The sequence below is a fragment of the bacterium Unc6 genome (assembly GCA_013626165.1).
GTDB classification, from domain to species: Bacteria; Omnitrophota; Gorgyraeia; order Velesiimonadales; family Velesiimonadaceae; genus Velesiimonas; species Velesiimonas alkalicola.
Window position 1 is genome coordinate 1 of sequence record NDHX01000007.1, and the last position, 57671, is coordinate 57671.

Genomic DNA, 57671 nt, shown 5'->3' on the forward strand with positions numbered 1-57671 from the left:
CATTCTTATGTAACTTTATTTCCATACATTAAGTATACAACTTAATGTATCGTTAGTCAACATCTCCGTTATTACCGCAGCATAATGAAGTTATGGCACTTTCTCCAGGACAAATCGGTTTGGATATTCTGTTGTGCAGCCGGAGAGCGCGATTAATCAGGTGACCTTCTTTTACAAACGGGCTGTAATCTGTTATTGGCATCGGCACTTTTTCCGGCCACTTCCGGTTCTTTAATTCCTTTTTTAAATCCGTTGTTAACGGTTTGTTCTTGGATAATAGTCTCATTATTTTATCCCCACTGTTTGATATCTTTCCAGGAAAAGACTTTTTTATTCAGAGAACTTTTGTTGGGATGATAGATGTAGATGGCCGTTGGTGCATTGCCGGCTTCTGCAAAATAAAGGTTGCCGTAAAAATCCTGCGTGGCGCTGGCCATTGCATGTGGTTGATGGTCGCCAAACTTCAGGGCACAGACCTTTTCTCTTTTTAAACTTTCCGGGTCAAAACGCAGAAGCCAGGTCTCCTGGGGTGATTCCCAACCCAGGCGCATAGTGAAGTAAAGTTTTCCGTCCCTGCCAAAGACCATGGCTCTTACTTGCCACTCCTCCATACTGATGGTTTTGAGGTCAGCCGGCCCAAAAGCCCGGCCAAAACTTTCCATCGTTCCTTCTTTTCCCTGGTAGGGATTGAATCGCCAGAGGTACGATTCGTAACCCCAGTCGGTACCGTAAAAACAGGACCAGTCCGGTGCGGGTACAACATCGTAGGGTACATTATGCCAGCCCTGCCGGTAATTTTCATGGGGACACTTAACCGTCAATTTTTGAATCTGGTTAGTATCCGCATCAACCCGGAGGATATATCCGTAGTCGTCGGTGGTATAAGCATTCCCGTTGCGGTCAAGGAAGATTGCCTGCGGGTTTATATCACCAAACCGGCCCAAATCTTCATACCTGCGGCTATCCAAGTAATAGACATAGAGGTGATTACGCGGCCAGGTTATCCCGTATAATTTATGCCTTTTTTCATCCAGAGCTAAGGTGCGGCTTCCTTCTTTTACCGGTCCGATTCCCAAATCACTAATCTGATTGGTTTTTGGATTGTAGGTGAAAATGTGGGAACCAGGAAAGAACCGTTTGGTATCGTCCCAGCAGTTCCAGGGACTCCAAATCGGGTCTCCCCAGGGTGGACCAGAAGCATGGGTGGCGCAGTATAAAAGGCCATCACTACCCGGTAAAAGGCAATAATGAATCTTGGACTGTGTGGCGTGACCGTTGTCAGGTGGTTCGCCGAGCTCAGGTCCGACTTCAATAAGATATTCTAATTCTTTTATCTCCGGCCGGTACCGGAGAATAAAGACGCTTAAGCCCCCGGTTGCCTCTCCGCAGGCTCCAATATAAATATTACCATCGGCGCCGGTACAAAGACCCCAGGTGGAGTCGTGAAAAGGCAATTCCTTAAAGGGCAAGTATTCTACCGTCCCTTCTAGTGCAGTCTTATGCGTTAACCCCTTACTATACATTTTGATCTTTCTTTTCATCTGTCTAAAACATACCACATTCTCATCTGTGCTATTTCGCTTTTCAAAAACCATTCTGATAAGAAATCAGGGGAATCTGCCGGCGATAATAACGGAAGGTGGCGCAAGAACAGGTTAGGCGCAAAAATCCGGACAGATGCACCGCCGTCAGCGCCAACCATATGAAAACCACTTTTCCATTTTGTCATAACCGAACTTCTCTGCCGGAAGAGGCAGAACGGTAAATACCCTCAATGATTTTGCTCACCGCCAAAATTTCTGCCGGAGTAGTAATCGGCGCACGCCCTTCCCGGATACAGGAGACAAAATCTTTTATCTCGGCGTCACAGAGGTTGACCGAAGGTAGATCAGGAACCGTATCTGTAAGCACCCCGAAATCTTCGCCAAATATTTTCAAACCAGAATCATCTTCTCTGGCACCGGCTTTTGTGCCAAAAAGGTCATATGTAAGGCCTGTTTGGGAATTCCCGGCCCAGGAAGCCTCCAGGACCAAAGTGGCGCCATTTGCAAAACGAATAAAGGCTCCCGCAAGGTCCTCAACATCAAAGGGGCCGGTGAACTTATCGCCGACCCGGCTGTCGGGTGGCGGCCAACCGCCATCCGTAGCAATTTTTTTGAACTTCTGGTAAGTAACGCCAATAACCGAAACCGGTTTGGGTGCATCCATTAACCAGTAAGTCTTATCCAAAACATGGACACCCACATCAATCAACGGTCCTCCTCCGGAAAGTTTCTTATTAGTGAACCACCCGCCCAATCCGGGTATTCCTCTTCGCCTCAGACAACCTGCCCTGGCATAATAAATATCTCCGAATTCACCCCGGTTAATTATTTTCCTAAGGAAAACGGAAGCAGAGGAAAAGCGATGCAAAAATGCCACCATAAATTTCCGGCCAGTTTTTTTAACCTTTATCAGAATTTCTTCTGTTTCCTTGCTGTTCATTGCCACCGGTTTTTCGCAGAGAACGTCCTTCCCAGCAGATAATGCCAGAATCGCCTGTTCTTTGTGAAGATAGTTGGGCGAACAGATACTGATGATGTCAATCTCTTTTTTCCCGATTAATTCCCGGTAATCAGCAAAGGTTTCGGGTATCTGAAACCTTTTCGCCACCATTTCTAGTTTTTCTTTATTCGGATCAGCAAGTGCCACAACCTCCACTTCAGCTAACTTCTGAAAACTTGGGATATGTCCGAACTGGGCGATGCCACCGGCCCCAACAATTCCCACCTTCAACTTTTTTGCCATACTTCCTCCTTTTCTAGTCCCTCTTCTCTTCTCCATTTCTTTCAAAGAGGTAAATTATTACGCTTTAAAAATACTTTTATTATCCCATCATAAAATGCTTCTTTTACAATTTCAAGAGTGCCTTCGAAACATTTTATCACTTTATTCTGGCGTGAAACAAATTGGTTGTCATTTATGTAAAATCGTAGTGGTTCATTTTTTGCTTTTGAAATACCAATTCTAGAAGTGACCACAATATTGGAATAATCGCAGTTATCATGAATAAGTAGCTCCCCTTGTGTAAGGTCGAAGCCATTTTGCTCTACTGTAATACCCAATGCCTGTGTTAGTTTGCCAGGCCCATTTGTAAGAGATAATAAGCCCTCTATACCTCGGTTTTCTTGCATCACCGATATACCTCTTGTCGGTTCCAAAGCTCTTACTAAAACACAGCCTGCAATATTTGGTTCTTCTGTTATTGCATTAAGACAATAGTATATTCCATAATTTATAACAATATATGCAATACCTGGGTTTCCCCAAAAAATTTTCGTGCGTTGAGTTTTACCAAAAAAGGCATGGCAGGCTGGATCTATTTCTCCAAGATATGCTTCTGTCTCAACAATTTTTCCTGCAATAATTCCTTTTGGTGTATTATGAAAAAGAATCTTGCCAAGTAAATCTAAAGATACCAAGATAGTGGGACGGGCATAAAACGCTCGAGGTAATACTTTAATATTATTATTTCCATTTATATTTTTCATATTCTACCAAACAAAATGTCGCCTAACAGGGCAAGCGGCAAGGCAGAAGTGCCCTATCCCAACTTGTTCTATACAGTTTCGTTTAGAATTTCTAATACCTTATCGGAAAGCAATGTATAACAATCCTTCCTGCCTGCTGACAGGCTCGTGAGCACAAATTACCACACTATCTTCTCATTCTCTCTATGATTGCGTCTGCCATTTCTGATGTGCCCACAGCTGATGCAATATCTGTTTTGCCTTTTAAGTCATATGTAACATATCTTCCCTCTTTTATAACATCGGCAACTGCGTTGTAAAGTCTTTCAGCTGCTTTTTTTTCCTGTATATGCTGTAACATTAAAACTGATGAAAGAAGCATTGCAGTGGGATTTACCTTGTTCATTCCTTTGTATCTTGGGGCACTTCCGTGAACTGCTTCAAAAACAACAATGTTATCTCCAAAGTTTGCACCCGGCGCCATCCCCAGTCCCCCTATAAGCCCTGCACAAAGGTCAGATATTATATCGCCATAAAGGTTGGGAAGAACAAGAACATCATAAAGTTCTGGTTTCTGAACTAATTGCATACACATATTGTCAACTATTCTATCTTCAAACTCTACTTTCTCTTGGTACTGTTGTGCAACCTCTCTTGCAACCCATAAAAATAAGCCGTCTGTTGCTTTCATTATATTCGCCTTGTGAACAACGGTGACCTTTTTTCTATTATTCTTTACTGCATACTCAAATGCAAACCTTACAATTCTTCTTGTAGCCAGTTCAGATATAGGTTTTATACTTATTGCGGAATTGCTTATATTCTTTTTTATGCCCAATGAACTTATAAGTTCTGCGATTTTCAGTGCCTCACCTGTCCCATAATTAAACTCTATGCCTGCATACAAATCTTCCGTATTTTCCCTTACGACAACAATATCTATATCCTTATATCTTGACCTTGCACCTTCAAGGAGTTTGCATGGTCTTATACAGGCATATAAATCAAGCTCCATACGAAGTGCAACATTAACGCTTCTTATCCCGCTTCCCACAGGGGTGGTTAGCGGCCCTTTCAAGGCAACCCTGTTTTTTTTTATAGAGTAAACAACACACTGGGGAAGAAGGTCATTGGTTTTTTTAAAAACATCAAGCCCCGCATTCTGTATATCCCATTGTATGTCTACCCCTGTTGCTTCTATACATTGGACAGCAGCAGAGGTGATCTCAGGACCTATTCCATCGCCTGGTATTAGTGTTATGTTATGTTTTTTCATCCAGGTTTAACCTTCCATATTTTTTCAAATACTCTATTATGCCACCTGCTTCAAGTATGCCTGCTATAAAATCAGGAATGGGTTCTGCTTTTTTTTCTATTCCGGATGTAATATCTTTTATATCGCCGCTTTTTAAATTAACCTCTAAATAGTCAAGGTCTTTTATACCTGTTGTTTCGCACTGAAGAAGAGGAAGCCCTACATTAAACGCATTTCTATAGAATATTCTTGCAAATGATTGTGCAATAATAAGTGAAATACCTGCTGATTTTAAGGCAAGCGGTGCCTGTTCTCTTGAAGAACCCATACCAAAGTTTTTACCTGCAACAATTATATCTCCTTCTTTTACTTTAGAGGCAAACTGAGGGTCTATATCCTCAAATATATGATTGCCAAGTTCCCCTGGATCCTGTATCCGGAATTTATACCTTCCGGATATAATATAGTCTGTGTTTATATTGTCATCTATTTTAAGTCGTAGCGCTCTTCCCTTTATTAACATCCGAGCCTCCTTTTATTTTAACCTTCCCTTTTTCTTTCTTTATTTTTAGACCGTTGACGCTTCGCTAAAAGTCATCAACGGTCTTGATTACACAGATTTTTGAAAGAGGACACAGATTTTGTCGTCGAAGTTTAATCTGTGTAATCTGTTTCAATCTGCGTAATCAGAGATTGTTGGGGTTTTTCAACAATCTCATTTTTACAAAAAATCTTTTCCCAACCTGCAGCACATCTCCGTCTTTTAATAAAACTTCAATTTTTGGATCTGATATTTTATTATTATTCAGTCTTACACCACCGCCTGTTATGATTCTTCTTGCCTGGCTTAAAGATTTTGCTCCTCCACAGCCTGTAATAAGACGGACAAGCCATACCCTGTCATTTTTTATAAAATATTCATTTATCTGTTCCGGCGGCTGCCTCTGTGAAAACACCCTTTGAAATCTTTCTTTAGCCTTTTCTGCCTCATCCTTGCCTTTATACATAGATGTAAGACTATATGCAAGACTTATTTTTATCTGCATCGGATGAGTATTTTTATCAAAGTCTTTTTCTAAAAGCAGTTCATAATACTTCCGCATCAATGTATCCGGAATAGACATTATCTTGCCAAACATATCATCTGAAGCATCATTTATACCTATATGATTGCCAAGGCTTTTTGACATTTTCTGAACCCCGTCCGTTCCTTCAAGAAGAGGCATTGTTATAACCACCTGCGGCTTCTGAAGATATTCCACCTGCAACTGACGACCTAAAAGAAGATTAAATGTCTGGTCTGTTCCTCCTATTTCAACATCTGAATTTAAGACAACAGAATCATATGCTTGAAAAAGAGGATAAAGAAACTCATGAAGTGATATTGGGGAACCGCTTGTATATCTGTTTTTAAAATCCTCTCTCTCAAGAAGTCTTGCAACGGTGGTCTTTGCACACAAATGAACAATGTCTGATGAAGAAATTTTTTCAAGCCAGGAACTGTTGAAAACAACCTCTGTCTTTTCTCTATCTAATACCTTAAACACCTGTTCCTTATAGGTCTTTGCATTTTTAAGAACCTGTTCTTTTGTAGGTGGCTTTCTTGTCTGGCTTTTTCCAGAGGGGTCTCCTATCATACCTGTCCAATCACCAATAAGAAATATAACCCTGTGTCCCAATTCTTGAAATACTTTTAACTTACCAAGTGCAACAGTATGCCCCAAATGAATATCGGGAGCAGATGGGTCCGCACCAAATTTTACCCTGAGAGGGGTGCTTGTCTTTATTGAATGTTCAATCCTCTCTTTTAATTCATCTTCACATATAATCTGAGAAACGCCTTTTTTTATTCTGTTTATTTGAAAATCTACATCATTCATTTTTTCTTACTCCCCAGTAAAGTTTTTCTTTTAACATCTGGAAATATGTTCTTTTTTCCGACATAACAAGGTTTATCTTTATATTTGAGTATTTTATGTTCATTCTGTCACTGGATTTCATAGCAAATCCTTCCTGCCCGTCAATCATCAGTGCAACATTTTTTGCCTCTGAGTTCTCATCTATTTTTACAGAAATGGCTTTCTCTTCTGGTAAAACAATTGACCTGTTACTTAATATATGCGGACAGATAGGTGTGATAACAAAACCTCTTACACCGGGATGGATAATAGGACCGTTTGCTGAAAGAGAATGTGCTGTTGAACCGGTAGGGGTTGAAACAATAAGACCGTCACAGATGTACGAAACAACCTCCTCACACCTGGTAAAAACAGTTAATGAAAGTATTCTTGATGTTGCTCCTCTCTGGATAACTGCATCATTTATGAAATAGGACTTAAAAATTTCCTTATTTTCCCTATGGAGCGTAGATATAAAAATTTTTCTTACAGAAAATTTTGCCTTATCGGATTTAAGATTTTTTAAGGTTTCAAATATTTCATTCTGTTTTATCTCTGTAAGAAAACCTAAGCCCCCTATGTTTATACCCAGAACAGATGTTCCTGTTTTTCTTATCTGTCTTGCAATATTAATAAGTGTGCCATCGCCGCCGATTGCAATAATTGTATCTGCCCACTGTGCAATATCCGATCTTATAAAATCCAGATCTGTTCTTACAGAAAGGCTATTTTTATTACACCAGTTTATAACCGATTTATATATTTTTTTTGCGGATTTTTTATTTTGATTTACAACAATTCCTACTTTTTTCATAACATTTTTATAGCCTCACTAACTATTCCTTCAACACTTATGCCTATTTTTTTAAGAATATCTTCCCTTTTCCCGTGCTGTATATGCCCCGGAACACCGATAATCTTAACATCAGCACCTGTATCAGATATTGCCTCAAGGATAGAACTTCCAGCCCCACCTTTTATAATACCATCTTCAACAATCAAGATTTTTTTCAATTTTCTTGCAATATCTCTTAAAGCCTCCTTATCAAGGGGGCAGATAAATCTTAAGTTCAAAACAAGTGAAGATATATTCTTTTGTTCCAATATACTGTGTGCCTCTGTGCACATCTGTGTGGTAGGGCCAACACCGATAAGAGCAATATCTTTCCCGTCGGATATAAATTCAAGTCTACCTTTTTCTATCTTTAGACAGTCCCCATGGATTGAGGTTGGTGCTTTGGGAAACCTTATCGCAACAGGCTCGCCTAACGATAATGCAAAACAAAACATATTAACCAACTCAGGACCATCCTTGGGAGCAAGAAGGTTAAGGTGTGGAATATTTCTTAAATATGCAATATCAAAAATGCCCTGATGTGTCGGACCATCATCTGAGACAATACCGGCTCTATCAATGATAAATATTACAGGAAGTCTTTGAATTGATATATCATGTATTATCTGGTCGTAGGCTCTTTGAAGAAATGTTGAATATATTGCAATAACCGGCTTAAAACCATTCTTTGCAAGACCTGCGGCAAACCCAACAGCATGTCCTTCTGCTATACCAACATCAAAAAATCTTTCAGGATAAAGAAGAGAAAATTGTTTTGTTCCTGTGCCTTCTGGCATAGCAGCAGATATTGCAACAATTTTTTTATCCTTTTCTGCCTCTCGGACAAGTGCGCCTGAAAATACATCTGTAAACTGTATATTTTTAAGGTGGGTTGGCTCTCCTGTCTGAACTGAAAAAGCAGGTGCACTGTGAAACTTTTCCGGATTATCTTCGGCAAATTTATAACCTTTCCCCTTTTTTGTAAGACAGTGGATAAATACAGGGCCTTTTATGATCTTTACTCTTTCAAAGGTAGTTTTTAGCAATTCGATATTATGTCCGTCAACAGGACCTATGTACCTGAAACCCAACTCTTCAAAAATAAGACCCGGAACAAGAAGTGAATAAAGGTTTTTTTCAAGTTTTAAAGCAGCCCTGTATGCCCTGAAACCCCATCTTGGAATACGCTTTAAAAGATTTTGTATATCTAACCTTGTCTTATTAAGTGTGGGGTTTGTTACAATATTTACAAGATATTTGCTTAATGCCCCTACACTTGCCGAGATAGACCTTTCATTATCATTTAAGACCACAATTATATCTTTCCCTGCCTGACCTGCATAGTTTAACGCCTCAAATGCCATACCACAGGCAAGAGAAGCATCTCCAATCACACACATAATCTTGTTATCTTCTTTTTTTAGGTCCCTTGCAAATGCAAGACCAAGTGCCCAGGATATAGATGTAGCACTATGCCCTGTTATAAATAAATCATATGCGCTTTCATCAGAAGAAGGAAAACCGCTTATTCCGCCTTCTTTTCTTAATGTATGAAAATTATTGCACCTGCCTGTAAGTATCTTATGTGTATATACCTGATGTCCTACATCCCATATGATCATATCCCTTGGAGCATCAAAAACACTATGCAGTGCAACTGTAAGTTCCACCACTCCTAAATTTGGGGCAAGATGTCCGCCATTTTTTGAAACAACATCAATGATACACTCTCTTATCTCTAAACAAACATTGTTTAATTCTTTTATAGAAAGTCCTTTTAGGTCTGATGGGGATTTGATACGGGGAAGAATTTTCATTGTTTAAGACCGTCAGTAAGCCATTGAATAAATTCTAAAAGAATATCTTCTTTTAATCCTTTATTTTTTATTGACTTTGTAGCACACTCACTTTCTTTTTCTACTTTCTTATATGCATTACTTAAACCGACAACCTGCACATATCCCTGTTTATCAATAATATCATCAACTATCTGGAACATATAACCTAAATGTATCCCAAAATTTCTAAGACAATTTGTTTTTTTATTCCCCGCCCCTGACACAATTGCCCCGCACATAGCAGAGGCTGTAATAAGAGCACCTGTTTTTAAGGTGTTTATATATTCAAGCGTAGGAATATCTAAAGAAAGCATACCTTTCTGTACTTGCATATCAACTGTCTGTCCTTCAACCATACCCTGATGTCCACAAAATCTCGAAATCTCCCTAACAAGTTCTGTCCCATATTTTTTATTCATCGCAACACACTTAAACCCAAGAGTAAGAAGAGCATCTCCTGCAAGGATTGCAACATCTTCCCCAAATTTTGCAAAACAGGAAAGCCTTCCTCTTCTAAATTTGGAATTATCCATCGCAGGAAGGTCATCATGAACCAGTGAATAACAATGTATAATCTCAATACCTGCTGCAACTGAAATAGCACTATGAATATTCCCGCCGCAGGATTCTGATGCAGCAATAGTTAACAGGGGCCTAAACCTTTTTCCACCAGGAAATACAGAATAATACATAGCCTTATGCAATACAGAAGACCTGCCTTTTGGGTTTGGCAAAACACCTTTAAGAAAGGTATCAATATCCTGTTTTCTATTATTTAGATAATTTTTAAACTGTTTTTCCAATGTTTTTTGTTTTTCTCGGCAGATCCGTTTCAAGCGGCTTTAATATTAAATTCCCTTGCTCATCTTTTATCAGTTCTTCTACCTTTTTTTCAGCAGTTTGAAGTTTAGATGCAAGATACCGCGTAAGGGCTATACCTTCTTCATAACATTTCAACGCCTCATCCAAAGGAATATTTCCCTGTTCAAGCACACCTACAATTTTTTCAAGCCTTTGCAAGGCATCCTCAAACTTTAACTGTAAAATCTGTTCTTTTTTATCCATCTAAACCCTCTCTACAATAGATAAGGCTTACTGAAAGCCTTGATTACACAGATTTTTGAAAGATTACACCGATTTTGTCGTCGGGTTTTAATCTGTGTAATCTGCTTTTTAATCTGTGGAATCAGGGTCTGATGAGTTTTTCAGCAGACCCTAGATAGGAATTCTCCTTTTAATATCTTTGTTTTAATAACCTGTCCTTTTTTAACATCTTTGGTATCCCTTATTATGTTATCACTTTTTTCATCAAATGTAATACTGTACCCCCTTTCTAAAACCGAAAGAGGACTAAGGGCATTAAGTCTTCCAGCAAACTTTGCCAGTTCAGAATTGTATATCTGCAAGATATGTTTAAAAGAAAGATTAAGCCTGTTTAAAAACTCATCTATCCTCTGTTTCTGTTCATCAAATATAAACTTAGGCTCTCTGATACACCTTTTTTGAGAAAGATTTTTTAGTTTTTCTTTTAAGGAAGAAATAAAACCAAGAACAGTTAATTGAAGTCTTTTTCTTAAATGGAAGATATTGTTTTCAAGGTCATCCTTGTTTGGCATAACAAGTTCTGCGGCAGCCGAAGGAGTAGGGGCTCTTAGATCTGCAACAAAGTCTGATATTGTCCAGTCCACCTCATGGCCGACCGCACTGATAACAGGTATCTTTGAATGATATACCGCCCTTGCTACACACTCTTCATTAAATGCCCAGAGGTCTTCCAGGCTTCCTCCTCCTCTTCCTACAATTATACAATCAACACATTTAAAACTATTGAAATCTTCTATCCCGCTTACAACTTCTTGCGCGGCACCTTCACCCTGAACCTTAACGGAACGCAGTATAATCTCAACCCCTGTCCATCTTCTTTTCATAATATTTATTATATCATGAAATGCCGCACCGTCTTTTGAGGTCACCACACCTACACGACGGGGAAAAAATGGGATCTGTCTTTTTCTTGATTGTTCAAACAGTCCTTCTTTCCTTAATTTTTCTTTTAACTTTTCAAATGCAATCTGAAGAGCACCAATCCCCTTTGGCTCAAGATGCTGGGCATATATCTGATACTGTCCTGATTTTTCATACACACTGATTCTTCCGCACACTATAACTCTTAGACCATTTTCAATCTCAAATTTTAAATTATTTTTTTCGGTCTTAAATATAACAACTTTCACTTGTGCATTTTCATCCTTTAATGTAAAATATATATGTCCGAGTGATGAGCAGATTAAATTTGACACCTCGCCATCAACCCAGATAAGAGGATATGCTGTCTGGAGAAGGTCTTTTATTTCTCTGGTAAGCTCACCTACGGTATAAATACGGGCTCGCCCAACGACGGAGTTTTCAAAAGGAACATTACCGAATAAATCATTCATATATTGGCACCTTACACATTGATACCTCTATGACTTAAATAATACGCACCGCTACACCTTTTTCCCTAACGAGTTTTTGAAAATATCTTTTTAAGTACTGCAAATAATTGGAAGGTATTTTTACCCTTGTATCCATATCCAACTTAATTTTTATACCGGGCTTTCCGATATCTACCTGCCTTACATCTTTAATAAATATCCTCTGTGTATTAACAACAGGAGGCGGCCTTCTTGACACTATAACTTTTAATGTCCGCCGTAACTTTTCCTGGTCAAGCCTTAAAAACAAAGAGTCATACGCATGTAATATCTTATCAATTGCAGAATCTATATTCCACCTTTGTTTTGCAGATATAAACAAAACAGGAATGAAATCTATAAAGGGTGCCTTTTTGCGGATACTATTTTCATATTCAGACTTTTTTATATCTTTTATAATATCCCATTTATTTACACATATGACAAGGGGCTTATACTGTTCACAGACAAGATTTATTATATGCAGTTCTTCTGATGCAAGTCCTCTTAATGCATCAAGTATTAAGATAACTGCACCTGCTTTTTTTATATTATCCTTTGTTCTGATTATACTGAAAAGGTCGGCAGATTCTTTTAACTTTGATATTTTTCTTATACCAGCGGTATCAACCAGTACTATCTGTTTGTTCTTATACTCAAAACTTATATCAACACTGTCGCGGGTAGTACCCGGTGTGTGATGAACAAGAACCCTTTCTTCATTAAGAAGCGCGTTTACAAAAGATGACTTTCCCACATTAGGTGTACCTACTATTGCAATGTGAATTATATTTCTTTGTTCTTTTGATTTTATATATCTGTTAAAACTTACTATCTTATCAAGAAGTTCTCCTGTTCCCAGCCCATGTGTTGCAGAAACAGGAAATACATCAATACCGAACTTATAAAAATCAGAAAGTAGTGTTTCTTTTTCCAGTGTATCAATTTTATTGACAACAAGGAGTATTTTCTTACCTGTTTTTCTTAAATTATCCAAAATCTTTTCATCTACTACCGTGAACCCCTGCTGACCGTCACACAGAAACACAATCAAGTTTGCTTCTTTTATTGCAAAGTCTGTTTGTTTTTCAACCGCTTTATAAATCTGGTCAGTAGTGGTTTCAGTCCCTATGCCACCCGTATCAACAACACGAAACCAACACCCACTCCACTGAATATCTGCATAAAGTCTATCTCTGGTAACACCCGGGAGGGAATGAACTATGGCTTTTCTTCTGCCAATTATTCTATTAAAAAGGGTTGACTTTCCTACATTTTGTTTTCCTATAATTGCAACCACTGGAATATTTTTTTCACCTGCCATATTTACCAGATTTTCTTGTTAAAAAATAAAATCCTCTTATTAAATAATCAAATCCCGATATGATTGTCCATATTGTCGCTACCTTCCATCCTAAAGGAGAAAGGCCTGATCCAAGAAGCACAAGCCCGACCGACAACACTTGCAAAAATGTACAAATCTTTCCTATAACAGTCGGTTTTATTTCAAATCTATGTTTCAACTTGATAAAGATAAAAATACCCGTTATAAGAATAATATCCCTGCTTACAACTACCGCAGGCACATAAAGGGGAAAACTAAATGGAGAGATTTTTGTAAAAGAATTTGGAATGGAAAGACTTATAAATGCTGCATTAAGTAAAATTTTATCTGCAAGAGGGTCCAGGATTGCTCCAAGGGGTGTTTTCTGTCTGAAAAGTAAGGCAATTGCTCCATCTAATACATCAGTAAAAGAGGCAACACAGAATATCAAAAACGGTGTTGCCTCCCAGATTTTATCGTAATAGACAAGAGAAAGCACAAACAATGGAACACAAAAAATACGAAATACAGTTAATACATTTGACACACCCATCTTTTACCGTATTCTACATTTTTGTCTGGATTTACACAGATATTCTTTTAGTTTTTTAATATTGGGGTTCTCAATTGGCTTATATTTTTATCCCGTTAAAAATCTATTTCTTAAACGGGATCTACTTCCTTAATTTCAGTTCTGTTCCATCTGATGGGCAAAACCTTGTGCGTAACGGATACTGTGCTCCACAAACATGACAAAACATTGGGGTATCCTGCTGTGGTGATAGCTGTGCGGGTTGTTGCTGCACTGTTTCACCCTTCCATTTTAAGGGTGTTCCATCTATAGGGCACACATTTACACCTGCGGTATAGCCTTTCCCACAGGTTGGGCAGAATTTTCTCTCCATCTGCTCACCAATCAATGCTCCTGCTAATCCACCAACACCTGCCCCTATAAGAGCACCTTCTTTAGCCCTGTCCCTCTGATGCCCTATTATTGCTCCAGCACCTGCTCCAAGAGCACCACCTCCAATGGCACCTTTCTGTGTTGTCGTGCAACCTGAAATAAACATAACCCCTGCACTAATACAACATATACCTATTACCAATTTTTTATTCATAACTACCTCCTGTTTGCCAGTGCACCAGTGCACCAGACTATAATTTATTATAATATTAAACCTGGAAAATTCAATTGAAAAAAAAAACAGATATGATAGAGTATTTACATGGTTGATATAATTAAGTTAAGATTAAGAAATATAGATAGAAAAATATGCTGTCTTACAAACGGACTACAGGACTTAAAGCCTGGTAGACAGGTTGTAATACAGGATGAAGGATGTTTTGAGCATGGGAGCATTCTTTCTTATCCTGAAAAAATGTATTCTGAAAAAGGAAAGATCACAAAAAAGGTTATCAGACTCCTTACAGAAAAAGATAAAATCCAGATTGAAGAAAATTCAAAGAAAGCACAAACCGCATTCTTGACCTGCAAGGCTAAAATAGAAGAGATGAAAATGAATATGAAACTTATACATTCGGAGTACTCTCTTGACAGAACAAAACTTGCATTTTATTTTAAGAGTGAAAAAAGGATAGATTTCAGGGAACTTGTCCAAGAACTAAGCACTATGTTTAAAGCAAAGATAGAACTCAGACAGATAGGGGTAAGAGACGAGGCTACCATATACGGTGGTTGTGGAAAATGCGGAAGAGAACTTTGTTGTGCAACATTTTTAAAAGACATTGAGTCTGTAACAATGCGGTTGGCAAGGGACCAGAACCTGCCGCTTAATCCTTCGAAAATATCGGGTATATGTGGCAAACTGATGTGTTGTTTGGAATATGAACATGATGTATATTGTGAACTTTTAAAAGGACTTCCGCATCAGGGTGATATTATAAAAACAAACGAGGGTGAAGGGAAGGTTGTGCAGGTTGATATATTGAAAAGAACAGTGAATGTCTTATTGCAGGATGAAAGACAGATAAATGTAGTATACAGGTGAAGAGAGTGCAGGGCAGGGTGAATGGAAGGGAAAGATGAAAAAGTTTTATGTTACAACCGCTATTGCATATGTAAATGCAGAACCTCATTTAGGTTATGCATATGAGATAATCGCAGCTGATACAATTGCGAGGTATTACAGGCAAAGAGGTGTTTCTACATTCTTTTTAACCGGGACAGATGAACACAGCCAGAATGTAGAAAAAAAAGCAAAAGAGAAAAATATCCCCCCTCTTTTATACTGCAATCATATGGTAGCGTTGTATAAATCAGCATGGGAAACATTCAACATCTCAAATGATGACTTCATTCAAACATCACAACAAAGACATATAAAAGCAACCCAGATATTTATAGAAAAGCTTTTCAAATCCAAAGATATCTATAAGGGTAAATACAGCGGGTGGTATTGTGTGTCCTGCGAGTCTTTTTTAAGTGATGCGGATATAATTGAAGGCAATTGTACAGTCCATAAAAAACCAGTTGAGAAATTAGAAGAAGAAAACTATTTTTTCTCTCTTTCAAGATATAATGGAAAACTCCTGAAATATTTTAATGATAACCCGGAGTTTATAGCGCCTAAACCTAAGTTTAATGAGGTTATGAAAATATTAGAAGGAGGCCTCCAGGACACAAGCATATCCCGCTCCACAACAGGATGGGGAATCCCCTTCCCCGGGGACTCTTCACATGTTGTATATGTGTGGCTTGATGCACTTATAAACTATCTAAGTGGAATAGGATATGGCTATGACGAAGAAAAATTTAAAAAATATTGGCCTTCTGATGTTCATATAATAGGTAAGGATATTATAAGATTCCACTGCCTTTTATGGCCTGCACTGCTGATGTCTGTTGGGCTTGAGACTCCAAAAAAAGTGTTTGTGCATGGATTCTTAAATTTTGGCGGTGAAAAAATGTCTAAAACATCTGGCAACATACTTTCACCGCAAGAGGCAGCAAAAACCTTCGGTGTTGACCCATTAAGATATTTTCTATTAAGGGAAATCCCGTTTGGTCTTGACGGAGATTTTTCCGAAGAATCTTTCTGGAAAAGATATAACAGCGACCTTGCCAACGATTTGGGAAATCTTTTACACAGAACTGTTGCAATGATTGAAAAACATTCTCAGGGCATAGTTCCGGAATCGGTCAACAATTGTCATATGAAACAGATAGCCGAGAAACTACCTTCTAAAATAGATGAGCATATAGCAGAGATTGATTTTGGCGCAGCAATAAAAGATATCTGGGAACTTGTTGAAAGTGCAAACAAATATGTTGAAACAAGCAGACCCTGGGCGCTCTCAAAAGAAGGGAAAAAACAAGAACTTGGCGCCTGCATGGCAAATCTTGCACAATCTTTGGAGATAATTGCCCTTGCTCTATGTCCTTTTATTCCTGATACATCTAAAAAAATATTTGAACAGATAGGGCTTAAAGATCTTCCGCAAACCCTGCCAGAACAGTGGAATAGATGGGAGGGAATAAAAGGCAATATAAAAGTAAAGACTGGAAAACCAATATTCCCAAGGAAAGAGTAGGCAACAGGGCAACAGGTGTTTTGGTGCAATGGTGCTCTGAAGGGTGGGTTAATTATGATGAAATGGTCTGAGTATTTTCTTCCAACACTAAAAGATGCGCCTTCTGATGCAGAAAGTATAAGCCACAAACTAATGTTAAGGGCGGGTCTGGTAAAGAAACTCTCATCAGGTATATATTCTTATCTTCCCTGTGGATTAAAAGTCCTTCAAAAAGTTCAAAACATTGTAAGAGAAAAGATGAACGAGATAGGCTGTCAGGAGATATTGATGCCTGCAATACATCCTATAGAATTATGGCATGAAAGCAAAAGATGGGAACATTTTGAACAGACCCTGTTTCGCCTTAATGATACAAGAGGAGTAACTCCTTTTGTTCTTGGTGCAACACATGAGGTTGTGATAACAGATATCGCACGTTCTGAATTCCATTCATACAAGGACCTTCCCAAAACTTTATACCAGATACAAACTAAATTCAGAAACGAACCCAGGCCGAGATTTGGACTTATAAGATCCAGAGAATTTATAATGATGGATGCATACAGTTTCCACAGAAACGAAGAAGACCTTAATAAAACATACAGCACCATCTATAATGCACATAAGAGGATATTTGAAAAATGTGCAATTGATGTAATAATCATTGAGGCAGATTCAGGACCTTTTGGAGACGGTATATCACATGAATTTATGGTTCTATCAGACTATGGAGAAGACAAGATATTGATATGCAATTTTTGTTCACATTGTGCAGATACAAAGAAGCATCAGATAAAAGAAGGAACACCACTCTGTATAAAATGCGGGAAAGAACTTTCCGTCCAATCTGCTATTGAACTGGACCATATATTCAAATTAGGAACAACCTATAGTGTTCCATTAAAAGCAATGTTCCTTGATGAGGATGGTTCTTACAAACCTCTTGTGATGGGTTGTTATGGAATCGGCATATCAAGGCTTTTAAGTGCAATACTTGAAAAACACAATGATAAGGATGGGATATGCTGGCCATTTTCTGTTGCGCCGTTTGATGTTGTTATAACACAGATAGATGTCCAGGATAAACAAACAGAACAGAGGACAACGGATTTATATAATAAACTTGTTTCAAAGGGTATGGATGTTCTTATTGATGATAGGGATAAAAGGCCAGGGGTTAAATTTAAGGATGCTGACCTTGTAGGATTTCCGATAAGGATTGTCCTTGGTGAAAAGGCGGTAAAAGAAAATAAGGCAGAGGTTTTTAACAGAAAAACAAAAACTGTTAAACTGATGGGGATTGAAGAAGCGGTATCTCAAATATCAGAACTCAAAAAGGGCTATCAAGATGATGGGGAATCAAACAATAATCAACGAACAAAATCCAATAACTAAACCTCCGGATAATAATCGATCGGTAATCAAAGATTTATTGGATAAATTTCAGATAAGAGACCTAAACGATTGGGGCGGGGTTAACGCTGATTTAATTGTTACAGACCCACCGTTTGGAATACAATTCAGCGGCAAAAACACCAACTACCACAGAAATGTTAAAAATGTCGTAGATGGTTATGTTGAATGGAAGGTACCAGAATACGGCTGGAAAACCCAACAATTATTAGATTGTATAAAAAAGAATTTAAAAGAAAGAGGTCAAGCTTTAATTTTCTCCGGATGGAACAATAGTAATATTATTCATGATAGAATTATGAGATTTAACGGATTAACACTCAGAGGAAAAATGTATTGGACTTATAATTTTGCTCCGGTTTGCAGAAAGAAACTATCCCATAATGTATATGAGGTTTATTGGGTAACAAAGGGTGAACAATGGGCATTTCATAATCGATGTAATACTCACCACTGCCGAGGGGGTGAACCGAATTTAACAAATTTAAATTTCAAAAGAGATTACAAGGTCAATATGCCCAAATATCCGACAAGACTTCCCTTTAATCTCCTTCAGTGTTTAATAGAGCATTTTTCTAATAAAAATGATTTAATTTTTGATCCTTTGTGCGGCAGTGGAATGGTGGGAGTAGTTTCTCATATGCTAGAGAGGGATTTTATAATGGGTGATTTAAATCCAAACGGGAAGCTAGTTTTTGAACATTTGTTGGATTATTATCTAAATAAAAATGGTTTAGATCAAGATATTAGATTAAGTACTTGGTGGAAAAATGACCAAAGAAGACTTTTTAAAAATAGCCCAAGAGATATCTAGGGGGTTTAAAAACATTCCTATTCTTTGGGACGGAAGAAAATCTATTCTAGAAATGAAAAAGGCGGGATTTAACCAATGGAAACAGATGGAATGGATTGGTTGGTATTTTCAATTTTTGTGTGAAAAGCTTTTAAAGAGTGTCGTAAAAATCCCGGGCCCAAGATATGGTAATGTTCAATTTGATGGGCTTAGAAAAATACCCTGGGATTTTAAAGCACATGCAATCAATACAAGTAGTCATCAAGTTATTGTAAATGATAGCGAAGCTACGGCTAATGCTATAAATGAATTTGGTTGTGTGGGTTTAATTCTGGCTATGGGGGAAGTGGAATACAATGACGATAAACGGACATTTCAGAAATGGCACGAAGCGCTTAAAGGCGGTAAATCAAAATATGAATTAGAAAGAATTCAAAGAGGCGCTTGGTCAAGATTAAGAAAAGTAGAATTTAGATTGGAACAAATTTCTTTTATCAAAATAGATGATGCAGTTTTGGTTAAATCTGGCGCATTTCAAAGAGATTTCCGCAACGCCGATGGCACCCCAAGAAGAGAAAAGGTTTTAGTGAATTTAGAAAAATTAGAAGAAGAAATAGTGCATTTTCTTGATTTTTAAATAGAAGTAGAATGAATTTTATTTTTGACTTTGACTTGTAATTTTTAAATTAGGAGAAGTATGTATATCATAATTGTTGGTTGCGGACAGTTAGGAGCACAATTGGGTAGACTTCTTTCAAGCGAAGGACATAATGTTGTCATTGTTGATAAGAACCCAGATTCTTTTGAAAGAATTAGTAAAACCTTTAATGGATTAACAATAAGCGGCGATGCCATCAATATTGATGTATTAAAACAGGCTGGCATTGAGAACACAGACGCATTCTATGCGGTAACCGATAACGACAATGCAAATATAATGTCATCCCAGATTGCAAAAAATATATTCAAGATACCCCGTGTTATTGCCCGCGTATATGACCCTGGTAAGGCATCTATATATAAAAAATTTGGACTTGATATTGTGAGCGGAACAACGCTTCTTGCATCTATGATGAGAGATAAACTAAAAGATATGCGTCTGAGCGACAGATTGATAGAAAGCGAATATGTTGGAGTTCTTGAATTTAATGTTGATGAAAACCTGAAAGGCAAAAAAGTTGAAGACATAAATATAACACAGAACTTCCTTATTGTTGTTGTAGAAAGAAGTCAGGAAACCATTATACCCGAACCGAGTTATATACTTGAACAGGATGACAGAATACTTGGAGTTGTAAAAATAGATGCAATTGAAGATGTGAAAAAGAAGCTGGGAATATTATAAGTCCGTATTCCGTATTCCGTAAAAAAAACAGAGTACGGAATACGAGCAACGAAATACGGTATACGAAATCGTGATGCAGAGGTGAATATGTATATTCTTCTTGTAGGTGGCGGAAACGTCGGATATTATCTTGCAAAGCGTCTTGTAGGGGATAAACACACGGTTGTATTAGTAGAAAAAGAGCCTGTTATATGTGAGAAAATAGCGCAAGGTATGGATATACTTGTTATAAACGGAGATGGTTGTGAACCGGATGTACTTAAAGATGCAGGTATAGAGAAGGCTGATGTTATTGCAGCGTTGACAGGAAACGATACCGATAACCTCATAATATCACAGATTGCAAAACAGACATTTAATATATCAAGAACTGTCGCAAGAGTAAATGACCCTGGTAATACACACTCGTTTAGTGAACTCGGGGTTGATGTTCCCGTTGACTCAACTTCCATAATTGCAAAGATAATTGAAGAAGAGGTCTCACTGGAAGATTTTATAACGCTTATGACATTTAAAAAGGGAAAGATTGCGCTTGTGCGTGTGGATTTAGAAAAAACCTCTCCGTCTGTTGGAAAAATGGTAAAAGATATAAACCTTCCCTTAAACTCTGTTCTTGTTTCCATATTAAGAGCCAATGATATTATAATACCCAAGGGGAGTACCATCCTTCAGGAAAGAGATGACATAGTTGCACTAACACCCATAGAAAACGAACAAGAACTCATAACAGCCATCTTGGGAAAAGTGGAAGAATAATGGCAAAGAAAAAGCTTATATTTAATATGTTTGACTTTTTTACCGGTGTTCTTATAGAGTTTGCGTTCTGCACCTTAATAATATTGTTGGGTTTTGCCATAAGCCTGATCGTTTTTTTGTTGTAGTAAATTGAGAGGGTTCTGTATGCTTATCCGCCCGAGATTTATTGACTTTAAGATAATTTTGTATTATCTCTCAAGGGCTATGACTGGTTTTGCCCTGCTGATGTTTGTTCCTCTCATTATCGCGCTTTTGTATTCAGAGACCAACCCCGCCATTGATTATTGTATCGGAATCATTATTACATTAATTGTTGGTATAACAATCCAGACCCTTTTCCACACAAAAGAAGACTTAAACTTTATGCATTCAATGGTTCTTGTATCATTGCTGTGGATTTTTGCTATGTTTTTTAGCGCAATCCCGTTATATTTAAGCGGACATATGGGAAGTTTTCTTGATGCCTGTTTTGAAACAATGAGTGGTCTTACCACAACAGGGCTTTCATTAAGTCAAGACCTTGACCATATGTCAAGGGCACACAACTTCTGGAGACATTTTTTAATATTCATCGGTGGTCAAGGGATAATTGTTGTTGCAATAAGCATTCTTATAAAAAGCACATCAGGCGCAGTAAGGCTTTACATAGGAGAAGCAAGGGACGAAAGACTTATGCCAAATGTGATTCACACTGCAAGGTCTATATGGTTGATAAGTCTGTTTTATCTTATCTTATGTTCATCAATACTTTCAGGGGTTCTGGTTTTAGAGGGGTTTGATATTAAATCCGCAATATTTAACGGAATATGCCTTTTTATGGCAACATTTGATACGGGTGGATTCGGTCTTATGTCACAGAATATCTTATTTTATCATAGCCCGCTCCTTGAAATTACATCTTTGGTGTGTATGCTTTTAGGAGCAATGAACTTTCACCTACACTATAAGATTATGACAGGTGATAGAAAAGAAATTTATAAAAATATTGAAATAAGAACATTTTTTTTATCCATTCTTATTCTGTCTATTTTAGTCTTAATATCTGTACAGATAGCAGGTGAATTTAATACCGTATTTTCTGTCTTTAGGAAAGGATTTTTCCAGATTATATCTGCTCATACAGGCTGTGGACTCCAGACAATTCCCGCATCAGAATTTAAAAATGGCATAGGCTATGCAGGTTGTTTTGCTATTATTATTGCAATGGGTCTTGGGGGCGCAGTAAATTCAACAGCAGGAGGAATAAAATCTCTAAGAATCGGAATTCTATCTAAAGCAATAATCCGTGAAATGAGAAAAATGGTGCTTCCGGAAAGAACAGTCATAATACAGAAGTTCCACCATATAAAAGATATGGTGCTTCAAAGTGAATATGTTAAAGCAGCCGCTCTTATGACCATTTCATATATTGTCCTTATACTTATAGGTTCACTTGCAGGAATGTTTTTAGGATATGGGTTTGTTGAATCCATATTTGAGTCTGCATCCGCTTCCGGCAACGTAGGATTAACCATCGGTGTTACACAGCCATCTATGCACTGGTTTTTAAAAATTGTATACATAGTGCAGATGTTGGCCGGAAGACTTGAATTCTTATCCATATTTTCACTTATAGGGTTTTTTATGTCTATATGGAGGGGAAAGTGAATATTGCAGTATTTTGTTCAGGAGCTGGAACAAATTTTCAAGCCATAATAGATGCCCAGAAACAGGGATTATTAGAAAAAGGACAGGTTGTGCTTATGGTCTGCGACAATCCACACGCACAGAGTATAGAAAGAGCAAAAAAAGAAAATGTCCCCTCTTTTCTTGTCTCTGGAAAATTGTATGAAAATAAAACAGCCCTTGAACTGGCAATAATTAAAAAACTTGAAGAATACAGAATTGAACTTCTTGTGCTTGCGGGATATATGAGACTTCTTTCATTAAATTTTATTAAAAAATATAAGAACAGAATATTGAACATTCACCCTGCGCTTCTTCCTTCATTTCCCGGAACAAAAGCAGTTGAAGATGCCTTAAACTATGGTGTAAAGACCACAGGCGTCACAGTTCATTTTGTTGATCAGGGTATGGACACAGGTCCAATAATACTTCAGGAATCTGTTCCTGTTTATGAGAATGATACAATCCAAACCCTTTCAGAAAGAATACATAAGACTGAACACCGGATATATCCAAAGGTAATAAAACTATTCTGCGCTGGAAGGCTAAAAATTGAAGACAGGAAAGTATCTACCCTACCAACCTCGTAGGTTAAACCTACGAGGTAAGTGAGAGAAAGTTCTTCCGGGTCAAAATCTTCCTGTCCCCTTCCCTTTCAAGAAATGGTGCTGCATCATTAACAACCACTTTCCAGTTTATATTTTTAATGTGCTTTAATAAAATGCTTTTCCAGTTTTTGTTGTTTATTTTTTGCCCTTTCCACTTTGTTTGCTGTAAGGCATTATTTAACAAAACAAAATTCGGAACAGTCCATGATGAGTCTGCAAACATCCATACCAAATCAAATATATCTCTACCCTTTGTATATTTTCTAGCAAGAATTGCATGCAGCTTGCCAGCAAAAAGCGAAGACTTATCATAATGCAAAACATTTAGCATAACATACCGCCTGAAGAGGGTAGTGGTAGTTGTCCCGCCTTCTGGTGGATTGATATCTATTTCAATCTTAACAGACAAAACCTCATCCCTGAGAGGAGAAAGATTAAGTTCATACAAAAGTCCCTGAAAACGGATAAATGCACTTATAACCGGTTTTTCTTGTTTTGTCTTGATAAAAATTTTATAATTTTCCGCTTCAAAATCTTTTCTAATACGATACAAGAATTTATTAAAATCAATCTTTTCAGGCAATACGAGTGAAAAATCCAAATCTTCAGAATACCTTGGTAGGGAATACAAAAACCTCAGGGCAGTTCCACCTACAAAAGCCAAACTCAAAAATGCTTTGCTATCCTGTAAAGATTGTAATAGACGAGCCTGCAGATACTCTATGACAGCGCTCCGTTTAAGCAGAATATTGGGCTGCTCTTTTATAATCTGCCCTAAATATTCTTTCATATTTTTTTACTATTCTTATAAGTTTTGGAATTCCTGATTGTTGAGCAAAAGAGGCGAGAACCTTTGTACTGATAGATTCTAAATTCTGAAGCCTCAATTCTTCAAGATAACCTTCTTTATCAGAATGAGGGGTTAAATAGAACAAATCCAGTAATCCTTTCTCAGGTAATGCAATAAAAACCTTTATACCACCTGACACCTCTACCTCTTGATAGCCCCAGAAAAGTTCTTTTTTGATGTGTTTGAATTGAAATGTTCCAAAAGGGGTGTGTATTTCTTCTGGCCTGCCAGTACTAACACTTGTAATTACCGGCACATATTCAGGGATAAGTCCATAGTGCGAAAGTGCAGACTGCAAGCTTATATAAGACCCGCTTTTTATTCTGTTTGCAGCCATGAATGGATGGGGTTGCAATTCCCTGTATGGTTGTGCCACTGCATAAATCCCTCTTCGCAACTGGATTAATTTTCCTTTTGACACCCATCTTGTCAATTGTTTTCTAACGACAACAGGCGATACCTTCCCTGCTAAAATAAGAGATGATGAAAAAATAGATTCCCCGCTTAACAATCTTAATAGCTCCTCATATTTCATAGCAATAAAATACCATAAATGTCTATTTACTGCAACAAATTTTGGGTTGGTTGTTGTTCATCTATACTCAATCCCCCGAAAGTCTGCCAGAGGCTCTGTTTGCTGTTTTAATTTCTGGGATTCTCTTTTTACAATCTTCATAATATGGATGGATACAAAAACTGGCTCTTCAATACCAAGCATTTCCTGAACCTTGCCTTTAATAAGCCCCTGTATTTTTTCTGTAACATCGGGAATATTTACATCAGACCACAGGGTAATATTGCTTGATATTTCTATTTTTTTTCTTCTTGCAATTACATCCGAACGAATTTCCTTTATTTCAGGAATCTGGGATGATATATCCTTGATAAAACCCTCAACCGCTTTTAGTGATATTATTACCTGTCCATCAGGATTGTTAAAGGCAATTGTTTTTTCTTTTTGAAACCTATGTAAAAGAAGCGAAAGAACAAGAAAACCCATAATAATGATAAATATCCCTATGCTACCTGTTATAATCCTGTATTGTCTTGAAATCTCCACCTCTGCAAGCATTGAAGATAACTGCCCTGAATCAATCCATTGCATTGCAAATGCAATCAAAAACACTGCAAATGCCCAGAATATAATCGTATAAAACATTGTTACAAAAAGATTAAAAAGTCTCACTGTTTCTCCTCTTTTTCCACTTCCACAATATCTACATTTACATCCACTGAAGAAAGATTTGCCATCTTTTCAATTGCGTTTTTGACATTTTCCTGAACTCTATGTGCGATATCAGGCAAATTGGCACCATATTTAGCAACTATTTGGATGGACACCTTTGTATGTTTTTCTGTAAAATGAACCTGAAGGCCGCTTTTAAATCCAGATATACTAAAAAATTTAAGTAGTTTTTCAAAAAAATCTTTCTGTATTCTCTTGACGCCTTCAACAGAATTTGCAGCAATATCTGCAACTGAGACTATTGCCTGCCTTTTTATTCTTATCACACCATAATCAGATTTTTTTGCTTCATACATTGTATTTTCTTTCCCACTAAAAAATCTAACTACCTGACGACTCGCTGAGCAGGTTTTCAACAAAGTCTGTGGCAATCCTGCCTCGCACAAATGCCTGATTTGATAATATTATCTTATGAAAAGGGATTGTTGTTTTTATAGGTGTAATGATTGTTTCATCAAGTGCTCTGTGCATTGTCTTTATAGCATTTGGCCTGTTTTTCCCGTAGACAATAATTTTTGCAAGAAGTGAATCATAATATGAGGGAATTGTATAACCACTATATATGTGGCTATCAACCCTTGTCTGTGGTCCGCCCGGAAGATATAGTTCTTGTATCTTACCCGGACAGGGGATAAAATCTTTTGAAGGATCTTCTGCGTTTATCCTGCATTCTATTGCAGAACCCTGAAATTTTATATCCTCCTGTCTTGTTGTCAATTTTTCACCATAAGCAATAAGTATTTGTTCCTTCACTATATCAACCCCTGTCATAAGTTCTGTCACAGGATGTTCAACCTGAAGTCTTGTATTCATCTCCATAAAATAGAAATTGCCGTTTATATCAAGTAAAAATTCTAGTGTTCCAGCATTTACATATCCAACTATTTTTGCCCCTCTTACTGCTGCTTCACCCATTCTTTTTCTCAGTTTTGGATCCATCGCAGGAGAAGGTGATTCTTCTAACAATTTCTGATATCTTCTCTGTACTGTGCAATCTCTTTCTCCAAGATGGACAACGTGCCCATATTTATCGGCAAGTATCTGAAATTCAATATGTCTGGGCTTCTCAACATACTTTTCAATATATACCGATGGATCGCCGAAAGCGGCCTCTGCCTCTGCCTGCGCTGTCATAAATGCACTCACTAAACGGACATCATTGTGCGCAACACGCATTCCTCTTCCGCCGCCTCCGGCAGATGCTTTTATAATTACAGGATACCGTATTCTCTGGGCAACCTTCAGTGCCTCGTCTTTATCTTTTACAATACATGAACTTCCGGGAATTACAAGAATACCTGCCCTGCGCATTGTTTCTTTTGCAAGCATCTTGTTACCCATCACTTTTATGTTCTCAACAGTTGGCCCTATAAACACAATCCCGCAAGAGTTGCATATTTCTGCAAAGTGTGCATTTTCCGCAAGAAAGCCATAACCGGGATGTATTGCATCCACATCTGTTATTTCTGCTGCACTTATAATAGAAGCAATATTAAGATAACTGTACTTACTTGAAGCAGGACCTATACACACTGATTCATTCGCAAGTCTTACATGTAAAGATTCTGTATCTGCATCAGAGTATACCGCAACCGTCTTTATCCCTAATTCTTTGCAGGCTCTTATTATTCTTACAGCGACCTCACCCCTGTTTGCAATAAGAATTTTATTAAACATTCAAGGTGTCTCTACAAGAAATAATGTCTGACCAAACTCTACGGGTTGAACATTTTCAACAAGTATCTGTTTTATTTTTCCTTTCGTCTCAGATTTTATTTCATTCATAACCTTCATTGCTTCTATAACACATACAACCTGACCAACAGATATATCAGCATTTATATCCACAAAAGGAGCGGCATCAAGAGCAGGGGCCCTATAAAATGTTCCTACCATAGGAGCCTTTATAGGTATAAGATTCTGTGGCGGTTCCTCCTTTTGTTGCGAAACCTGCTGTTCAACTGCCCTTGCAGAAATTCCAGTTGATACTAATGTTTTAGCTTCCCCGGATTTTTTAAGTCTTATCCTTTCACCTTCTGATTCTATTTCCAATTCAATAAGGCTATTTTGATTCATAAGTTCAATAAGTTTCTGTAGTTTTTCCTGTTCCATTTTTTCCCCCGGTTGCAGTGACAGGCAACTGGTGCTCTGGTGCTCTGGTGCCTGGTGCTCTGGTGCTCTGGTGCCCTGGTGCCCTGTCGCCAGTCACCTTGTTTTATCCACCACCTAATGCACCCATTAACTGAACAAGTGGCATAAACATTGCAACAACTATAAATCCAACCACGCCACCCATACCTAAAATTAGAATTGGTTCAAGAAGAGATGTAAGCCCGGCAACAGTAGTATCAACATCATCTTCGTAACTGTCGGCAATTTTTCCGAGCATCTGATCAAGGGCACCTGTTTCTTCTCCGACCTCTATCATACTTACAACAAGTAACGGAAAAATTTTCACCTTTGCCAGTGGCCTGGCAATGGTCTCGCCTTCACGGATATTGTCATGAACAACCCCAAGCCCTTTACTTACAACCTCATTTGCAACCGTGTTTCGGACAATCTGAAGTGCCTGAAGTATTGGAACACCGCTTGTAATAAGTGTCGCCAATGTTCTTGCAAAACGAGCAATCACTATCTTTTGCAAAAGAACACCTATTATCGGAATGTGTAGTTTTAACATATCAATGTAATAATTGATAACAGGGATTTTTACCAAAACCTTAAGCAATATAACCATCCCCACAATTCCGCATATGGCAAAATACCATCTCTCTCTTGCAAAATTACTTATGCTCATTAAAAACAGAGTAATCCCGGGCATCTGAACATCCATCTCTGTAAATATTGTCATAAATTGCGGAACAATAAAAGTTACAAGAAACCCAACAACAATAGTAGCCACACATATAACTGCTGCCGGATATATAAGTGCGGACTTAACCTTTGCAATAAGTTTCCCTGCCTTTTCTGCAAATTCAGCAAGTCTTTCTAATACAACCTCAAGAGAACCGCTAGCTTCGCCTGCTTTTACCATACTTACATACAGCCTAGGAAATACCTTTGGATAAAAGGTAAGAGCCTCAGAGAATGTACTTCCTGTTTCAACTTTTTCTACAAGTCCTGAAAGAACATTTTTTAATCCGCCCGGATTGCACTGGTCCCTTAAAACATTTAAACTTCTAACCAAGGGAAGCCCTGCATCAAGAAGTGTGGCCATCTGTCTTGTAAAAAGTGTAACCTCCTTGGATTTAACACCTGCTCCAATCGTAATGTTTGCAAGTCCCTTGCCCCCGGCCCACCATTTTGTCTTTACCTTATTTATAGTTGTTGTATAAAGTCCTTTGTCTCTTAATTTATTTATAGCCTGTGCAACATTATCCGCATCAATTGTCCCTTGTGCAGCCTTCCCAGCTCTGTCTGCTGATTTATATGTAAATGTAGGCATACCTACCCCCTTGTTTCAGGCAACTGGCAACAGAGCACCAGGCACCAGAGCACCAGAGCACCAGTTGCCTATCACCAATTATTTAATCATCCTGCTAGTTGTGTTTCTCTTATAATCTCTTCTACTGTTGTTGTCCCATCAAATATTTTCATAAGGCCATCCTCTCTGAGGGTGCGCATACCAAACGCTTGCGCAGCCTTTCGCAATTCAGATGTTGAAACCCTTTGTAGAATAAGTTCACGGATTGTATCATTTACAATAAAAAGTTCGCATATTGCAGTTCTTCCAAGATAGCCGGTATTATTGCATCTTTCACATCCTGTGCCATAGTATAGTTTTTTCCCCTCTATATTTTTTCTTGTAAGTCCAAGTTCTTTTAATACATAATCATCAGCCGTATATTCTGTCCTGCAATGTTGACATATTTTACGCACTAATCTCTGAGCAAATATTGCTTCAATAGAAGATGTAATAAGGAAAGGCTCCACTTCCATATCCATAAGACGGGTTATTGTACCCGGCGCATCGTTCGTATGAAGTGTTGAAAATACAAGATGTCCTGTAAGTGAGGCCTGTATAGCAATCTGTGCAGTTTCGGTATCACGAATTTCTCCTACCATTATAATATCAGGGTCCTGCCTTAAAAATGACCTTAAACAGGAAGCAAATGTAAGTTTTATTTTTGGTTTTATCTGAACCTGTATAATACCGGGCATATCGTACTCAACAGGGTCCTCCGTTGTCAATATCTTTACCTCAACAGAGTTGACCTCTCTTAAACACGAATAAAGTGTTGTAGTTTTTCCACAGCCTGTTGGGCCTGTAGCAATTACAATCCCGTTTGGCTTGGCTATTATCTGTCTTAGTTTTAAGAGAACATCTGCCGGGAACCCAATCTGATTAAGATCAAGACTTACAACTGTCTTATCAAGGACTCTTAAAACCACACTTTCACCAAATACTGTCGGAAGCGTAGAAACACGAAAGTCTATATTTTTTTGCCCTATTCGCAGGGGCATATGACCATCCTGAGGAAGTCTTCTTTCTGCAATGTCCATATCTGCCATAACCTTTATACGGCATGTTACGGGGATTGCAAGACGCTTGGGAGGGGGAACCATATCATAAAGAACACCATCTATACGATACCTTATCCTGAATTCGTCCTCAAAGGGCTCAAAATGTATGTCACTTGCATGGTCTTTAACAGATTGTGATAATATCAGAGCTACAAGTTTAACAACCGGTGCCTGTGCAGCCATTTCCCGAAGGCTTGCGATATCCAGTTCTTCTTCTGCGGCGGCGGTTACTTCAGGAATTTCCTGTTCCATTGTAGCAATAAGATCGCTCATTGATTCTACCTCTGTCCCATAATATTTTTGTAAAGCTCTTATGATAGAATCTTCCTTAGCAACCACACTTTTAACCTTACAATCCAACATAAATTGAAGGTCATCCATAATATTTATGTTCAATGGATCTGCTATTGCAATGGCGAGGGTATTGTTTTCAAATCTTACCGGAATAATGTTATATATCTTTGCAACAGATGCCGAAATCTTATCTATAACATTTCTCTGAATTTCTAAATTATCAAGGTCTACTGTTTCAATGCCCGCTTGAAACCCAAGGGCCTGAAGCACATCTTCTTCAGAAACAAATCCCAACTCAATAAGAACTCTTCCAAGAAACTTTCCGGATGTTCTTTGTTCTTCAAGCGCCTGTTCCAGCTGTTTCTCTGTTACAAGTCCCGCCTCTTTTAGCATTCTCCCCAGCGGTCTATATATTCTTCTTTCTTCAACCATATATCACCTAGCACCTATCACCAGGACACCTGTATTTCGTATCCCGTCTTTACAAACGACAGCTTTTACCTGTTATCTGTTGCCAGTTACCAGTCACCTTAACTTTAATCTTCTATCTTCTATCTTCTATCTACTATCTACTATCTACTATCTACTACTATTTACTATCTACTATTTCCTACCTACTTTTTTTCTGCGATATTTCCTTTATCTTTGCCTGCATCTGCTCAGTGTCAAAACACTTTGTTATTGTCTCACCATATGAAATAATACCTCTTCCATATAAATCAAAAAGATGTGCATCAAAGGTCTGCATGCCATATTTTGCGCCAGTCTGTATATCACTTGTAATTCTATATGTTTTTTTATCCCTTATCAAGGCCTGTATTGAAGATGTGGTTATCATAATCTCAAAGGCTGCAACCCTTCCTTTGCCATCTGCTTTGGGAAGTAACTGTTGACATAATATCGCAAGAATACTGGTTGAAAGTTGTGTTCTTATCTGGTCCTGCTGGTGTGTAGGAAATACATCTATAATACGGTCAACTGTCTGTGCCGCACTTACAGTATGAAGTGTTGCCATAACAAGGTGACCTGTCTCTGCTGCCATAACAGCCGCTTCAATTGTGGCAAGATCCCTCATTTCACCAACAAGTACTACATCAGGATCCATACGAAGCGCCCTTACAAGTCCCTCTTTGAAAGACGGAACATCTACCCCGAGTTCTCTCTGGGTAACAAGACCTTTTTTATGCGTATGGTAATATTCTATCGGATCTTCAATTGTAATGATATGACAGTCCCGTTCAACATTTATATAATCAAGCATCGTTGCAAGGGTTGTTGTTTTTCCACTTCCCGTAGGACCTGTTACAAGTATAAGTCCCCTCGGTTTATGTAGTATGTCTTTTATACCTGGTGGAATTCCAATCTGCTCAAAGGTAAGAAGTTTTTTAGGAATCATACGAAGTGCAACCCCAATTGTTCCTTTTTGTTTATGTATTGAAACACGAAATCTTGCAACATCCCCGAATGCAAAACCAAAGTCCATTCCTCCCTGTTCATGAAGTTTCTGCTGATGCTCCGGACTTGTTATAGATTTCATCAATTCTTCTGTATCATCAGGTGTAAGCGACGCGCCAGAGACTCTATGTAATATACCATGTAGACGAAGTGTAGGCGGACTGTCCACAATCAGATGTATATCTGATGCACCCATATCCACACACATCTGAAGAATTTCACTTATATCTGGCATAGACCTCCTTAGAGCACCAGAGCACCAGAGCACCAGAGCACCAGAGCACCAGTCGCCAGTCACCTGTCTTTACTACCTACTACCTACTACCTACTATTTTTACGCTATATCCTGCTGTGTTATACGCAAAACTTCTGGCAGGGTTGTTATCCCTACAAGCACCTTTCTAAAACCATCTTCCCTGAGTGTTTTCATTCCTGCTTCTCTTGCCTTCATTTTTATAACATTGCTCGGAGATCTTTCAAATATCAGTTCTCTTATCTTATCATTCATTATCAGAAGTTCATATATACCTTTTCTTCCCCTGAAACCTGTTTGTGAACACTCATTACATCCCCTGTCCTTATAAATTATCCTGCCTTCTAAATCAGACCTTTTCCAGCCTGCGGCTGCAAGTTCCTGGTCTGTTGGTTCATAAGGTTCTTTACATTTTTCACATATGGTCCGGATAAGCCTTTGTGCAAGGACCGCCTGAACAGCAGAAGCAACAAGATACGGTTTTATACCCATATCAATTAAACGGGTTATGGCACTTGGCGCATCGTTTGTATGAAGTGTTGAAAATACAAGATGCCCCGTAAGTGCAGCCTGTATCCCAACACCAGCGGTCTCATAATCACGCATCTCTCCTACCATAATGACATCAGGCGCCTGACGCAACATAGCACGAAGTCCACTTGCAAATGTAAGCCCTATCTGTGGTTTTACATGAACCTGATTAATGCCTGTTATCTGGTATTCAACAGGGTCTTCTACTGTTATAAGTTTTCTGTTGGGCTTATTTATACTTGAAAGTGCGGCATAAAGAGTGGTTGTTTTCCCACTTCCCGTAGGACCTGTTACAAGAAGTATACCATTGGGTGATTCTATAATTTTTACAAACTTTTCAAGGTCTTCTTCCATAAAACCAAGTTCAGGAAGACTTTTCATCATTCCGGTTTTGTCAAGTATTCTCATAACAATACTTTCGCCATGGATACCGGGTATATCAGACACACGAAGATCAAGCTGCCTTCCGGCAAATACAATCATAATACGTCCGTCCTGTGGAAGCCTTCTTTCTGCAATATCCATACCTGCCATAAGCTTAATCCTTTGCAAAACAGAAGCCTGAAGCCTTCTGGGAGGTGCCGGAATCTCCTGTAACACACCATCTATCCTGAAACGGATACGCAACCTGTTTGAAAGAGGTTCTATATGAATATCAGAAGCTCTTGTCCTGAATGCTTCATGTATAAGAAGTGAAACAAGTTTAATAACAGGAGCTTCTTCTTCTTCAACAGAAACTGTTTTTTCCTCTTCTTTTATTAATGCGAGTTCCTGTTCGGTTAACCCCTGTATCATTGTATCAACTGTCTCTGATACCATTGGATAGTATACCCCAAGACATGTTTTCATATCATCTTCTGTTGACCGAACAACCTCTACATTACATTTTAAAAGCATCCTCAGTTCATCTATCATTACAAGATTATCAGGATCAAATGTAGCAACTGTAAGAGTATTATTTTCAAACTGGACCGGTATAATGCGATAGCGATGGGCAACCTGAGGTGTAATTATGCTTATAACATCAGCAGGTATTTTTAAATCAAGAAGAGAAATTGTCTGTGCCCCAAAATGTGCCGATATTACTTTCAGAACTTCTTTTCTTGAAAGAAAACCCAGTTCAACAAGCACTTCTTCTATGGGACTGTCTTTTTCAGAATGTCCAAGCAACACCTTTTCTGATTGCTTTTTTGTTAATAACCCTAACTTGCGCAAAACATCACATAGTTCTTGCGCAGGCACAGTCATTTTCCCCTCCATTAAAAGGCTATATGGGGTCAACTCTATTTTCTTTTTTTAATAATACTACATTGGTTTTTTAGAGAAAATAGAGTTGACCCCACTAAATGCCTGAATAAACTTATCTTTTAAAAATAACCCAAAATCCCAACATAATAATTATTATTGAAACAATATAAAAATCATAATATCTTATAAAATCCATCATTTTGTTTTTTACCGAATATTTTAAAGATGACAGCACCTCTTCAATAGTTTCTTCACCTGTGAACATAACAGAATTTTTCATTTTTTTTGTGTTATAAATAATGGATTGTATTTTAAGTTTGTCAAAAATGTAATCACCTTTTGCTACCTTGCGGGGTAAAAGTTTTTTACAGACCAGATCCCGAATAGTTTTTTCATCTGTATTAAAAATTTCTGCAACCTGATTTATATTAAAATATGAGTGTCTCATGCTTTCCCACTTTAAATAAGGTTTCAAGGTGTTGTAGAGTATTCTGTCATTTGTTCTAGTGCCTTAACCGTCATCCATAAAAATTTATTTACAGGTGTAGGTAGATTAAATGGTACTGCATTTTGGACAACTGCACCGTTTATTGCATCAATCTCTGTTTTTCTTTTTGCTAAAATATCCTGCAGCATTGAAGATCTGTTCTGTGATGTAAGTTTTGCTGTGTCTTGTGTTTTTTCTGTCATATCAGGATATAAAAATTTTATACCAATTTTATCTCCAACACAAACTGTTTCTTGGACAGCAGTATCCATAATATCTGATGAATACTCTGACTCAAGAAGTTTTCCATTCGAAACTTTCAAGATAGCTGTTAATGCATTGATGCCTGTATTTATCGCAAGCTTTGTCCACAGTGTATCAGAAACCCTGCCTGTAATTTTGGCATCAAAACCAGCAGATTTTATAACATTAAGTATTTTTTTAATTCTCTCGCCGGCTGCACTGCCTGTTTGTTTATAAAAATATCCGAAAATAGTTTCGCCTTTGCCTGCATACCTTATACAACCGTTTTTAAGAAAAGTAGACCCCTCTGATGTTGTTCCTGCAAGCAGACTTTCTTTTTTGATAAATCTGCTCATACTTTCAGCATTGCCAATGCCATTCTGAAGTGTAAGAACAAATGCAGAGTCCAAACACGGCAACCAATATCTTATAGCCTGTTCTGTGCTGTATGATTTTACAGCAAGAATGACAAGTTCAAGGTCTTTTATCTTTGAGGGGTCAGATGTTGAATGGACCTTCACCTGTTTTAAGCCCCCGATACCTTCAATATTTATATATTCTGAGGACAAAGCTTTCGCCCTTTCCTTCCTGTGGTCAAGCAGCCAGACATCCTGTCCTGCTCTTGAAAGAAATCCGGCAAAAAGGCAACCTATCGCACCCGGTCCAATTATTCCTATCTTCATAACTTAGGTATTATTTTTAAGAAAAACGCCTCTAATGTCTCTCTCGGTTGTGTAACAAGAAATTGAAGGTCGGGGTTCTGAGATAAAACTAATTCTTTTATTTTATCCAAAGTTTGAGAAGATAATAAACCCGTTTGAATCTGTATTTTTGAAGAGTCTTTAAGAAGTTCCTGTATAGAACCTGTGGCACAAACCGACCCATTAAAAAGAATGGCAATCCTGTCACACACATCCTCTACATCTGCAAGAAGATGACTTGAAAGGAAAACTGTCTTTCCTCTGGAACGAAACTCTTTTATCAAATCTTTTATCTGATGGGTTCCCAGAGGGTCCATACCGGCGGTTGGTTCATCAAGTATAACAAGTTCCGGGTCATTTATAAGTGCCTGTGCCAAACACAGTCTTCTTGCCATACCTTTTGAATACTCGCCCAACGGTCTTTTTTTCGCTGCCCTCAGTCCCACAAGGTCTATAAGATATTCTATTCTTTTTTTTCGTTCATATGATGGGATGCCAAAAAGTTTCCCATAAAAATCAAGTGTTTCTTCTGTGTTTAAATATTTGTAAAGATATGATTCTTCGGGTTGATATCCTATCCGGTGCCTTATTCTTATATCCCTGGGATGATATCCCAAGATGGAAATTCTTCCCCCGGTCGGAAACAGAAGCCCCTGTATGCAGTGTATAATTGTTGTCTTACCTGAACCGTTTGGACCAAGAAGTCCAAAAACTTCTCCTTTTTGGACATTAAATGAAACATCCCGGACAGCGGCAACCCTTTCTCTGCGCCAGAAGTCTTTGAAGGTCTTTGTTAATCCGATAACATCAATAACTGTGCCATTCTGTTGGACTTGTCTACTGACAGGAAGATCTGTTTTTTCGGTTGTCAAATTCCTGTGTCTCCAAACTTTATTAGTCTTGCACTGTTAAATACTACAATAATTGAACCAACTGTATGAAGAATTGCTGCAAAAACAGGACCAAGAATTCCTAACCCTGAAAGCAGAAGCCCTGTTACAACAAACAAAGCCCCAAACAGAAGATTCTGATTTATTACATTTTTTGACTTTCTTGAAAGAATCACAATGTCAGGGATTCTTCCAAGATCATTATTCATAAGCGCAATGTTTGCACTATCTATCGCAAGGTCATTTCCTGCTGCTCCCATGGCAATTCCTATGTTACCTGCTGCAAGTGCAGGAGCATCATTGATGCCGTCGCCTACAACTGCAACATTGTATTTTTGTTTCAGTAGATTAACAATACTCAATTTACGATCAGGCAGGCACTCTGCTTCAACATTTGTGCATCCCAATTCATCTGCAACCTTTTTTGCCCTGTTCCACTTATCTCCTGTAAGCATAAATATGTGTTTGCATCCAATTGATTTTAGATGCTGTGTTGCATTTTTTGCATCATCCCTTGTTTTATCCTCAATATATATTACGCCTGAAAATCTATTGTCTATAGAAACATAAAGCCCCGCTTCTTCTTCTTCTTTTTCAAGTTCTTTAACTGCTTCTGTTTCAAGCCATCTGTGTTTTCCTATTTTTATTGTCTTATCCTCAATAATGGCACTTATACCTTTGCCTGCTGTTTCAATGATATTTTTCGTATCTAAAAATGATATTTCCTTTTGTTTCGCAAAATCGGTTATCGCTTTTGCAACAGGGTGATTGCTGTGCCTTTCTACAGAATAGACATATTTAAGAAGTTCATCCTCAGATATATTTTTTGTCTTTATTTTTGAAACTGTTATATCAGCAGTTGTCAGTGTCCCTGTCTTATCAAAAACAACACAAGATATATCTGCCGAAGATTCTAATATATTCACATCTTTTATAAGTATACCAAGTCTTGCTGCGGCAGAAAGTGCAGCAACAAGTGCAGTAGGGGTTGCAAGTATCAAGGCACACGGACAGGCAACAATGATTGCCGAAATTGCCCTTGTTATATCTTTTGTAAAAAACAATATGAAGCCGGCAATCATAAGAATGGTCGGAACATACCAAACCGAATATTTATCAATAATTCTCATAAAAGGGGTTTTTGTTCTTTCAGCATCTGTGATAAGTTTTTGTATTTTCCCAAGCGTTGTATCCATGCCTACCTTTGTAATAGACACATCAATAACTCCATTGAGATTTATTGTCCCTGCAAATACATTATCGCCGATATTCTTATCAGACGGGATAGCCTCCCCTGTTACAGATGCCTCCTGCACACTTGAATAGCCCGAAACAACCTTCCCATCAGCAGGTATTGATTCGCCAACCCTTACCCTTATTATATCTGAGGGTTTAAGTGTTGATGAGGGAACATCTTCTTCTTTTTCCTCTTTTATAAGATGTGCAATTGAAGGAGTAAGATGCATGAGTTTTTCTATAGAGGCTCTTGCGCCTGTGGCTGTTCTTGTAAGAATCAACTCCGAAAAAAGAAGAAGAAAAGCGACTGTTCCGGCCGTTCTAAAATCCCCGATGGCAAAACACCCTAATATTGCAAGTGCGACAAGTTCAGACATACGCATCCTTGCAGACAATATATCTTTTATCACATTGTAGAATATAGGAATTGAAAGAAGTAGACTTCCCACAAGTGCGGATGCATCTGCTGCTGTTTGTCCTGATGTAAGAAATTGTTGTGCAAGATATGAATTAAGTATCAGAACCCCCCCTATCAATGTAAGGGCAATCTCAATCCATACAATATTCATCTGAACATTACGTTCAGGAGAACAAGATATAGAAGGTTTATATGTATGCATAATATTTAAGGAGATAGTAGATAGTAGATAGTAGATAGTAGATAGGGGAAAAATCTAAAATAAAATTTCAAATCCCAAATATTCCAAACGACAGCTTTTCACATGTTTTGGTCTTGAACATTGGTTATTGTTTGGTGCTTGGAGTTTGGTTATTGGTTCCCACCTCCCACCTCCTACCTACTACCTCCTATCTACTATCTACTATCTACTACCTCCTACCTACTTTCTCTTCCTATCAATATTCTTATCTGGTCAGAGGGGCTTGTTCTCTTTATTATATATTTATCCTCTGTTTTTGCTAAAACCCGTTTTATTGTACTCTGCCATAAAAAATTTTTTACAATTTTTGGATTTTCCTTATATTGTGAAAACAGGCTCTTAAAATAAGATGCATCGGCTCTTGCTTCCTCAATTGTTCTGTTGCTGTATATCCTTGCATCTTCAAGAACAGATGTGGCGACCCCTCTTGCCTGTTCCAATGTTTTGCTATAATATCCGAGTGCCTCATTGATTTTTCGTCCCCTTTCCTGTCCTGCCCTGATAACCTCTTCAAAATCTCTCTTCACAAAGAAAGGAGGAGATATGTCTTCAAGGTCAATTCTTTCTATGATTATTCCGGAATTGATTTTTTCCAATTGGCCCTGAACATTTTTCCTTATAAGTTCTACAGCCTTGTGTCTTTCAAACATAGCAATATCTACAGCCAGACTCGCATATACTTTTACGGCTTCAGACTCAATAATACGGGATAACACATATTCAGGATTTGCAATTTCTAAATATGCGATAGGGTCTGATATCTTATATCTTGCAGTAAGATTTATATTAATAATATTTGTATCTGCTGTTAGAACATATCCATCAATATCCGGTTTAAGTGTAGAACGAGCCTGTTCTCTACCTGTTCTGTCCCAGAAGCAGTTTATCTGAAGTGTATGGACACGTCCTGTTGGAACTTTAACAACCTCATCTACCAGATATGGAAAAGCCCAGTGAAGGCCTGGGGATAATACCCTTTCTGCTGGTAGCCCTCTAATCTTCCCGAACCTTAAAACTATCGCAGACTCATACTGTTCTACTGTAAATATTGAGGATAAGAAGAAAATCAAAAGAGCCAATCCCATAAGAATCTGAAGCAGCTTGAAACTTACACTCAGTGCTTCCGATAGTGCGCCCATAGGTGTCTGTTGACCATTTTTAAGTTGTTCTTCTTTCTTTTCCATATCCACATCTTTTATAAAGAAATACGAACACTAAATAACAAGGAGATAGTAGAGAGGAAATGGAGCCCCCTACCTACTACCTACTATCTACTATCTTTTTCTCCTTCTAATAAATCAAAAGGGGGGGTTCTTGTATCAAGAATAACCGTAGATTTCTGTTTCAGCGTCTCTTCTAATGCTTCAAGTTTTTTTAAAAATATTGCAAATTCTTCGTTTTCCTTAAATACTTCATAATACTTTGCAGCTTCTGCATCTGCCTGTCCTTTTATTATCCTACCTTGCGATTCTGCCCGTACAATAATCTTTTCTTTTTCAGAGTCTGCCATTGCTCTTATTCGTATGGCTTCGGCCTCTCCTTCTGCTCTGTATTTTTTTGAGAGCCTTTTTCTTTCTTCCCTCATTCTCTCAAATACCTTTTCAGTTACAGCTTCTGGAAGAAGAAGTCTTTTTATCTTGAAAAAAGCAATCTCTATACCATATCTTTCATATGACTCTTTTGCAACAGGTCTTAAAATATCTTCTTCTATCTGGTCAAATTTCATTTTTTCCCTATCAGTAGAAATAAAACTGCTTAAGGGGTATGTTCCTATAACAGCATTCTGATAACTTCTTACCAGCCCTTCAAGATTTTTTTGTGCTTCATAAAAATTCCCAAGACTGGTAAGAAATTTTAAAGGATCTTTTATTCTCCAAGCTACAGTCCCAAGCACAATTATATTTTTTGCATCCTTTGTAAATGTCTCTTCAATTCGTCCGTCAAAAACCTGCAACCTTGCATCAAACTTACGAACCTTTTGCACAGGGAAAGGAAACTTAAAATAAAGCCCGGCTTCTGTGATACTTCTTGTTGGTTTATCAAATGTTGTTACAACCGCAACCTCTCCAAATCTTACCTGAAATGTAATTGCGGTAAGTAAAAGTATGATGCCGACTATTGCGGCAACCATTATTGAAAAAATAGATTTCATCGTTTGTTTTCCTCCTTTTCCATAAAAAGCATCTCAGGCGTAACTTTTTCTTCCAAATTTATAACTGTTATCCTGCCAGCAGATACACCAGATGGAAGTATGTATTTTCTGGTAGGCGAGAGCGCTATTTTTAAACTATCAAGATACAATTTCATCCTGTAGTATAATGGAACAACCCTTTCTGATAATAACCGCTGTGAAAATCTCTCAGCATCAGAAGAAGCAAGAAGAACTGTCCTTGCGGCATAACTTTCTGATTGATAGATAAGAGAGGCAGCATTTGCACTTGCAATAGGAAGTAGCGCCGCTCTGTAGCCCTTCGCCCTAAGAATGGATGTTTCTTTCTGTTCCATTGACGCTATTACACCTTGATATGCATCGACAACATGTACAGGCGGATGCATGCTCGCAGGCAAAACATTTACAATCTGTATCCCTAAGTTATATCTGTCAGCAAAGTCCTGAATTGAATGTTTTAAGCCTCTTGCAAATTCCATTCTTCCACTTGTCATAGCGTCTATAATATCAAGACTTGCAGACTTTCTTACGGCATTCCTGTATGCAATGTTTCTTAAAACCGCAACTGGATTTGAGGTGCTGTATGCATACAAATGGACATCTCTAATTTTATATTGGACCTGAATATCCATACAGATAATGTTTGCAACAGCCATGTCTTCTTCCTGCGTCTTTCCTGCGACAAGAAATGAATGTTCCATTTCATAGTGTGCTTTGGTCCACAGATATGCCCCTCTGGCTTTTTCATGTTCCTCATCTTCACAGCCCAACCACATAACCTGCACCTTATCAAAAGGATATGTATAGACCTTTTCAATAGGAAAAGGCCACTTAAAATGAATCCCCGGTAAAAGGACCTCGCCATATTTTCTTGGTTTTCCGAAACGTTCTACAATGGCTCTTTCTCCCGGACCCACAGTTACCACAACGGTAAGTAAAAGAAAAGCCCCTGCCTGAAAAAGTATAAGAGGAGCGAGAATCTTCTCAAAAAAACTGAAAAGCCATACCTGTGAGACCTTAAACCCAAACTGATAATTAAGTGACTCCAGTATTGCACCGGTTATATTCTTTGGCTTTACAAGAAGACACAGTATTCTGCTTTCATATAAAAAATATTTAGATGCTTCAGTCTTTGGCCTGTAAATCTCAAGTATAAAACAGACCAGTTTCTCTGCTCCAAGAACAGCAAGCAGTATAAATATTAAAAAAGAAAAAACTTTCTCTTGCACCTGAAAACCAAAATGGAAAAGCGAAGATGAAATACCTGATACAAAACATAAAAGAGCACCTGCAAGCATAACAGAAGAACCGGCCCGCAGGGGCTTGCATAATAAACTTTCGCTTAAACATGCCGAAAACTTACCAAGTAAAAAAAGAAAGAAACTTAAGGGGAAAAGAAATGCTGCTGAAAGAGCCGGATTTTTGATAATAAAAGCAGGATCTGTTAAAACATTGAAATATATAAAAGAAAGATACAGGCTAAAGGTCGCTATCAGTATTGAAAATACAGGGACAACCCACTTTTCAACCTGTTTTAATCTCTCTTTTGCACTGTAGACTGATGAGATCTGTTCAAAAATTTTTGACTTATCTTCATATCTGCTTTTAAGTTCCTCTTCTTCAATCTGTTCAAGCAGTGCAAGTTTTTGCTGATGAATATGTAAAATAACAATGAGCCAAACAGGCATACCAGAAACAAGATATAAGGCAAGCCCTTTTTGAAGAACAGAGAGATTTGTTGCAGAAAGAATAAGAACAGATATTGCGGCAATAGACTGCAGAATAAGCCCAGAGATTGAAACCTTTAAACCGGTTCTGCACAAATATATCCCTTTTTCAACTGTATCTCTATTCTGAACCTTGATATCTAATGTTTGCATTGCCTACACTTCCCTTTCTTCAAAAAGCAATATTCCAATAATTATAGCGGCACATACATATAGCACTGTATATAAAAATGCATTAAAGATATAGATGGTTGGAATTGTCTTTTCAAATATCAATGCATCTGCCATCCAGAAAATCTGGAAATTTGGAATTATAGCATAAAAGAATGTAAAAATAGGTGCGCTTGCGAATTCTCCCAATATAAAATCAGATACGAGTCCTGTTATAAATATAGAAACAGATATCAATATTGTTAAAACAAGATTCAATCTTGTAGAAAGTGCAAGGCATACTGACGATATAATAAGGCTGGATAAGGCAATAAGAGCACAGGCTTTGACAAGTTCTAAGTTCAGGTTACGAGCAAATGCCAGGTTCCAATCAGGCCCTATAAACAACAAAAATATTATACCCATTGTATAAAAAAATGCAAGAGAAAGTATAAGGCAGGACCTAAAAGGCTTATCATAAAAATAGTTGACAAAACAGGCAAATAAAAATGAGAGAAAAAGACCGAACAGTTTAACAAACATACTTGTCGTATCAAGCCTTTGCCATGCAGCATCAAGAACCCCTGCTCTTACTGTCACAATAAGCACTATGCTTAATATATAAACTGAAAGAAGTACTGAAAACAATAAACCTATAGATTTGCCTATAATAAACCCCGCTCTCGTAATGGGTTTTGAAAGAACTGTCTGGGCGGTCCTACCTTCAATTTCGGATGATATAGAGGAGGAGGATGAAAAGCCGCTTATTAGAAGAGAACAGAGAAGGATAGAGGCAAGACCTGTGTCCATAACCATCTTTCCACTTTCTGCAAGTGTGAACATTGTAAAGGCAGGGCTTGCAGCGATAAGTCCCAGAAACACAAACAGTATTATTGAAAAAAATCCCTGACGGATAATTTCTAAAAATGTATTAAAAGAAATTATAATAATCTGCCTCATTTATCAGAATCACCTGTGAGCATAACCATCCGCTTGTGTTATTCCCCTTAAAACTTGTCTTTATGAAAAATCAGGAACAGGGAATGCTCTTCTTCGTTATCTTAAAAATGTGTTAGAAACTCAAATTCTCTGTATCTTTTTTTTATAGAAGACAGGTTTAACTGTTTTAACCTGTTTAAACTGAAATCCTCCACACAAAACGATGCAAGCACGGTCCCATACACCACAGAATGTTTAAGTGTTGCTTCGTCCATTTTATCTTGCTTTGTAAGATACCCTATCATCCCGCCCGCAAAACTATCTCCTGCGCCTGTTGGGTCAAACAGTTCCTCCAATGGATATGCGGGGATGGAAAAAAAATCACTCTTTATTAACATCATTGCACCATGTTCACCCTTTTTTATTACGATAATCTGTGGTCCAAGTCTTTTAATTGCTCTTGCGGCCTTCATCAGATTGGGTTCCTGTGTAAGTTTTCTTGCTTCTACATCATTAAGTATAAAAAGATTAACATCCTTTAGAAGTTTCAACAGTTGTGCTTTTTTGTTTTCTATCCAGTAATTCATTGTATCGCAGGCAGTAACCTTAGGAGAATGGATCTGTTTTAATATGTTTCTCTGCAATTCTGGGTCTATATTGGCAAGAAATATATACTGACTGTGCCTGTAATCTTGAGGAAGGGTTGGATTAAAGTCTTTAAATACATTAAGGTGTGTCCATATGGTGCGAGCCTCGTTCAGGTCATATGCATATGCTCCTTTCCATCTGAATGTTTTTCCATTACCGGTCTTAAGCCCGTCTGTATTTATCTTCCTTGATAAGAAAAGATGGACATATTCCTTCGGGAAGTCTGTCCCGACAACTGCAACAAGATTAACAGGTGTAAAAAAACTTGCAGCAACAGAAAAATATGATGCAGAACCGCCCAATACCTCTTTTACCTCACCCTTCGGTGTCTTTACGGTATCAAGACCTACTGAACCAACAACAAGAAGTTTCATTTAAAATATTCCTCTACCAATTTTATCGCACAATACTTACCACACATAGTGCATACATCTGAAAAAATAGGACGAGAACTTTTACGAATCTTAAATGGTTTTACAGGGTCTATAGCCAATTCCATCTGTTTTTTCCAGTCTCTTTTTTTTCTTGCAATGGAAATTTTTTTATCCCATTCTATTGCACCGGGTATATTCTTTGCTATATCGGCACAGTGTGCTGCAATTCTTGCTGCAATTATTCCTTCTTGGACATCTTCAAGAGAGGGAAGTCTTAAATGTTCCGATGGTGTAACATAACACAAGAAATCTGCTCCTGCTGATGCCGCAACCGCACCACCTATCGCAGATGTAATATGGTCATAACCAGGAGCAATATCTGTAACAAGTGGCCCAAGCACATAAAACGGAGCGCCCTGGCACAGTTTTTTCTGAAGAATAACATTCGGCACAATCTGGTCAATCGGCATATGACCGGGCCCTTCAACCATAACCTGAACACCTGCGCTTTGCGCTTTTTTACATAATTCGCCCAATATAATCAACTCCTGAAACTGTCCCCTGTCACTTGCATCTGCAACACAACCGGGTCTTAATCCGTCTCCTAATGACAGGACAATATCATGTTTTCTTGCAATATCAATAATCTTATCAAATTTTTCATAAAGCGGATTTTCTCTTTTATTATATATCATCCATTCAATAAGAAGTGCACCACCTCTGCTTACCACATCAAGTATCCTGCCTTGTTTTTTTATCCTTTCTACAGACTCTAATGTTATGCCACAGTGGACAGTCTGAAAATCCACACCCTCTTGTGCCTGTTTTTCAATTGCATTGAACAGGTCATCTTCTGTCATTGTTTTAAGGCCGCCTCTTCTGCTTGCAGCAATAACAGCGGCCTCATACATTGGAACAGTTCCAAGCGGAACCTTACAATTTCTTAATATATCTTTTCTTATCTTTGTTAAATCCCCGCCTGTGCTTAAATCCATAACAGCATCAGCACCCGCTGATATACAGATTTTAAGTTTTTTAGCCTCATATTTTATATCCACAACATCTGTGGATGTTCCGATATTGGCATTAACCTTTGTCCTTAATCCTTCGCCTATTGCACAGGGTTTTTCAATGTTTTTATTTGTATTTGAAAGCAAAATAACCCTGCCTTCTGCAATTTTTTTCCTTAATATTTCAGGGTCTGTTTTTTCAATTTTTGCAACCCTTTGCATTATTGAACTTATTTTACCTTTTCTTGCTATCTCTAACTGCGTCATAATTTCCTGCCACCAGTTACCGGTTACCAGTCACCTTGTTTTTAAAATCTATGTGCCATACTAAAATAATACTGGGGCTTTTTTTCCTCCCCCCGTATAGTATCCAGCGGAAAACCAATATCTAAATTTACAGGACCTATAGGAGTTTTTACTCTTATACCGACGCCTACGCCTGAAACAATATCACCAAAATCTACATCGCCCGGCTTTGCCCATACATAACCTGCATCATAGAATGCTGCACCTCTGAAGTGCTCTCCAAAAAGAGGGAAATTTATCTCTATGTTTCCAAGCCATAAAACATCTCCACCTATCATATCTCCTGAAAGAATATCCTGAGGACCTACTGCCCTTTCTCTATAACCCCTTATGGTAGTTCCTCCTCCTGCATAGAATCTGTCATATATAGGCACATTTCGTGTATCACCAAAGGCCTGGGCATATCCACCCCTTGTTGAAAGTTTTAAAACCCATTTAGGGTATAATGAATAAAATATATCATAACCGGCCTGATAGATTGTATAATCTTTATCACCCCCAAAAGGCCCTCCGGCTACTCTTGTAGAAACAAATGTAGTATAACCCTTTGTTGGGTTAAAGATATTATCCCTTGTATCCCGGCTCAGTTTTAATTCAGGACCGCTTATAAGATATGTTCCCTCTTCATCTTTTAGCGCCTGAGATGCAAGCCCGACAATATTTGATATTTCAACCTCTTCTAAACGATATGTGGTATCCCACCTTGTATATTCTAAAAACTCTTGCCCTAATCTTAAAGCACCGCCTGTTCTTCTTTCTTCAAAACCACGACCTGCCCTTCTTCCTCTTCCACGTGTTCTGTCATAAATGTCAAAACCAAAAAGAAGGGGCTCACCCAAAAACCATGGTTCTGTGAAATTGAGTTCATAGTTCTGACGGGTTTCTGCAATGTCAAGATAGAGTTTTAATATCTGTCCTCCGCCGGTAAATGTGGGCCAGTTTAGAAGGTCAAAGTTCCTTTGTGTGATGCTTGCAAATCCTAATAATCCATCAACGGTGCTATATCCTGCGCCAATTGCAAATTCACCTGTCTTTGTCTCTTTTACCCGGACCACAAGGTCCTTCTGGTCCGGAATATCTATATCTAATATCTGATAACTTATCTCTTCAAAATAGCCGAGGTTATGAAGTCTTTCCTTGCTTTTTTTTAATTTTTCACCGTCAAAAATATCGCCCGGGTATATCTTCAGTTCTCTTCTTATAACCTCATCTTTTGTTTTTACATTCCCTTTTATATCTATGAGCCTTACCCTATACACATCACCTTCTGCAATAACATATCCGATATCCATTCTCTGGGTTTTTCTATTGAATGCGGTTTTTGCCCTTATCCTTGCTGAGATATATCCGCGTTCAAAATAATATGACTGTATATTTCTGATATCTGCATCCAGCCCCTCTTCACTGAATATAGTTCCTGTTTTCATATTAAGCCTTGAAATAAGTTCATCTTCTGTGACAATTTCATTGCCCGATACCGTGATATCCCCGATAATATACTTTTCACCTTCATCAATAATTATTGTAAGATAAAGGAGGTTGTCCTTCTGTTCTATTTTAGAATCTACTTTTACATCCAAAAATCCCTGCGAACGATAAAAAGACTGGATTCTGTTAACATCTTCTCTAAGAACATCCCTTTTTATAAAACCGGATGAGAAAAGAGTGCGTCTTCTGGTTTTTATAATCCTTAATATTCTTCTATCGGGAAATGCGAAGTTGCCTTCTACCTTAATATCTTTTATTCGTACCCTCTGCCCTTCATTTATTATAAACTTTACAGACGCCCTTTGTTCTTCATCCTGCATCTGTATGTAATATGTAACATCTACATCGGCCCATCCTTTATCAATATAAAGTTTTTTTATCTTTAGACTATCCCGCCGCACCTTTCCAGGATCAAGTATTTCTATAATCTTGCTTTCTATTGTTGCTGTTAAAAGCCTGGACCTTATATTTTTATTGCCCTCAAACTCAATAGAAGATATGACTGCTTTTTCAACTACTATAAAAATTATTTTAATATCATCTTCAACATCTTCTACATTAACACTTATATCTGAGAAGAAGCCAGTGGCATAAAGCCTTCTTATATCCTCACTTAAAACATCCTGTGAAAAGCTCCGGCCTGCTTGCAATTTTATCTTTGATAAAATAACATCTGTACTTACATTCCTATTCCCTTTTATTTCAAGTTCCCTTACTGTACGGGTTGGGATAGCAACCGCTTTTTCAAAATTTATCCCAACCTCTTTATCGGGGAAAATATCTTCTTGTTCCTGCTCCCATTCTGCTTTTTCCTCTTTCTGTTGAGCCAGTAAAGACCTTGTTATAGAAGTACTGGAAAAAATAAAGCAAACTAAAAATATATATACTATCATCCTGTATATCCGCATATTTATTCCCCTTTATTTATCCGTAAACCGTAGACCGTATTCTGTCGTTAGTATATCGCTCACCGTAACACCAGAGCACCAGAGCACCAGAGCACCAGAGCACCAGAGCACCAGAGCACCAGTTGCCCGTTACCTATGTTCTGATACCTTGAACCCTGTCTGCCGCAGGCTGGAACAGAATACGGGAGATAGACAACTGACAACAGGCAACGGCTTTAGTATCCATCTTCTATTGGGCTTTTATTCCCAAATCTTGTGTATTCCTTAAGAAATACAAGGTCTATGGCGCCTGTAGGACCATTTCTTTGTTTTGCAACCTTAAGTTTGACAGTATGACCCTGTTTCTTAGAAGCATCGCCTTGTGAAAAACTATCTTCTTCATCCTGTTCAGTATCTCTCCACAACATAAAAACCACATCGGCATCCTGCTCAAGGGAACCACTCTCTCTTAAATCTGAAAGACGGGGTTCGCTGTTTTTTCTGTCTCTTCGCTCCGGCTCTCTTGATAACTGGCATAATGCAAGAACAGGTATTTTCAATTCTTTCGCCATTGATTTTAATGCTCTTGATATGTCAGAAACCTCCTGTTGTCTGTTTTCAAACCTTCTTTCGCCATGTGTCATAAGTTGCAGATAATCTATCGCAATAAGACCGATATCATATTTCCGTTTTAGCCTTCGTGTAGCAGCCCGTAGTTGCACAGGAGTTAAGACAGCACTTTCATTAATATATATTTTAAGTTCATTCAATTTACCGGCTGCAATTTGTATATCTGCCCATTGATTGGCTATTCTCCCCTGTCTTATATTATGACTGTTCACCCTTGCGCAGGAACAAAGCATACGGAAGGTAAGCTCCATTTTAGACATCTCAAGGCTGAATATAGCAACAGGAATATTATTTGAGGCAGCATTTTCTGCAACACAACACATAAACGAAGTTTTACCGATGCTGGGTCTTGCAGCAAGCAATGTTAACTCACCCGGTTGCAGCCCCCTTGTCAGTCCATCAAGTTCATAAAAACCAGTTAAAACAACCCCGGGTTCTTTATTTCCCTGTGAAACCGAATCTATCATTGCAACAGTTTCATGCAATACCTCAGAGATGGGAAACTCTTTTTGAGTATATCTATCTGTGGAAATAGAATATATCCTGCTTTCTGCTATATCAAGCATATCTTCAGCAGACACATTCTGTTCATATGAGGATGTTGCAATCTCAGAGCAATAGTGGATAAGTTTTCTAAGAGTGGCTTTTTCTTTTACAATCTGTGCATAATAATTACAGTTAGCAGCAGTTGGAACAGACAAGGCAATACTTGTAATAGCAGTAGGACCACCCACTGTATCAAGTACATTATCTTTTTTAAGTTGCTCTATAAGTGTAAGACTATCCAGGGGTTGGTTCTGTTGATGAAGTTTTTTTAAAGCATTAAATATTTTTGCATGTGATTCTTTATAAAAATCATCCGCCGTAAGAGTAGAGAATACTTCTTCTGCTACTTCTATTTCAAGTATCATGCTTCCAAGAACAGCCATTTCTGCTTCACAATTTTGTGGAGGAAGTCTTTCCATTTCACTCTTTAATAACCCAAACCTTAAGACTTGCAATTATATCTTTGTAAGGATGAACCTGGACAGTATAAACCCCTAATGTTTTTATCTCTTCTGTTATGTGAACATTCCTTTTATCAATAGAAATACCCTGCTCTTTTAAGGCATTTACTATATCAGAGGATGTTACAGTGCCAAAGATTTTATCTTCTTCTCCTGCTTTCATACGAATTGTTACAGAGGTATTAGAAATATTTTTTGCAACCTGTTCCATATCCTGTCTTATTTTAACTTGCAGAGCTTCCTGATGTTTTTTTTCATTTTCTATTTGTTGTGCAATTTTTTTAGAATATTCAACTGCTAACCCTCTTGGGATAAGATAATTCCTTGCATAGCCGTCTTTTACATCCTGAATATTTCCAATTTTACCAATATTTTCAACATCTTTTCTAAAAATAATTTTCATAATTTAACTGAAATTCCAACATAAGGATGAAATACGAACTCATTCCCCTTTTTCTTAAAAGGGGTGGCAACGAAGTTGACGGGGTATTCAATGCTACCTTATAACCCAATACCCCACCTGCTAACGCAGGCACCCCTTTACGAAAGGGGAATTAAATACTTGTTTAATCCTTATAATTCTTATGTCGGAATTTCACTCCTAAGCCACAGAACCTGTTGGTAAAAGAGCAAGGTAACGGGCCCGTTTGACTGCTCTGGCAAGTGACCTTTGATGCCACGCACAGGTGCCTGTTATGCGAGACGGAATCATCTTCCCTCTCTCTGTAATATATTTTGCAAGCTTTCCCGAATCTTTATAGTCTATATCTTTTGTATTATCTTTACAAAATGTACAAAAAGAAGATCTGACTGTAAAAAATCTTCTTCTATTCACCTTTTTTTCCATATCTCCTCTCATAAGAGCACCAGAGCACCAGAGCACCAGGCACCGGAGCACCGGAACACCTGTCGCCTGTTTTTATTAAAATGGAACATTTTTATTAGAATTTGCTTCTGGAGTTGGTTGTTCATGTGCCTCTGCTGATTCAGATGTTTCTTCAGAGGGGGGTATTTCTTTTAGTCTTGAAAGGAATTGAACATTTATTGCAACAACCTCCGTGGTGGTTCTTTCTATTTTATCATCCCCAACCCATTTTCTTGTTTGAATACGACCTTCAACAAAAACTGAACTGCCTTTGGATAAGTATTTGTTGCAGCTTTCGGCGTTTTTTCCCCATGCAACTATTCTGATAAATGTGGCTTCTTCTTTTTTCTCCCCTGTTGCAAGTTTGAAAACACGATTTACAGCAATTGAAAATGTTGCCACAGCCTGCCCGCTTGCTATATACCTCAATTCAGGATCTCTTGTAAGATTACCTATTAAAAATACACGATTAAAACTCGCCATACCTCTCCCTCTTTCCAGGGCACAAGAGCACACCAGGCGAAAGTCACTGGTATGCTCCAATGCTCTATTGCTTAAATCATCAGTCGTCTATTTTTCGTAACTGACCCCTGCTTTCACGAGGACAAGTTATTTTTTACCTCGTTGTTTTTGTTCACATAAAAATATCCCAAATCTTAAAATCCCATCCTGGAGCCTGTAGATTCTTTCAAGTATTCTAACGGAAGACGGTTCTATTTCAAACAAAAATCTTGTATATCCCCCTTCTGTTTGCTTTTGTATGGTATAGGAAAGCTTTCTCTTGCCTAAACTCTGTTTCTCCAGAATCTTGCCCCCCTGTTTTGTAATGTTTTCCTCTATCTGTCCCAGGAGCTGTTCCTCATCTTCTTTTAAAAAGACAACTTTTGTTACAAACATCCCTTCATAAACCCTCACCCTCTGCAACACCTCCTTTTACAGCAATAAAACCAGTTATATGATAGGTCTCTCGGGAAACTCCCCGAGCCGTCAGTTATATTTATGCATTGTTTCATCTGTTCCATTTTTAACCCAAAACTCACAAACATCAACGGATTCTTTTAATATAACCTCTATTTTTTTAATATCCTGCTTTCCCATGTGTAAAAGAACAAATTTCTCAAGACTTATTCCTGTGGGTTTCGGACCTATCCCTATTCTTAACCTTGGAAATTCATTTGTTCGCAAATAATGTATTATTGATTGTAATCCTTTATGTCCGCCCGCCGAACCCCTTTTCCTTATCCTTACCTGTCCTGCGGGCAACGATATATCATCTAATACAATGAGAAGATTATCAAGACAAATATGTTTATTTTTTATAATTTCATAAACCGCAACTCCGCTTTTATTCATAAATGTAAGAGGAAGAACAAGCAAAGTTTTTTTACCATCTACAATAATTTCACATATTTTAGAGTTATAAAATTTTCGGAATTTTTTATTATGTTGTTTTGCAAGAAATACTACAACATTATACCCGAGATTATGCCTGGTGTCTTGATATTTTTCTTCTGGATTTCCAAGCCCAACAATACAGTGCAAAACTACTCCTTAGTCTTTTCTTTCTTTTTATCTTCTTCGGGTTCTTCTTCCATCTTCTTTTCTTTTATAACCTCAGGCTCTGCTATAGCAACACCAGGCAGTACCTCTTCAACTTTCTCCTCAACAGGTGCAGCAACACTTATAACTACAAGTTCCATATCACGCATTATACGGACACCTTCAGGCAATTTTAATTCCTTCAGATGTATTGCATCACCTATGTTTAGATTTGATACATTTACATCTATCTTATCCGGTATATTCGTTGGCAGACACTCAACCTCAACTTCCCACATAATATGTTGTAAAAGGCCTCCTTCTTTTACGCCCGGTGCAGAGCCTTTTACCGATATCGGAACTGTAATTCTTAACTTCTCTGTAAGAAGTATCTGATTAAAATCTATATGAAGAAGTTTTCCATGTACCGGGTCATATTGTAATTCTTTTATTATTACTGTTCTATCCTTGTTTTCTCCTTTTAATTTCAGATTTATCAAAATATTTTCACTCCCTGATGTTTTAAACACTTTATTCAAGTCACCAATCTTTACCTGGATAGGAACAGCGTCTTTTCCTTTTCTATAAACTACTGCTGGAATAATAGAAGACTTCCTTAATGCTTTAACCCTTGATTTTCCCTTTTCTTCTCGGACATCTGCGCCCAATGTAACCTGTTTCATGTTTCCTTTCTAGTTAAATAAAATACTTACCGATTCTTCTTTATGAATTCTTCTTATAGCTTCTCCTAGAAGTGGTGCTATAGATAGAACAAGTATTTTGTCTATTTGTTTATCTGCGGCAAGTGGTATTGTATCTGTCACAACAAGTTTTTCAATACTGGAGCCTCGTATCCTTTCAATGGCAGGTCCTGCTAACACAGGATGTGTTACAGCCGCATATACCGTTTTGGACCCTGCTTTTTTAAGTGCATCTGCGGCCTCAACAAGTGTCCCGGCGGTAGAAACAAGGTCATCTACTATAACAACATCTCTATCCTTTACCTCTCCTAATATGTTCATCACTTCTATTTCCCTATCATTTACCCTTTGTTTGTCAACAACAGCAAGGGATGCCTTTAAACGTTTTGCATATGCCCGTGCCATTTTAATTCCCCCAACATCAGGTGATACAACAACAGGATTTTTAAGCCTCTGCTTTTCAAAATATTCTACAAACTCGTTTACTGCAAAAAGATGGTCAACAGGAATATCAAAAAAGCCTTGTATCTGCCCTGCATGTAAATCAACAGTGAGCACCCTGTTTGCACCGGCAATCGTAATAAGATTTGCAACAAGTTTTGCCGTAATAGGAACCCTGGGTCTGTCTTTCCTGTCCTGCCTTGTATACCCGAAATATGGCATAATAGCAGTTATTCTTCTTGCCGATGCCCTTTTAAGTGTATCAAAAAAAATTAATAATTCTACAAGATTTTCATTCACAGGTGTACAGGTTGACTGAACTATAAATACATCTCTTCCCCTTACATCTTCATCTACTTTTATATGTGTTTCACCGTCCGGAAAATTAGTAATACATACATTGCCCTGTTGAATATCTAAATATTTACATATTTTTTCTGTCAATTTATGATTTGATGAACCAGAAAAAATTGCCAATTCTACCTTATCCATAATCTTACTCTCCCCCCCTTTTAGAACAACAGACACCAGAGAAGTGACTAGTTTACTGGTGCTCTGATGCACTGGTGTTCTGGGAGATTATGCCGCTTCTTTTTCCATTACAATTTTTGGTTTTTCACCTCAGGTGCAATCAGGATGGATGACGCACTGTTTTACACCTTGCATTGAAGGTATTTCATAACTGAAATTCCGACATGGGGATGAAATACGAACTCATTCCCCTTTTCTCAAAAAGGGGTGGCAGACCGAAGGTCTGACGGGGTATTCAATGCTACCTTATAACCCAATACCCCGCCTGGCTAACGCAGGCACCCCTTTACGAAAGGGGAATTAAATACTTGTTTAATCCTTATAATCCTTATGTCGGAATTTCGGTATTTCATACATAACATTTAACATTATTTCTTCTTATGACGGTTTGCTCTCAGCCTCTTCTTTCTTTTATGTTTTGCCATTTTTGCTTTTTTGCGTTTTCTCCCGCAAGGCATACAAACATCCCCCTTTCTGTTATTCTATTGTTAAGAACCTGTAAGTTCTAATTCCCCTCACACCAGTGCACCAGACCGGTGACTGATGCACCAGACTGGTGACTGGTGCTCCGGTGCTCTGGTGCTCTGTTCATACATAACATTTAACATTATTTCTTCTTATGACGGTTTGCTCTCAGCCTCTTCTTTCTTTTATGTTTTGCCATTTTTGCTTTTTTGCGTTTTCTCCCGCAAGGCATACAAACATCCCCCCCCTTCTGTTTAGAGCACTAGGCACCAGAGCACCAGACTGGTGACTGGTGCTCTGCTAACTATGGTATCACTTTATTTAGCGCATATTCTACTATCCCCTCTGCTCCTGTTTTGAGAAGTTTCGGTATTAAATCTCTTACAATCTTCTCATCAATAATTGTATCTACATCATACCATCCTTTTGTGGAAAGAGGTGCAACTGTGGGTTTTTTCATGGCCGGTAATATTGAAAGAACTTTTTTTAAGTTTTTTGAATGGACATTCATCTTTAAACCAACCTTTTCCTCTGCAAAAATAGCGCCCCTTAACAAAAGTGCTATTGTTTGCATCTTATTTCTTTTCCATAAATCGGACCAGGAACTGTGTGAAGATATAAACTGCGTTTTTGATATGCATACATTATCAATAATCTTTAACCTATTTGTGCGAAGTGAAGAGCCTGTTTCTGTTAATTCTACAATTGCATCTACAAGTCCCAGCGCCGGCTTTACTTCTGTTGCTCCCCAACTAAATTCAACATCTGCATGGACATTATGATTTTTAAGATATTTTTTTGTAACCTGCACAAGCTCTGTGGCAATTCTTTTCCCTTCCAAATCTTTTACGGATTCTATATTAGAATCTTTCAGAACGGCAAGCACCCATCTAACAGGACCAGATGTAGCCTTTGAATATGTAAGTTCACATACCTGTACCACATCACAATCATTCTCATTCACCCAGTCCTGTCCTGTTATTCCACAATCCAGAACGCCTGCTGCAACATATCGTGGCATTTCCTGTGCTCTTATAAGCAGTGCCTCTATCTGTTCATCATCCACAACAGGATAATATGACCTTTCGCTTACATAGATATTAAACCCAGCCTTCTTAAACATCTTTATAGTTGATTCCTGAAGGCTTCCTTTTGGGAGTCCCAATTTTAGTTTTTTATTGGGTTTCATTTAATTTTTTCTCAAGCGCAAGACCGATTTTCTTTTGTTTTTCGTCAATTTTTATAACTTTTACCAAAACCTTCATCCCCTCTTTAAAAAACTCATTAATATTTTTGTTTTCAGGGATGTTCAATCCAGATATATGGATTAGCCCTTCTACCGCAGATGTGGGTGATTGTAGATTTTGTTCAAGTTCAACAAATGTACCGAAATTTGTGATCTTACATATAATGCCCTCCACAACCCTGCCCACGGTATATTTTTCAACAATACCTGGCCAGGGGTTTTCTTGCAACTGCTTCAGACCCAATGATATCTTCTGTCCATCCGTATCTATTGCAAGAACAATCACACTGAGCCTTTCGCCCTTTTTAAATACTTCTGAAGGGTGATTGATATACCTTGTCCAACTTATATCAGAGTTATGTATAATACCGTCTATACCGCCTTCTAATTCTACAATTGCCCCCTGCTCTGAAAATGCTTTGATAACTCCTTCTGCCTGTGAGCCTACATTAAATCTTTCTTCTATGTTTTCCCAAGGATTGGGTTCCAACTGCTTTAAGCCGAGTGCAATCCGCTGGTTTGCCCTTTCTATACTTAAAACCGCTGCTGTAACAATATCTCCCAATTTAAACATCTCCTGCGGGTGGTTAATTTTTCTTGTCCATGAGAATTCTGAAATGTGCGCAAGCCCTTCTATGCCGTTTTCTAATTCTACAAACACACCATAAGAAACGATATTTACTACTTTTCCCTGCACCTTCGTCCCAATGGGATACTTTTCTTCTATACTTTCCCAGGGATTTGCAGACATCTGTTTCATTCCTAATGAAATTTTCTGTTTTTCCTTATCCACATTAAGAACCATTACCTCAACTTCTTTCCCCATGAAAAGATATTCTGATGGATGTTTAATCCTGCCCCATGTTATGTCCGTAATATGAAGAAGACCGTCAACCCCTCCTATATCAATAAACGCACCGAAACCTGTTATATTCTTTATGATGCCTTTTTTTATCTGACCCGGTTCAAGCGATTGAAGGATTTTTGTTCTTGTCTGTTCTTTTTCTGATGAAATTGCCTCTTTTCTTGAAAGGATAACATTTTTTCTTGTCCTGTTTATTTTCATTATCTTAAACTTTAATTTCTTCTTTTCAAACCCAGAAAGATTCTGTTTTGGATGCTGCAATATCTGTGATATCGGAAGAAATGCTTCCATTCCGATATCAACCATCAATCCCCCTTTTATCTTTTTTATAATTTTCCCCTCTATCAAATCACCTTCTTTAAAATTCTTCAATAGGTTTTCCCACCCGAACTGTCTATCTGCCTTCCTTTTTGAAAGAAGAGGCATACCATCTTCCCCTTCAACCTCATCAACAATGGCAAGTATCTTGTCACCAGGTTTTAAGTCTATTATGTCTGTTACTTCTTCAGATGGGATTCTCCCCTCAGATTTATAATTTATATCAACAATAACATCTTTAGAGGTTACATACAAAACTGTCCCTTCTACCAAATCCCCTTCTTTAACTGCTTTAAATGTTTGAACATAAAGTTGCTCCATCTGTTCTTTTGTCTGTTCCATTTTTTAAATTTCTCCTTTTATATTAACCCTTCATTAGGGTATCAAGGTGTCAAGGTTTCAAGGTGTCAACGGTGAAATCTTGATTTTATCTTGATGTTTTACTCTCGATGCCTCGAAACCTTGAAATCTTCCTTACCCATTTAATTCTTTCGCAATTTTCCTTACAACCAGCCGTGGAGTGGAGGCTCCACTTATAATACCAACAGTTTTCACCTCCTTACTCAAAGATGCAGGCACCTGCTCTGTTCCTTCCAAATACCACACATTTTTACAGTGTCTCTTACATATCTTCACAAGTCTTTTTGTGTTTGCACTTGACTTGCCCCCCAGAACAATCATTGCAGAAACATTTTTAGAAAGATGGGTTGCTTCTTCCTGTCTTCTTATCACATCTTTACATATCGTATTAAATATATTAATCTCAAGCGGTGCAAAATCAAAAAACTTCTTTACTACCTTAAAATAGTTGCCAGGATCCTGTGTGGTCTGAGATACAATTCCTATTTTTTTACCCTTTATAAGATTACCTTCTAATTCTCCAATATCGCTTATAACAATCCCCTTGCTCTTACAAAATCCAAAAAGCCCACGAACCTCGGGATGTGTTTTATCTCCTACTATTATACAATAATCATATCCACTTTTAATGATATTTTTTACAATACTCTGTATTGCTATAACATTAGGGCAGGTTGCATCAACAAGTTTTACATTCTGTTTTTTTAATTTGTTTACTATTTGAGGAGAAATCCCATGCGATCTTATAACACCTGTGCAATTTTTTAAATCCTGCCAATTATCTGCAACCTTTAAACCCTTTTTATTAAGTTCTTCAACAACATATGGGTTATGTATTAAAGGGCCTATTGAATATGCAGGGGCATCTTTAATTGTGTCTTCGGCAATTCTTATTGCCCTTTTAACACCGTAACAAAATCCACTACACTTACCAACTATTATCTTCAATTTTTAAGGCTCTTTATCCCTTCCATAATAATTTCACTTGCACCTTGAAAACTCCCTGCCCCTTTAAGGGTCCCGGTCATTATTGGTTTCCCAAACCAGACACTTACAGGATACAGTCTTATCCATTTCGCACCCACCGGAAGCGCATTATGTGTGCCTTCTAAATACACAGGAACCACAGGCACACCTGCCTTTATTGCAATAAGGCCTACT

The 57671-nt window shown here is 37.9% G+C and carries 58 protein-coding genes (1 of these 58 running past the window's edge); 9 read left to right on the top strand and 49 right to left on the bottom strand.

The genetic code is table 11. From position 1 onward, the window contains the following. Positions 1 to 52: 52 nt before the first annotated feature. The 16 genes from B9J78_03990 to B9J78_04065 all read right to left on the bottom strand — a co-directional run bounded on the left by B9J78_03990 (position 53) and on the right by B9J78_04065 (position 14233). Complete coding sequence (locus B9J78_03990) at positions 53 to 286, bottom strand: hypothetical protein (GenBank protein MBA2124079.1); 234 nt, start codon at positions 284 to 286, stop codon at positions 53 to 55. 4 nt (positions 287 to 290) lie between these two features. Then, a complete protein-coding gene (locus B9J78_03995; protein MBA2124080.1) occupies positions 291 to 1541 on the bottom strand; it encodes a hypothetical protein in 1251 nt (416 codons plus the stop codon). Continuing rightward, complete coding sequence (locus B9J78_04000) at positions 1538 to 1729, bottom strand: hypothetical protein (GenBank protein ID MBA2124081.1); 192 nt, start codon at positions 1727 to 1729, stop codon at positions 1538 to 1540. The genes B9J78_03995 and B9J78_04000 overlap by 4 nt, the downstream gene beginning before the upstream one ends. Continuing rightward, on the bottom strand, positions 1726 to 2823 hold the full coding sequence (locus tag B9J78_04005; GenBank protein ID MBA2124082.1) for a hypothetical protein: 1098 nt from the start codon (positions 2821 to 2823) through the stop codon (positions 1726 to 1728). The genes B9J78_04000 and B9J78_04005 overlap by 4 nt, the downstream gene beginning before the upstream one ends. Before the next feature lie 5 nt (positions 2824 to 2828). Continuing rightward, the gene (locus B9J78_04010) at positions 2829 to 3530 is read right to left on the bottom strand and encodes a hypothetical protein (protein ID MBA2124083.1); all 702 of its coding nucleotides are present in this window, start codon (positions 3528 to 3530) and stop codon (positions 2829 to 2831) included. Between the two features lie 166 nt (positions 3531 to 3696). Further along, positions 3697 to 4785 carry an isocitrate dehydrogenase gene (locus B9J78_04015; GenBank protein MBA2124084.1) on the bottom strand — a complete coding sequence of 363 codons (1089 nt, stop codon included), beginning with the start codon at positions 4783 to 4785 and terminating at the stop codon, positions 3697 to 3699. Continuing rightward, positions 4772 to 5287 carry a 3-isopropylmalate dehydratase gene (locus B9J78_04020; protein MBA2124085.1) on the bottom strand — a complete coding sequence of 172 codons (516 nt, stop codon included), beginning with the start codon at positions 5285 to 5287 and terminating at the stop codon, positions 4772 to 4774. The genes B9J78_04015 and B9J78_04020 overlap by 14 nt, the downstream gene beginning before the upstream one ends. Positions 5288 to 5450: 163 nt before the next feature. Then, positions 5451 to 6644, bottom strand: a complete 1194-nt coding sequence (locus B9J78_04025; protein ID MBA2124086.1) for a tyrosine--tRNA ligase — start codon at positions 6642 to 6644, stop codon at positions 5451 to 5453. Then, positions 6637 to 7476: a hypothetical protein gene (locus B9J78_04030; protein ID MBA2124087.1), complete on the bottom strand. Its 840-nt coding sequence runs from the start codon at positions 7474 to 7476 to the stop codon at positions 6637 to 6639. Before B9J78_04030 ends, B9J78_04025 begins: the two co-directional genes overlap by 8 nt. Beyond that, on the bottom strand, positions 7473 to 9308 hold the full coding sequence (locus B9J78_04035; GenBank protein ID MBA2124088.1) for a 1-deoxy-D-xylulose-5-phosphate synthase: 1836 nt from the start codon (positions 9306 to 9308) through the stop codon (positions 7473 to 7475). Before B9J78_04035 ends, B9J78_04030 begins: the two co-directional genes overlap by 4 nt. 2 nt (positions 9309 to 9310) lie before the next feature. Next, a complete protein-coding gene (locus B9J78_04040; protein ID MBA2124089.1) occupies positions 9311 to 10138 on the bottom strand; it encodes a hypothetical protein in 828 nt (275 codons plus the stop codon). Next, complete coding sequence (locus tag B9J78_04045) at positions 10122 to 10400, bottom strand: exodeoxyribonuclease VII small subunit (GenBank protein ID MBA2124090.1); 279 nt, start codon at positions 10398 to 10400, stop codon at positions 10122 to 10124. Before B9J78_04045 ends, B9J78_04040 begins: the two co-directional genes overlap by 17 nt. Positions 10401 to 10540: 140 nt before the next feature. Beyond that, positions 10541 to 11773 (bottom strand): exodeoxyribonuclease VII large subunit, encoded by a 1233-nt coding sequence (locus B9J78_04050; GenBank protein ID MBA2124091.1) that lies wholly within the window; start codon positions 11771 to 11773, stop codon positions 10541 to 10543. A 34-nt stretch (positions 11774 to 11807) separates the two neighbouring features. Next, positions 11808 to 13115: a ribosome biogenesis GTPase Der gene (locus B9J78_04055; GenBank protein ID MBA2124092.1), complete on the bottom strand. Its 1308-nt coding sequence runs from the start codon at positions 13113 to 13115 to the stop codon at positions 11808 to 11810. Next, positions 13105 to 13668 (bottom strand): hypothetical protein, encoded by a 564-nt coding sequence (locus B9J78_04060; protein MBA2124093.1) that lies wholly within the window; start codon positions 13666 to 13668, stop codon positions 13105 to 13107. The genes B9J78_04055 and B9J78_04060 overlap by 11 nt, the downstream gene beginning before the upstream one ends. A 121-nt stretch (positions 13669 to 13789) precedes the next feature. Then, a complete protein-coding gene (locus B9J78_04065) occupies positions 13790 to 14233 on the bottom strand; it encodes a hypothetical protein (protein MBA2124094.1) in 444 nt (147 codons plus the stop codon). A gap of 108 nt (positions 14234 to 14341) precedes the next feature. Between B9J78_04065 and B9J78_04070 the strand changes: the two genes are divergently transcribed. The 9 genes from B9J78_04070 to B9J78_04110 all read left to right on the top strand — a co-directional run bounded on the left by B9J78_04070 (position 14342) and on the right by B9J78_04110 (position 23208). Next, a complete protein-coding gene (locus tag B9J78_04070; GenBank protein ID MBA2124095.1) occupies positions 14342 to 15124 on the top strand; it encodes a hypothetical protein in 783 nt (260 codons plus the stop codon). Positions 15125 to 15158: 34 nt separating this feature from the next. After that, the gene (locus tag B9J78_04075; GenBank protein ID MBA2124096.1) at positions 15159 to 16667 is read left to right on the top strand and encodes a methionine--tRNA ligase; all 1509 of its coding nucleotides are present in this window, start codon (positions 15159 to 15161) and stop codon (positions 16665 to 16667) included. A gap of 54 nt (positions 16668 to 16721) precedes the next feature. Next, on the top strand, positions 16722 to 18041 hold the full coding sequence (locus B9J78_04080) for a proline--tRNA ligase (GenBank protein ID MBA2124097.1): 1320 nt from the start codon (positions 16722 to 16724) through the stop codon (positions 18039 to 18041). Further along, the gene (locus B9J78_04085; protein ID MBA2124098.1) at positions 17995 to 18873 is read left to right on the top strand and encodes a hypothetical protein; all 879 of its coding nucleotides are present in this window, start codon (positions 17995 to 17997) and stop codon (positions 18871 to 18873) included. The genes B9J78_04080 and B9J78_04085 overlap by 47 nt, the downstream gene beginning before the upstream one ends. Beyond that, positions 18830 to 19489 carry a hypothetical protein gene (locus B9J78_04090; GenBank protein MBA2124099.1) on the top strand — a complete coding sequence of 220 codons (660 nt, stop codon included), beginning with the start codon at positions 18830 to 18832 and terminating at the stop codon, positions 19487 to 19489. The genes B9J78_04085 and B9J78_04090 overlap by 44 nt, the downstream gene beginning before the upstream one ends. Before the next feature lie 60 nt (positions 19490 to 19549). Next, a complete protein-coding gene (locus B9J78_04095) occupies positions 19550 to 20197 on the top strand; it encodes a hypothetical protein (GenBank protein MBA2124100.1) in 648 nt (215 codons plus the stop codon). Between the two features lie 87 nt (positions 20198 to 20284). After that, positions 20285 to 20953, top strand: coding sequence for a hypothetical protein (locus tag B9J78_04100; protein MBA2124101.1), 669 nt, complete (start codon positions 20285 to 20287; stop codon positions 20951 to 20953). Between the two features lie 144 nt (positions 20954 to 21097). Next, positions 21098 to 22600: a hypothetical protein gene (locus B9J78_04105; GenBank protein ID MBA2124102.1), complete on the top strand. Its 1503-nt coding sequence runs from the start codon at positions 21098 to 21100 to the stop codon at positions 22598 to 22600. Continuing rightward, positions 22585 to 23208, top strand: coding sequence for a phosphoribosylglycinamide formyltransferase (locus tag B9J78_04110; GenBank protein ID MBA2124103.1), 624 nt, complete (start codon positions 22585 to 22587; stop codon positions 23206 to 23208). Before B9J78_04105 ends, B9J78_04110 begins: the two co-directional genes overlap by 16 nt. Before the next feature lie 7 nt (positions 23209 to 23215). On the opposite strand, the gene B9J78_04115 is transcribed toward B9J78_04110, so the two are convergent. From B9J78_04115 to B9J78_04275, 33 genes are all read right to left on the bottom strand, one after another. After that, positions 23216 to 24016 (bottom strand): hypothetical protein, encoded by an 801-nt coding sequence (locus B9J78_04115; GenBank protein MBA2124104.1) that lies wholly within the window; start codon positions 24014 to 24016, stop codon positions 23216 to 23218. Then, positions 23964 to 24587, bottom strand: a complete 624-nt coding sequence (locus B9J78_04120) for a hypothetical protein (protein MBA2124105.1) — start codon at positions 24585 to 24587, stop codon at positions 23964 to 23966. The genes B9J78_04115 and B9J78_04120 overlap by 53 nt, the downstream gene beginning before the upstream one ends. 81 nt (positions 24588 to 24668) lie before the next feature. Continuing rightward, the gene (locus tag B9J78_04125) at positions 24669 to 25262 is read right to left on the bottom strand and encodes a hypothetical protein (protein ID MBA2124106.1); all 594 of its coding nucleotides are present in this window, start codon (positions 25260 to 25262) and stop codon (positions 24669 to 24671) included. Then, positions 25259 to 25618 carry a hypothetical protein gene (locus B9J78_04130; protein ID MBA2124107.1) on the bottom strand — a complete coding sequence of 120 codons (360 nt, stop codon included), beginning with the start codon at positions 25616 to 25618 and terminating at the stop codon, positions 25259 to 25261. Before B9J78_04130 ends, B9J78_04125 begins: the two co-directional genes overlap by 4 nt. 25 nt (positions 25619 to 25643) lie before the next feature. Beyond that, positions 25644 to 26999 (bottom strand): acetyl-CoA carboxylase biotin carboxylase subunit, encoded by a 1356-nt coding sequence (locus B9J78_04135; protein ID MBA2124108.1) that lies wholly within the window; start codon positions 26997 to 26999, stop codon positions 25644 to 25646. Then, positions 27000 to 27434: an acetyl-CoA carboxylase, biotin carboxyl carrier protein gene (locus B9J78_04140; GenBank protein ID MBA2124109.1), complete on the bottom strand. Its 435-nt coding sequence runs from the start codon at positions 27432 to 27434 to the stop codon at positions 27000 to 27002. Positions 27435 to 27537: 103 nt separating this feature from the next. Beyond that, positions 27538 to 28767 carry a hypothetical protein gene (locus tag B9J78_04145; GenBank protein ID MBA2124110.1) on the bottom strand — a complete coding sequence of 410 codons (1230 nt, stop codon included), beginning with the start codon at positions 28765 to 28767 and terminating at the stop codon, positions 27538 to 27540. An 86-nt stretch (positions 28768 to 28853) separates the two neighbouring features. Beyond that, positions 28854 to 30572, bottom strand: coding sequence for a type II secretion system protein GspE (locus tag B9J78_04150; protein MBA2124111.1), 1719 nt, complete (start codon positions 30570 to 30572; stop codon positions 28854 to 28856). A 178-nt stretch (positions 30573 to 30750) separates the two neighbouring features. Beyond that, on the bottom strand, positions 30751 to 31830 hold the full coding sequence (locus B9J78_04155; GenBank protein MBA2124112.1) for a type IV pili twitching motility protein PilT: 1080 nt from the start codon (positions 31828 to 31830) through the stop codon (positions 30751 to 30753). Between the two features lie 99 nt (positions 31831 to 31929). Next, on the bottom strand, positions 31930 to 33627 hold the full coding sequence (locus B9J78_04160) for a type II secretion system protein GspE (GenBank protein ID MBA2124113.1): 1698 nt from the start codon (positions 33625 to 33627) through the stop codon (positions 31930 to 31932). 112 nt (positions 33628 to 33739) lie between these two features. After that, positions 33740 to 34075, bottom strand: a complete 336-nt coding sequence (locus B9J78_04165; GenBank protein MBA2124114.1) for a hypothetical protein — start codon at positions 34073 to 34075, stop codon at positions 33740 to 33742. Positions 34076 to 34098: 23 nt separating this feature from the next. Beyond that, complete coding sequence (locus B9J78_04170) at positions 34099 to 35040, bottom strand: hypothetical protein (GenBank protein MBA2124115.1); 942 nt, start codon at positions 35038 to 35040, stop codon at positions 34099 to 34101. Next, on the bottom strand, positions 35037 to 35930 hold the full coding sequence (locus B9J78_04175; protein MBA2124116.1) for a multidrug ABC transporter ATP-binding protein: 894 nt from the start codon (positions 35928 to 35930) through the stop codon (positions 35037 to 35039). The genes B9J78_04170 and B9J78_04175 overlap by 4 nt, the downstream gene beginning before the upstream one ends. Continuing rightward, on the bottom strand, positions 35927 to 37804 hold the full coding sequence (locus B9J78_04180) for a hypothetical protein (protein ID MBA2124117.1): 1878 nt from the start codon (positions 37802 to 37804) through the stop codon (positions 35927 to 35929). Before B9J78_04180 ends, B9J78_04175 begins: the two co-directional genes overlap by 4 nt. Before the next feature lie 215 nt (positions 37805 to 38019). Next, entirely contained in the window at positions 38020 to 39027 is a 1008-nt protein-coding gene (locus B9J78_04185) for an HflK protein (GenBank protein ID MBA2124118.1), read from the bottom strand. 83 nt (positions 39028 to 39110) lie between these two features. Then, complete coding sequence (locus B9J78_04190) at positions 39111 to 39995, bottom strand: hypothetical protein (GenBank protein ID MBA2124119.1); 885 nt, start codon at positions 39993 to 39995, stop codon at positions 39111 to 39113. After that, entirely contained in the window at positions 39992 to 41893 is a 1902-nt protein-coding gene (locus tag B9J78_04195; protein ID MBA2124120.1) for a hypothetical protein, read from the bottom strand. Before B9J78_04195 ends, B9J78_04190 begins: the two co-directional genes overlap by 4 nt. Positions 41894 to 41896: 3 nt before the next feature. Next, a complete protein-coding gene (locus tag B9J78_04200) occupies positions 41897 to 42850 on the bottom strand; it encodes a hypothetical protein (GenBank protein ID MBA2124121.1) in 954 nt (317 codons plus the stop codon). 101 nt (positions 42851 to 42951) lie between these two features. After that, positions 42952 to 43851 (bottom strand): sugar kinase, encoded by a 900-nt coding sequence (locus B9J78_04205; protein ID MBA2124122.1) that lies wholly within the window; start codon positions 43849 to 43851, stop codon positions 42952 to 42954. Next, positions 43848 to 45128, bottom strand: a complete 1281-nt coding sequence (locus B9J78_04210) for a phosphomethylpyrimidine synthase (protein MBA2124123.1) — start codon at positions 45126 to 45128, stop codon at positions 43848 to 43850. Before B9J78_04210 ends, B9J78_04205 begins: the two co-directional genes overlap by 4 nt. A 41-nt stretch (positions 45129 to 45169) precedes the next feature. Next, positions 45170 to 47563 carry an outer membrane protein assembly factor BamA gene (locus B9J78_04215; protein ID MBA2124124.1) on the bottom strand — a complete coding sequence of 798 codons (2394 nt, stop codon included), beginning with the start codon at positions 47561 to 47563 and terminating at the stop codon, positions 45170 to 45172. Positions 47564 to 47778: 215 nt separating this feature from the next. Next, on the bottom strand, positions 47779 to 49137 hold the full coding sequence (locus B9J78_04220) for a replicative DNA helicase (protein MBA2124125.1): 1359 nt from the start codon (positions 49135 to 49137) through the stop codon (positions 47779 to 47781). Position 49138: 1 nt separating this feature from the next. Continuing rightward, positions 49139 to 49582 carry a 50S ribosomal protein L9 gene (locus B9J78_04225; protein ID MBA2124126.1) on the bottom strand — a complete coding sequence of 148 codons (444 nt, stop codon included), beginning with the start codon at positions 49580 to 49582 and terminating at the stop codon, positions 49139 to 49141. Positions 49583 to 49780: 198 nt separating this feature from the next. Further along, positions 49781 to 50026, bottom strand: coding sequence for a 30S ribosomal protein S18 (locus B9J78_04230; GenBank protein ID MBA2124127.1), 246 nt, complete (start codon positions 50024 to 50026; stop codon positions 49781 to 49783). Positions 50027 to 50101: 75 nt separating this feature from the next. Next, on the bottom strand, positions 50102 to 50527 hold the full coding sequence (locus B9J78_04235) for a hypothetical protein (GenBank protein MBA2124128.1): 426 nt from the start codon (positions 50525 to 50527) through the stop codon (positions 50102 to 50104). A 126-nt stretch (positions 50528 to 50653) separates the two neighbouring features. Beyond that, entirely contained in the window at positions 50654 to 50959 is a 306-nt protein-coding gene (locus B9J78_04240) for a 30S ribosomal protein S6 (protein MBA2124129.1), read from the bottom strand. Positions 50960 to 51031: 72 nt separating this feature from the next. Continuing rightward, complete coding sequence (locus B9J78_04245) at positions 51032 to 51586, bottom strand: aminoacyl-tRNA hydrolase (GenBank protein MBA2124130.1); 555 nt, start codon at positions 51584 to 51586, stop codon at positions 51032 to 51034. Between the two features lie 2 nt (positions 51587 to 51588). Further along, positions 51589 to 52266: a hypothetical protein gene (locus B9J78_04250; protein MBA2124131.1), complete on the bottom strand. Its 678-nt coding sequence runs from the start codon at positions 52264 to 52266 to the stop codon at positions 51589 to 51591. A gap of 9 nt (positions 52267 to 52275) precedes the next feature. Next, positions 52276 to 53217: a phosphoribosylpyrophosphate synthetase gene (locus tag B9J78_04255; GenBank protein ID MBA2124132.1), complete on the bottom strand. Its 942-nt coding sequence runs from the start codon at positions 53215 to 53217 to the stop codon at positions 52276 to 52278. 808 nt (positions 53218 to 54025) lie between these two features. Continuing rightward, positions 54026 to 54910 carry an ATP phosphoribosyltransferase gene (locus B9J78_04260; GenBank protein ID MBA2124133.1) on the bottom strand — a complete coding sequence of 295 codons (885 nt, stop codon included), beginning with the start codon at positions 54908 to 54910 and terminating at the stop codon, positions 54026 to 54028. Beyond that, complete coding sequence (locus tag B9J78_04265) at positions 54897 to 56492, bottom strand: hypothetical protein (GenBank protein ID MBA2124134.1); 1596 nt, start codon at positions 56490 to 56492, stop codon at positions 54897 to 54899. Before B9J78_04265 ends, B9J78_04260 begins: the two co-directional genes overlap by 14 nt. 132 nt (positions 56493 to 56624) lie before the next feature. Then, positions 56625 to 57458 (bottom strand): 4-hydroxy-3-methylbut-2-enyl diphosphate reductase, encoded by an 834-nt coding sequence (locus tag B9J78_04270; GenBank protein MBA2124135.1) that lies wholly within the window; start codon positions 57456 to 57458, stop codon positions 56625 to 56627. Beyond that, positions 57455 to 57671 carry the end of a hypothetical protein gene (locus B9J78_04275; GenBank protein ID MBA2124136.1) on the bottom strand. It continues 389 nt past the right edge of the window, so only the last 217 of its 606 coding nucleotides appear in the window; the start codon falls outside the window, past its right edge; its stop codon occupies positions 57455 to 57457. Before B9J78_04275 ends, B9J78_04270 begins: the two co-directional genes overlap by 4 nt.

Excerpts from the sequence above, each read along its gene's own strand:
- B9J78_03995 (MBA2124080.1), bottom strand. The coding sequence starts at position 1,541 with ATGAAAAGAAAGATCAAAATGTATAGTAAGGGGTTAACGCATAAGACT.
- B9J78_04235 (MBA2124128.1), bottom strand. The coding sequence starts at position 50,527 with ATGGCGAGTTTTAATCGTGTATTTTTAATAGGTAATCTTACAAGAGAT.
- B9J78_04110 (MBA2124103.1), top strand. The coding sequence starts at position 22,585 with ATGGAGGGGAAAGTGAATATTGCAGTATTTTGTTCAGGAGCTGGAACA.
- B9J78_04155 (MBA2124112.1), bottom strand. The coding sequence starts at position 31,830 with ATGCCAGATATAAGTGAAATTCTTCAGATGTGTGTGGATATGGGTGCA.
- B9J78_04170 (MBA2124115.1), bottom strand. The coding sequence starts at position 35,040 with ATGAAGATAGGAATAATTGGACCGGGTGCGATAGGTTGCCTTTTTGCC.
- B9J78_04180 (MBA2124117.1), bottom strand. The coding sequence starts at position 37,804 with ATGCATACATATAAACCTTCTATATCTTGTTCTCCTGAACGTAATGTT.
- B9J78_04195 (MBA2124120.1), bottom strand. The coding sequence starts at position 41,893 with ATGCAAACATTAGATATCAAGGTTCAGAATAGAGATACAGTTGAAAAA.
- B9J78_04050 (MBA2124091.1), bottom strand. The coding sequence starts at position 11,773 with ATGAATGATTTATTCGGTAATGTTCCTTTTGAAAACTCCGTCGTTGGG.
- B9J78_04065 (MBA2124094.1), bottom strand. The coding sequence starts at position 14,233 with ATGAATAAAAAATTGGTAATAGGTATATGTTGTATTAGTGCAGGGGTT.
- B9J78_04250 (MBA2124131.1), bottom strand. The coding sequence starts at position 52,266 with ATGAAACAGGTTACATTGGGCGCAGATGTCCGAGAAGAAAAGGGAAAA.
- B9J78_04185 (MBA2124118.1), bottom strand. The coding sequence starts at position 39,027 with ATGGAAAAGAAAGAAGAACAACTTAAAAATGGTCAACAGACACCTATG.
- B9J78_04000 (MBA2124081.1), bottom strand. The coding sequence starts at position 1,729 with ATGACAAAATGGAAAAGTGGTTTTCATATGGTTGGCGCTGACGGCGGT.
- B9J78_04015 (MBA2124084.1), bottom strand. The coding sequence starts at position 4,785 with ATGAAAAAACATAACATAACACTAATACCAGGCGATGGAATAGGTCCT.
- B9J78_04260 (MBA2124133.1), bottom strand. The coding sequence starts at position 54,910 with ATGAAACCCAATAAAAAACTAAAATTGGGACTCCCAAAAGGAAGCCTT.
- B9J78_04055 (MBA2124092.1), bottom strand. The coding sequence starts at position 13,115 with ATGGCAGGTGAAAAAAATATTCCAGTGGTTGCAATTATAGGAAAACAA.
- B9J78_04190 (MBA2124119.1), bottom strand. The coding sequence starts at position 39,995 with ATGAAATCTATTTTTTCAATAATGGTTGCCGCAATAGTCGGCATCATA.
- B9J78_04060 (MBA2124093.1), bottom strand. The coding sequence starts at position 13,668 with ATGGGTGTGTCAAATGTATTAACTGTATTTCGTATTTTTTGTGTTCCA.
- B9J78_04045 (MBA2124090.1), bottom strand. The coding sequence starts at position 10,400 with ATGGATAAAAAAGAACAGATTTTACAGTTAAAGTTTGAGGATGCCTTG.
- B9J78_04200 (MBA2124121.1), bottom strand. The coding sequence starts at position 42,850 with ATGAGGCAGATTATTATAATTTCTTTTAATACATTTTTAGAAATTATC.
- B9J78_04115 (MBA2124104.1), bottom strand. The coding sequence starts at position 24,016 with ATGAAAGAATATTTAGGGCAGATTATAAAAGAGCAGCCCAATATTCTG.
- B9J78_04100 (MBA2124101.1), top strand. The coding sequence starts at position 20,285 with ATGTATATTCTTCTTGTAGGTGGCGGAAACGTCGGATATTATCTTGCA.
- B9J78_04135 (MBA2124108.1), bottom strand. The coding sequence starts at position 26,999 with ATGTTTAATAAAATTCTTATTGCAAACAGGGGTGAGGTCGCTGTAAGA.
- B9J78_04145 (MBA2124110.1), bottom strand. The coding sequence starts at position 28,767 with ATGCCTACATTTACATATAAATCAGCAGACAGAGCTGGGAAGGCTGCA.
- B9J78_04020 (MBA2124085.1), bottom strand. The coding sequence starts at position 5,287 with ATGTTAATAAAGGGAAGAGCGCTACGACTTAAAATAGATGACAATATA.
- B9J78_04225 (MBA2124126.1), bottom strand. The coding sequence starts at position 49,582 with ATGAAAATTATTTTTAGAAAAGATGTTGAAAATATTGGTAAAATTGGA.
- B9J78_04030 (MBA2124087.1), bottom strand. The coding sequence starts at position 7,476 with ATGAAAAAAGTAGGAATTGTTGTAAATCAAAATAAAAAATCCGCAAAA.
- B9J78_04075 (MBA2124096.1), top strand. The coding sequence starts at position 15,159 with ATGAAAAAGTTTTATGTTACAACCGCTATTGCATATGTAAATGCAGAA.
- B9J78_04010 (MBA2124083.1), bottom strand. The coding sequence starts at position 3,530 with ATGAAAAATATAAATGGAAATAATAATATTAAAGTATTACCTCGAGCG.
- B9J78_04140 (MBA2124109.1), bottom strand. The coding sequence starts at position 27,434 with ATGGAACAGGAAAAACTACAGAAACTTATTGAACTTATGAATCAAAAT.
- B9J78_04085 (MBA2124098.1), top strand. The coding sequence starts at position 17,995 with ATGATGGGGAATCAAACAATAATCAACGAACAAAATCCAATAACTAAA.
- B9J78_04130 (MBA2124107.1), bottom strand. The coding sequence starts at position 25,618 with ATGTATGAAGCAAAAAAATCTGATTATGGTGTGATAAGAATAAAAAGG.
- B9J78_03990 (MBA2124079.1), bottom strand. The coding sequence starts at position 286 with ATGAGACTATTATCCAAGAACAAACCGTTAACAACGGATTTAAAAAAG.
- B9J78_04070 (MBA2124095.1), top strand. The coding sequence starts at position 14,342 with ATGGTTGATATAATTAAGTTAAGATTAAGAAATATAGATAGAAAAATA.
- B9J78_04265 (MBA2124134.1), bottom strand. The coding sequence starts at position 56,492 with ATGGAACAGACAAAAGAACAGATGGAGCAACTTTATGTTCAAACATTT.
- B9J78_04005 (MBA2124082.1), bottom strand. The coding sequence starts at position 2,823 with ATGGAGAAGAGAAGAGGGACTAGAAAAGGAGGAAGTATGGCAAAAAAG.
- B9J78_04255 (MBA2124132.1), bottom strand. The coding sequence starts at position 53,217 with ATGGATAAGGTAGAATTGGCAATTTTTTCTGGTTCATCAAATCATAAA.
- B9J78_04220 (MBA2124125.1), bottom strand. The coding sequence starts at position 49,137 with ATGGAAAGACTTCCTCCACAAAATTGTGAAGCAGAAATGGCTGTTCTT.
- B9J78_04160 (MBA2124113.1), bottom strand. The coding sequence starts at position 33,627 with ATGACTGTGCCTGCGCAAGAACTATGTGATGTTTTGCGCAAGTTAGGG.
- B9J78_04080 (MBA2124097.1), top strand. The coding sequence starts at position 16,722 with ATGATGAAATGGTCTGAGTATTTTCTTCCAACACTAAAAGATGCGCCT.
- B9J78_04215 (MBA2124124.1), bottom strand. The coding sequence starts at position 47,563 with ATGCGGATATACAGGATGATAGTATATATATTTTTAGTTTGCTTTATT.
- B9J78_04165 (MBA2124114.1), bottom strand. The coding sequence starts at position 34,075 with ATGAGACACTCATATTTTAATATAAATCAGGTTGCAGAAATTTTTAAT.
- B9J78_04150 (MBA2124111.1), bottom strand. The coding sequence starts at position 30,572 with ATGGTTGAAGAAAGAAGAATATATAGACCGCTGGGGAGAATGCTAAAA.
- B9J78_04210 (MBA2124123.1), bottom strand. The coding sequence starts at position 45,128 with ATGACGCAGTTAGAGATAGCAAGAAAAGGTAAAATAAGTTCAATAATG.
- B9J78_04205 (MBA2124122.1), bottom strand. The coding sequence starts at position 43,851 with ATGAAACTTCTTGTTGTTGGTTCAGTAGGTCTTGATACCGTAAAGACA.
- B9J78_04090 (MBA2124099.1), top strand. The coding sequence starts at position 18,830 with ATGACCAAAGAAGACTTTTTAAAAATAGCCCAAGAGATATCTAGGGGG.
- B9J78_04025 (MBA2124086.1), bottom strand. The coding sequence starts at position 6,644 with ATGAATGATGTAGATTTTCAAATAAACAGAATAAAAAAAGGCGTTTCT.
- B9J78_04105 (MBA2124102.1), top strand. The coding sequence starts at position 21,098 with ATGCTTATCCGCCCGAGATTTATTGACTTTAAGATAATTTTGTATTAT.
- B9J78_04230 (MBA2124127.1), bottom strand. The coding sequence starts at position 50,026 with ATGGAAAAAAAGGTGAATAGAAGAAGATTTTTTACAGTCAGATCTTCT.
- B9J78_04095 (MBA2124100.1), top strand. The coding sequence starts at position 19,550 with ATGTATATCATAATTGTTGGTTGCGGACAGTTAGGAGCACAATTGGGT.